The 55,703-nt window shown below is 69.6% G+C and carries 51 protein-coding genes and 1 pseudogene (1 of these 52 running past the window's edge); 25 read left to right on the forward strand and 27 right to left on the reverse strand.

Features of this window, described 5'->3' with window-relative positions:
* Nucleotides 1-531: dihydrofolate reductase family protein (locus tag AC5P1C_RS30310; RefSeq protein WP_493869134.1), on the reverse strand; the 531-nt coding region annotated here is incomplete at its 3' end.
* 88 nt (nucleotides 532-619) lie between these two features.
* On the reverse strand, nucleotides 620-3,037 hold the full coding sequence (locus AC5P1C_RS30315; protein ID WP_493869135.1) for a phosphoketolase family protein: 2,418 nt from the start codon (nucleotides 3,035-3,037) through the stop codon (nucleotides 620-622).
* A 252-nt stretch (nucleotides 3,038-3,289) separates the two neighbouring features.
* Here AC5P1C_RS30315 and AC5P1C_RS30320 point away from each other — a divergent pair, with 252 nt between their 5' ends.
* Together AC5P1C_RS30320 and AC5P1C_RS30325 are read left to right on the forward strand one after the other, a co-directional pair.
* Nucleotides 3,290-4,489: an AAA family ATPase gene (locus tag AC5P1C_RS30320; RefSeq protein ID WP_493869230.1), complete on the forward strand. Its 1,200-nt coding sequence runs from the start codon at nucleotides 3,290-3,292 to the stop codon at nucleotides 4,487-4,489.
* A gap of 20 nt (nucleotides 4,490-4,509) precedes the next feature.
* Nucleotides 4,510-6,135 carry a hypothetical protein gene (locus tag AC5P1C_RS30325; RefSeq protein ID WP_493869136.1) on the forward strand — a complete coding sequence of 542 codons (1,626 nt, stop codon included), beginning with the start codon at nucleotides 4,510-4,512 and terminating at the stop codon, nucleotides 6,133-6,135.
* A 6-nt stretch (nucleotides 6,136-6,141) separates the two neighbouring features.
* Here AC5P1C_RS30325 and AC5P1C_RS30330 read toward each other — a convergent pair whose 3' ends face one another.
* The 4 genes from AC5P1C_RS30330 to AC5P1C_RS30345 form a co-directional block, all read right to left on the reverse strand.
* Nucleotides 6,142-7,644: a sialate:H+ symport family MFS transporter gene (locus AC5P1C_RS30330; RefSeq protein ID WP_493869137.1), complete on the reverse strand. Its 1,503-nt coding sequence runs from the start codon at nucleotides 7,642-7,644 to the stop codon at nucleotides 6,142-6,144.
* A 63-nt stretch (nucleotides 7,645-7,707) separates the two neighbouring features.
* The gene (locus AC5P1C_RS30335; RefSeq protein WP_493869138.1) at nucleotides 7,708-8,406 is read right to left on the reverse strand and encodes an N-acetylmannosamine-6-phosphate 2-epimerase; all 699 of its coding nucleotides are present in this window, start codon (nucleotides 8,404-8,406) and stop codon (nucleotides 7,708-7,710) included.
* Entirely contained in the window at nucleotides 8,403-9,359 is a 957-nt protein-coding gene (locus AC5P1C_RS30340) for an ROK family protein (RefSeq protein WP_493869139.1), read from the reverse strand. Before AC5P1C_RS30340 ends, AC5P1C_RS30335 begins: the two co-directional genes overlap by 4 nt.
* A complete protein-coding gene (locus tag AC5P1C_RS30345) occupies nucleotides 9,356-10,315 on the reverse strand; it encodes a dihydrodipicolinate synthase family protein (RefSeq protein ID WP_493869140.1) in 960 nt (319 codons plus the stop codon). Before AC5P1C_RS30345 ends, AC5P1C_RS30340 begins: the two co-directional genes overlap by 4 nt.
* A 153-nt stretch (nucleotides 10,316-10,468) precedes the next feature.
* Between AC5P1C_RS30345 and AC5P1C_RS30350 the strand changes: the two genes are divergently transcribed.
* On the forward strand, nucleotides 10,469-11,200 hold the full coding sequence (locus tag AC5P1C_RS30350; RefSeq protein ID WP_493869141.1) for a FadR/GntR family transcriptional regulator: 732 nt from the start codon (nucleotides 10,469-10,471) through the stop codon (nucleotides 11,198-11,200).
* Here the strand turns inward: AC5P1C_RS30350 and AC5P1C_RS30355 are convergent.
* The 4 genes from AC5P1C_RS30355 to AC5P1C_RS30370 all read right to left on the reverse strand — a co-directional run bounded on the left by AC5P1C_RS30355 (nucleotide 11,190) and on the right by AC5P1C_RS30370 (nucleotide 15,937).
* Nucleotides 11,190-12,629, reverse strand: a complete 1,440-nt coding sequence (locus AC5P1C_RS30355; protein ID WP_493869142.1) for an exo-alpha-sialidase — start codon at nucleotides 12,627-12,629, stop codon at nucleotides 11,190-11,192. The two genes, AC5P1C_RS30350 and AC5P1C_RS30355, sit on opposite strands and share 11 nt — an antisense overlap.
* 85 nt (nucleotides 12,630-12,714) lie before the next feature.
* Nucleotides 12,715-14,007, reverse strand: coding sequence for a GDSL-type esterase/lipase family protein (locus AC5P1C_RS30360; protein WP_493869143.1), 1,293 nt, complete (start codon nucleotides 14,005-14,007; stop codon nucleotides 12,715-12,717).
* Between the two features lie 15 nt (nucleotides 14,008-14,022).
* Complete coding sequence (locus tag AC5P1C_RS30365) at nucleotides 14,023-15,033, reverse strand: acetylxylan esterase (RefSeq protein ID WP_493869144.1); 1,011 nt, start codon at nucleotides 15,031-15,033, stop codon at nucleotides 14,023-14,025.
* Between the two features lie 172 nt (nucleotides 15,034-15,205).
* Nucleotides 15,206-15,937, reverse strand: a complete 732-nt coding sequence (locus AC5P1C_RS30370) for a FadR/GntR family transcriptional regulator (protein WP_493869145.1) — start codon at nucleotides 15,935-15,937, stop codon at nucleotides 15,206-15,208.
* A gap of 158 nt (nucleotides 15,938-16,095) precedes the next feature.
* Here AC5P1C_RS30370 and AC5P1C_RS30375 point away from each other — a divergent pair, with 158 nt between their 5' ends.
* From AC5P1C_RS30375 to AC5P1C_RS30400, 6 genes are all read left to right on the forward strand, one after another.
* Nucleotides 16,096-17,691 carry an ABC transporter substrate-binding protein gene (locus AC5P1C_RS30375; RefSeq protein WP_493869146.1) on the forward strand — a complete coding sequence of 532 codons (1,596 nt, stop codon included), beginning with the start codon at nucleotides 16,096-16,098 and terminating at the stop codon, nucleotides 17,689-17,691.
* An 81-nt stretch (nucleotides 17,692-17,772) separates the two neighbouring features.
* Nucleotides 17,773-18,723 (forward strand): ABC transporter permease, encoded by a 951-nt coding sequence (locus AC5P1C_RS30380; RefSeq protein ID WP_493869147.1) that lies wholly within the window; start codon nucleotides 17,773-17,775, stop codon nucleotides 18,721-18,723.
* A gap of 1 nt (nucleotide 18,724) precedes the next feature.
* Nucleotides 18,725-20,692, forward strand: a complete 1,968-nt coding sequence (locus AC5P1C_RS30385; protein ID WP_493869148.1) for a dipeptide/oligopeptide/nickel ABC transporter permease/ATP-binding protein — start codon at nucleotides 18,725-18,727, stop codon at nucleotides 20,690-20,692.
* Entirely contained in the window at nucleotides 20,689-21,696 is a 1,008-nt protein-coding gene (locus AC5P1C_RS30390) for an ABC transporter ATP-binding protein (RefSeq protein WP_493869149.1), read from the forward strand. The genes AC5P1C_RS30385 and AC5P1C_RS30390 overlap by 4 nt, the downstream gene beginning before the upstream one ends.
* Nucleotides 21,693-22,631 carry a dihydrodipicolinate synthase family protein gene (locus AC5P1C_RS30395; RefSeq protein ID WP_493869150.1) on the forward strand — a complete coding sequence of 313 codons (939 nt, stop codon included), beginning with the start codon at nucleotides 21,693-21,695 and terminating at the stop codon, nucleotides 22,629-22,631. Before AC5P1C_RS30390 ends, AC5P1C_RS30395 begins: the two co-directional genes overlap by 4 nt.
* Nucleotides 22,632-23,085: 454 nt before the next feature.
* Nucleotides 23,086-23,583, forward strand: coding sequence for a MarR family winged helix-turn-helix transcriptional regulator (locus AC5P1C_RS30400; protein WP_493869151.1), 498 nt, complete (start codon nucleotides 23,086-23,088; stop codon nucleotides 23,581-23,583).
* Between the two features lie 88 nt (nucleotides 23,584-23,671).
* Here AC5P1C_RS30400 and AC5P1C_RS30405 read toward each other — a convergent pair whose 3' ends face one another.
* On the reverse strand, nucleotides 23,672-24,835 hold the full coding sequence (locus AC5P1C_RS30405) for a PP2C family protein-serine/threonine phosphatase (RefSeq protein ID WP_493869152.1): 1,164 nt from the start codon (nucleotides 24,833-24,835) through the stop codon (nucleotides 23,672-23,674).
* A 230-nt stretch (nucleotides 24,836-25,065) separates the two neighbouring features.
* On the opposite strand from AC5P1C_RS30405, the gene AC5P1C_RS30410 reads away from it, so the two are divergent.
* Nucleotides 25,066-25,956: an RNA polymerase sigma factor SigF gene (locus AC5P1C_RS30410; RefSeq protein WP_493869153.1), complete on the forward strand. Its 891-nt coding sequence runs from the start codon at nucleotides 25,066-25,068 to the stop codon at nucleotides 25,954-25,956.
* Here the strand turns inward: AC5P1C_RS30410 and AC5P1C_RS30415 are convergent.
* Nucleotides 25,903-26,946, reverse strand: coding sequence for an EamA family transporter (locus AC5P1C_RS30415; RefSeq protein ID WP_493869154.1), 1,044 nt, complete (start codon nucleotides 26,944-26,946; stop codon nucleotides 25,903-25,905). The genes AC5P1C_RS30410 and AC5P1C_RS30415 overlap by 54 nt on opposite strands.
* Before the next feature lie 73 nt (nucleotides 26,947-27,019).
* On the opposite strand from AC5P1C_RS30415, the gene AC5P1C_RS30420 reads away from it, so the two are divergent.
* Nucleotides 27,020-27,940 carry a LysR family transcriptional regulator gene (locus AC5P1C_RS30420; protein WP_493869155.1) on the forward strand — a complete coding sequence of 307 codons (921 nt, stop codon included), beginning with the start codon at nucleotides 27,020-27,022 and terminating at the stop codon, nucleotides 27,938-27,940.
* A 19-nt stretch (nucleotides 27,941-27,959) separates the two neighbouring features.
* On the opposite strand, the gene AC5P1C_RS30425 is transcribed toward AC5P1C_RS30420, so the two are convergent.
* Complete coding sequence (locus tag AC5P1C_RS30425; RefSeq protein WP_493869156.1) at nucleotides 27,960-28,286, reverse strand: plasmid stabilization protein; 327 nt, start codon at nucleotides 28,284-28,286, stop codon at nucleotides 27,960-27,962.
* Between the two features lie 370 nt (nucleotides 28,287-28,656).
* Between AC5P1C_RS30425 and AC5P1C_RS30430 the strand changes: the two genes are divergently transcribed.
* From AC5P1C_RS30430 to AC5P1C_RS30450, 5 genes are all read left to right on the forward strand, one after another.
* A complete protein-coding gene (locus AC5P1C_RS30430; protein ID WP_493869157.1) occupies nucleotides 28,657-29,514 on the forward strand; it encodes a SigB/SigF/SigG family RNA polymerase sigma factor in 858 nt (285 codons plus the stop codon).
* Between the two features lie 243 nt (nucleotides 29,515-29,757).
* Nucleotides 29,758-30,222 (forward strand): peroxiredoxin, encoded by a 465-nt coding sequence (locus AC5P1C_RS30435; protein WP_493869158.1) that lies wholly within the window; start codon nucleotides 29,758-29,760, stop codon nucleotides 30,220-30,222.
* A gap of 277 nt (nucleotides 30,223-30,499) precedes the next feature.
* On the forward strand, nucleotides 30,500-30,985 hold the full coding sequence (locus AC5P1C_RS30440) for an ATP-binding protein (RefSeq protein WP_493869159.1): 486 nt from the start codon (nucleotides 30,500-30,502) through the stop codon (nucleotides 30,983-30,985).
* 35 nt (nucleotides 30,986-31,020) lie between these two features.
* On the forward strand, nucleotides 31,021-31,521 hold the full coding sequence (locus AC5P1C_RS30445) for a hemerythrin domain-containing protein (RefSeq protein ID WP_493869160.1): 501 nt from the start codon (nucleotides 31,021-31,023) through the stop codon (nucleotides 31,519-31,521).
* A gap of 41 nt (nucleotides 31,522-31,562) precedes the next feature.
* Nucleotides 31,563-31,769 carry a hypothetical protein gene (locus AC5P1C_RS30450; RefSeq protein ID WP_493869239.1) on the forward strand — a complete coding sequence of 69 codons (207 nt, stop codon included), beginning with the start codon at nucleotides 31,563-31,565 and terminating at the stop codon, nucleotides 31,767-31,769.
* On the opposite strand, the gene AC5P1C_RS30455 is transcribed toward AC5P1C_RS30450, so the two are convergent.
* Together AC5P1C_RS30455 and AC5P1C_RS30460 are read right to left on the reverse strand one after the other, a co-directional pair.
* Nucleotides 31,748-32,884 carry a PQQ-dependent sugar dehydrogenase gene (locus AC5P1C_RS30455; RefSeq protein ID WP_493869161.1) on the reverse strand — a complete coding sequence of 379 codons (1,137 nt, stop codon included), beginning with the start codon at nucleotides 32,882-32,884 and terminating at the stop codon, nucleotides 31,748-31,750. The two genes, AC5P1C_RS30450 and AC5P1C_RS30455, sit on opposite strands and share 22 nt — an antisense overlap.
* A 318-nt stretch (nucleotides 32,885-33,202) precedes the next feature.
* Entirely contained in the window at nucleotides 33,203-33,769 is a 567-nt protein-coding gene (locus AC5P1C_RS30460) for a fasciclin domain-containing protein (RefSeq protein ID WP_493869231.1), read from the reverse strand.
* 95 nt (nucleotides 33,770-33,864) lie between these two features.
* Here AC5P1C_RS30460 and AC5P1C_RS30465 point away from each other — a divergent pair, with 95 nt between their 5' ends.
* Together AC5P1C_RS30465 and AC5P1C_RS30470 are read left to right on the forward strand one after the other, a co-directional pair.
* A complete protein-coding gene (locus tag AC5P1C_RS30465; protein ID WP_493869162.1) occupies nucleotides 33,865-35,538 on the forward strand; it encodes a molybdopterin-dependent oxidoreductase in 1,674 nt (557 codons plus the stop codon).
* An 83-nt stretch (nucleotides 35,539-35,621) separates the two neighbouring features.
* Nucleotides 35,622-36,278, forward strand: coding sequence for a fasciclin domain-containing protein (locus tag AC5P1C_RS30470; RefSeq protein ID WP_493869163.1), 657 nt, complete (start codon nucleotides 35,622-35,624; stop codon nucleotides 36,276-36,278).
* Nucleotides 36,279-36,387: 109 nt separating this feature from the next.
* On the opposite strand, the pseudogene AC5P1C_RS30475 reads toward AC5P1C_RS30470, so the two are convergent.
* A pseudogene (locus AC5P1C_RS30475) lies at nucleotides 36,388-36,582 on the reverse strand (hypothetical protein); the annotation flags it as partial.
* A gap of 493 nt (nucleotides 36,583-37,075) precedes the next feature.
* Here AC5P1C_RS30475 and AC5P1C_RS30480 point away from each other — a divergent pair.
* Nucleotides 37,076-37,255: a transposase family protein gene (locus AC5P1C_RS30480; protein WP_493869164.1), complete on the forward strand. Its 180-nt coding sequence runs from the start codon at nucleotides 37,076-37,078 to the stop codon at nucleotides 37,253-37,255.
* 24 nt (nucleotides 37,256-37,279) lie between these two features.
* Here AC5P1C_RS30480 and AC5P1C_RS30485 read toward each other — a convergent pair whose 3' ends face one another.
* Nucleotides 37,280-38,119: a helix-turn-helix domain-containing protein gene (locus AC5P1C_RS30485; protein WP_493869165.1), complete on the reverse strand. Its 840-nt coding sequence runs from the start codon at nucleotides 38,117-38,119 to the stop codon at nucleotides 37,280-37,282.
* Nucleotides 38,120-38,175: 56 nt separating this feature from the next.
* On the opposite strand from AC5P1C_RS30485, the gene AC5P1C_RS30490 reads away from it, so the two are divergent.
* Entirely contained in the window at nucleotides 38,176-38,988 is an 813-nt protein-coding gene (locus AC5P1C_RS30490; protein WP_493869166.1) for a phytanoyl-CoA dioxygenase family protein, read from the forward strand.
* A 164-nt stretch (nucleotides 38,989-39,152) separates the two neighbouring features.
* On the forward strand, nucleotides 39,153-40,145 hold the full coding sequence (locus tag AC5P1C_RS30495; protein WP_493869167.1) for a DMT family transporter: 993 nt from the start codon (nucleotides 39,153-39,155) through the stop codon (nucleotides 40,143-40,145).
* 17 nt (nucleotides 40,146-40,162) lie between these two features.
* Here the strand turns inward: AC5P1C_RS30495 and AC5P1C_RS30500 are convergent, their stop codons facing one another.
* Nucleotides 40,163-41,005 (reverse strand): endonuclease/exonuclease/phosphatase family protein, encoded by an 843-nt coding sequence (locus tag AC5P1C_RS30500; protein ID WP_493869168.1) that lies wholly within the window; start codon nucleotides 41,003-41,005, stop codon nucleotides 40,163-40,165.
* Nucleotides 41,006-41,160: 155 nt separating this feature from the next.
* Nucleotides 41,161-43,386 carry an alpha-galactosidase gene (locus tag AC5P1C_RS30505; RefSeq protein ID WP_493869169.1) on the reverse strand — a complete coding sequence of 742 codons (2,226 nt, stop codon included), beginning with the start codon at nucleotides 43,384-43,386 and terminating at the stop codon, nucleotides 41,161-41,163.
* Nucleotides 43,387-43,947: 561 nt separating this feature from the next.
* Between AC5P1C_RS30505 and AC5P1C_RS30510 the strand changes: the two genes are divergently transcribed.
* Nucleotides 43,948-45,363 carry a NucA/NucB deoxyribonuclease domain-containing protein gene (locus AC5P1C_RS30510; RefSeq protein WP_493869170.1) on the forward strand — a complete coding sequence of 472 codons (1,416 nt, stop codon included), beginning with the start codon at nucleotides 43,948-43,950 and terminating at the stop codon, nucleotides 45,361-45,363.
* 116 nt (nucleotides 45,364-45,479) lie between these two features.
* Here the strand turns inward: AC5P1C_RS30510 and AC5P1C_RS30515 are convergent, their stop codons facing one another.
* Complete coding sequence (locus AC5P1C_RS30515) at nucleotides 45,480-45,992, reverse strand: hypothetical protein (RefSeq protein ID WP_493869171.1); 513 nt, start codon at nucleotides 45,990-45,992, stop codon at nucleotides 45,480-45,482.
* Between the two features lie 677 nt (nucleotides 45,993-46,669).
* On the opposite strand from AC5P1C_RS30515, the gene AC5P1C_RS30520 reads away from it, so the two are divergent.
* Complete coding sequence (locus AC5P1C_RS30520) at nucleotides 46,670-47,026, forward strand: hypothetical protein (protein ID WP_493869172.1); 357 nt, start codon at nucleotides 46,670-46,672, stop codon at nucleotides 47,024-47,026.
* Nucleotides 47,027-47,767: 741 nt separating this feature from the next.
* Here the strand turns inward: AC5P1C_RS30520 and AC5P1C_RS30525 are convergent.
* Nucleotides 47,768-48,817 carry a chitinase gene (locus tag AC5P1C_RS30525; protein ID WP_493869173.1) on the reverse strand — a complete coding sequence of 350 codons (1,050 nt, stop codon included), beginning with the start codon at nucleotides 48,815-48,817 and terminating at the stop codon, nucleotides 47,768-47,770.
* A 248-nt stretch (nucleotides 48,818-49,065) separates the two neighbouring features.
* On the opposite strand from AC5P1C_RS30525, the gene AC5P1C_RS30530 reads away from it, so the two are divergent.
* Complete coding sequence (locus AC5P1C_RS30530; RefSeq protein WP_493869174.1) at nucleotides 49,066-49,812, forward strand: ankyrin repeat domain-containing protein; 747 nt, start codon at nucleotides 49,066-49,068, stop codon at nucleotides 49,810-49,812.
* A gap of 49 nt (nucleotides 49,813-49,861) precedes the next feature.
* Here the strand turns inward: AC5P1C_RS30530 and AC5P1C_RS30535 are convergent, their stop codons facing one another.
* From AC5P1C_RS30535 to AC5P1C_RS30560, 6 genes are all read right to left on the reverse strand, one after another.
* Nucleotides 49,862-51,100 (reverse strand): GDSL-type esterase/lipase family protein, encoded by a 1,239-nt coding sequence (locus AC5P1C_RS30535; protein ID WP_493869175.1) that lies wholly within the window; start codon nucleotides 51,098-51,100, stop codon nucleotides 49,862-49,864.
* A gap of 152 nt (nucleotides 51,101-51,252) precedes the next feature.
* The gene (locus AC5P1C_RS30540) at nucleotides 51,253-51,822 is read right to left on the reverse strand and encodes a TetR/AcrR family transcriptional regulator (RefSeq protein WP_493869176.1); all 570 of its coding nucleotides are present in this window, start codon (nucleotides 51,820-51,822) and stop codon (nucleotides 51,253-51,255) included.
* 148 nt (nucleotides 51,823-51,970) lie between these two features.
* Entirely contained in the window at nucleotides 51,971-52,189 is a 219-nt protein-coding gene (locus AC5P1C_RS30545; protein WP_493869177.1) for a TetR/AcrR family transcriptional regulator, read from the reverse strand.
* A gap of 38 nt (nucleotides 52,190-52,227) precedes the next feature.
* Nucleotides 52,228-53,754, reverse strand: a complete 1,527-nt coding sequence (locus tag AC5P1C_RS30550; RefSeq protein ID WP_493869178.1) for a DEAD/DEAH box helicase — start codon at nucleotides 53,752-53,754, stop codon at nucleotides 52,228-52,230.
* A gap of 162 nt (nucleotides 53,755-53,916) precedes the next feature.
* On the reverse strand, nucleotides 53,917-54,120 hold the full coding sequence (locus AC5P1C_RS30555; RefSeq protein ID WP_100598391.1) for a cold-shock protein: 204 nt from the start codon (nucleotides 54,118-54,120) through the stop codon (nucleotides 53,917-53,919).
* A 278-nt stretch (nucleotides 54,121-54,398) separates the two neighbouring features.
* Nucleotides 54,399-54,824: a MarR family winged helix-turn-helix transcriptional regulator gene (locus AC5P1C_RS30560; RefSeq protein WP_493869179.1), complete on the reverse strand. Its 426-nt coding sequence runs from the start codon at nucleotides 54,822-54,824 to the stop codon at nucleotides 54,399-54,401.
* A gap of 79 nt (nucleotides 54,825-54,903) precedes the next feature.
* Here AC5P1C_RS30560 and AC5P1C_RS30565 point away from each other — a divergent pair, with 79 nt between their 5' ends.
* On the forward strand, nucleotides 54,904-55,703 hold the 5' portion of the coding sequence (locus AC5P1C_RS30565; protein WP_493869180.1) for an MBL fold metallo-hydrolase. Its footprint extends 136 nt past the window's final position; 800 of the gene's 936 nt are visible here — the first part of the coding sequence; the start codon lies at nucleotides 54,904-54,906; the stop codon falls past the right edge of the window.

The following is a 55,703-nucleotide window of genomic DNA, read 5'->3' on the forward strand; positions in this document are numbered from 1 at the left end:
CTTCACCGGCGAGACCGCCACATGCAGGGTGTCGACGAGATCGGCGTCCAGGAACTCCCGGATGACGGTGGCCCCGCCGCCGAGCCGGACGTCCTTGCCCTGCGCGGCTTCCCGCGCCTGCTCGAGGACCGTCGCGGGGTCGCCGTCGACGAAGTGGAACGTGGTGTCGGAGAGCGTGAACGAAGGGCGCAGGTGGTGGGTCATCACGAACACCGGGGTGTGGAACGGGGGTTCGTCGCCCCACCAGCCCTGCCACTCATGATCCTGCCAGGGCCCGCGCTGGGGACCGAACTTGTTGCGGCCCATGATCTCGGCGCCGATGTTGTGCGAGAAGTCCCGCGTCAAGTAGTCGTCCAGGCCCCGACTCCCCCCGGGGTCGGTGCGATTGGGCCAGCTCGCCGTGGCACCGGCCCAGGCGAACATCTCGCCGGGATCAACATGGCCGAACGGCCTCTCCAGGCTCTGATCCTCACCGGCCCCGATCCCGTCACTGGAGACATTGAAGTTCTGGACCCTCAACAGCTGAGGCACGTGTTCCTCCTGTGGTGTCGACAACGGTGGGCAGACTCTCCGGGCCGGGAAAACTCATCGGCAGGGGCCCGGACGACCGGCCCATCGCTCAGTCCTGCCAGGTCCAGTCCCGCACTTCCGGCAGGTCCACACCGTACGTACGCACGTAAGCGTGGTGGCGCAGCCGCATGTCGTCCATCCGCTGACGCACCTCGACCGCGCGGACGCCCAGGCCGGGCACCCGGTCGATGACGTCCATCACCAGCCGGTAGCGGTCCAGGTCGTTGGCGACCACCATGTCGAAGGGCGTGGTGGTCGTGCCGCGTTCCTTGTATCCGCGCACATGGAGGTGCGGGTGGACCGCGCGCCGGTACGCCAGCCGGTGCACCAGCCACGGGTAGCCGTGGAAGCCGAAGATCACCGGCTTGTCGCGGGTGAACAGCGCGTCGAACTCCGCGTCCGGCATGCCGTGCGGATGCTCGCCCTCCGGCATCAGGCGCGCGATGTCCACCACGTTGACCACACGCACCGCCAGTTCCGGCAGGTGACTGCGGAGCAGGCTCGCCGCCGCGAGCACCTCCAGGGTGGGCACATCACCGGCGCAGGCCAGTACGACGTCCGGCTCCCGCTCACTGGACTCGCTGCCGGCCCAGGTCCACACCCCTACGCCCCGCGCGCAGTGCGCCCGTGCTTCGTCCAGGCTCAGCCAGTCGAAGCCGGGCTGTTTGCCGGCCACGATCACATTCACGTAGTCGCGTGAGGCGAGGCAGTGCTCGGCGGTGGACAGCAGCGTGTTGGTGTCCGGTGGCAGGTAGACCCGCACGGCCTCCGGGCTCTTGTTGAGTACGTGTCCGATGAATCCGGGGTCCTGGTGCGAGAAGCCGTTGTGGTCCTGGCGCCAGACGTGGGAGGTCAGCAGGTAGTTCAGCGAGGCGATCGGCGCCCGCCAGGGCAACTCGCGGGTGGTGCGCAGCCACTTGATGTGCTGGTTGACCATCGAGTCGACGATGTGCACGAATGCCTCGTAGCAGGAGAAGAGACCGTGACGCCCCGTCAGGAGGTATCCCTCCAGCCACCCTTGGCAGGTGTGTTCGGAGAGGATCTCCATCACTCTGCCGTGCCGGGAGAGGTGTTCGTCCACCTCATGGATCTCTTCCTGCCAGGCCTTGCCCGACGCCCCGTAGACCTCGTCGAGCCGGTTGGACGCGGTCTCGTCCGGGCCGACGAGCCGGAAGTCGCGCCGTTCGGCGGTGTCGGCCATCACTTGCCGCAGGTAGGCGCCGAGCACACGGGTCGGCTCGTGCAGGGTGGCGCCCGGCTTGTCCACGTCGACGGCGAAGGCGTCGAGCGGCTTCAGCGGCAGTGAGCGCAGGAGCAGCCCGCCGTTGGCGTGCGGGTTGGCGCCGAGGCGCAGCGTGCCCTGCGGGGCGAGGTCGACGAGTCCGGCGGCCGGGCGCCCCTGGGCGTCGAAGAGTTCATCGGGCCGGTAGGAGCGCAGCCATTCCTCCAGCTGGTGGCGGTGGTCGGCGCTCTCCCGGACGTTGGCGAGCGGCACTTGGTGGGACCGCCAGGTGCCCTCCACCGGTTGACCGTCCACCGTCTTGGGGCCGGTCCAGCCCTTCGGCGTACGGAGGACGATCATGGGCCAGCGGGGCGCGGGCGCGTCCTTCGCGCGCTCGGTGTCTCCCTCGGACCTGGCCGCCCGCTGAATCGAGGCGATGCTGTCGAGGCAGCGGTCCATGGCGAGCGCGAAGTCCCGGTGGACCGTCATGGGGTCGTCGCCGGTGACGTGCACGGGCTCGTATCCGTAGCCGCGCATCAGCTCGTCGAGCTGCTCCTCGGGCATCCGGGCCGGGATCGTCGGGTTGGCGATCTTGTAGCCGTTGAGGTGCAGGATGGGGAGCACCGCGCCGTCGTGCACCGGGTCCAGGAAGGTATTGGAGTGCCAGGAGGCGGCCAGTGGCCCGGTCTCGGACTCACCGTCGCCGATGACGCACACCGAGAGCAGGTCCGGGTTGTCGAACGCGGCGCCGTAGGCATGCGAGAGGGAGTAGCCGAGCTCGCCACCCTCGTGGATGGAGCCGGGCGTCTCGGGGGCGACATGGCTGGGTACGCCGCCGGGGAACGAGAACTGGCGGAACAGCCGGGTCATGCCCTCCCCGTCGCGCGTGACATCGGGGTAGGTCTCGGTGTACGTGCCGTCCAGCCAGGAGTTGGCCAGTACGGCGGGCCCGCCGTGCCCGGGGCCCCAGATGCAGACGGTGTCCAGGTTCCGCGCCTTGATGACCCGGTTGAGGTGGACGTGCACGAGGTTGAGACCGGGCGAGGTGCCGAAGTGGCCGAGGAGGCGCGGCTTGATGTCATCGGCCGTCAAGGGGCGCCGCAGCAGGGCGTTGTCCATCAGGTAGATCTGCCCCACCGAGAGGTAATTGGCCGCTCTCCAATAGCGTTCGATCGCCTGCAGTTCGGCCTCGGTGGGTGGCTCGGTGGGTGTGGCAGGGTTCGGGTTCGCCTGGGGATCACCCACGGGTGCTCCTTACGAGGGGGGACTACCGGCCAGATGTGACAGCGATGGACCGGACGGGTGACCGGTCACGCCCAACGTATCGGCGCGCCCGAGCACCCGCCTCCCGAAGTCGGCCGGACGCATGGCCCGGAGGGGCTTTCCGGCCACCGGGTTATCTTGCTCGGGGCGACGCAGGGCAACGCACGGCAACCCGGGCCAACGCACGGCGTCGCAGGCGAGGAACCGAACATCGAGGAGCTGGACGTGGGGGACGTGGGGGGACGGGACGCACAGGAGACGGCCGCGAGGCTGCGGGCCATCAGCGACGAGCTGTCGGACCGCTTCTACGAGCGGGCCGATGTGGTGCGGACCCTGGTGGTGACGCTGCTCGCCGGACAGCACTCGTTGATCCTCGGCCCGCCCGGAACGGCGAAGTCCGAGATGGCCCGTGAGCTCACGGGCAGGATCGAGGGGGCGTCCTACTGGGAGATACTCCTGTCGAAGTTCACCGCGCCGACGAGGATGTTCGGTCCCGTCGACGTCGCGGCGCTGGCCCGTGGCGAGTACCGCCAGGTCTACGAGGGCCGCGCCACGACCGCGCACGTGGCGTTCATCGACGAGATCTTCAAGTGCTCCACGGCGGCACTGAACGAGACGCTGGGCTTCCTCAACGAGCGGATCTACCACCCCGAGAGCGGCGGCGAGCCCATCCGCTGCCCCCTCATCGGCGCCATCACGGCGAGCAACGAACTGCCCGGCGGCGAGGACACGGCCGCGATCTACGACCGGCTCCTCGTACGGATCGAGGTCGAGTACCTGGCGGACCCCTCGAACTTCGCCGCGCTGGTCCGCTCCGCCGTCGGCCGCCGGGAGGCACCGGCACGGACCACCGTCGAACTGTCCGCGTTGCAGCATGCCGTGACGGACGCCGTCCCTGCCGTGGATGTCCCGGACGTGATCGTGGACGCGGTGTGCACGCTGCGGGCCGCCCTGCGCCGCAAGGAGCTCATCGCCTCCGACCGCCGCTGGCGGCAGGCGGTGGCCCTGCTCCAGGCGTCCGCGTACCTCGACGACCGCCCGGCAGTCGCCGAGACCGACCTCTCGGTGCTGACCCATGTGCTGTGGGACTCCCCTGCCGAGCGCCCGACCGTCGAGCGCGAGGTGCTGCAACTGGTCAACCCCGACGCCAAGGAGGCGCTCGACCTCGCCGACGCCATCGAGGAGCTGGAGGCCCAGCTCGACGCCATGGCCGGACAGTCCCGCGAGGCGCTCAGCGACTGGGTCATCAAGAAGGCCCACAACAAGCTCGCCATGGCGGGCAAGCGCCTGGAGAAGCTGCGCGAGGAAGCGGCGGGCGCCGGGCGCTCCACCGCGGCCATCGACCGGGTCACCGGCCGCCAGCGCGCCGTCCGCGCCCGCGTGCTCACCGAAGCCCTCGGCATGGACGCGAGCATGGTGCAGGCCCAGCTCTGAACACCGGAGGGTCGGGAAACATGGGCGAGGAACCGAGCAGACTCGACGAGCCGGCGAGCCCGGCCGGGAAGACGAGCCCGGCCGGGAAGTGGCCGGGCCTGTCCGCCGCTCCCCGGCGGCACACCGCGGCGGTCGTCGCGGACCGGTTCGAACACATCGCGTGGCGCGACACCTATGGGCAGTCGGCCGGCCTGCGCGATCTCGCCGAGGAGCTGAGCGGGCGCTACGACGGCGGCACCGACCTCCTGACCGACGCGTTCCTGGCCGCGTACAAGGCCGTCCCACGGTTGCGCGAGCGCGCGGAGATGGCCCCGTCCCGGCTGGTCAACCACCAGGTCATCGCCTCACTCGTGGAGTCACCGGAGTTCGCCGAGCTGCATCGGGAGACGGCCGGTGACCCGTACGCCGCCGCGATGGCGGTGCTCGCCCAGGCCGCCGCGCTGCGGAGGCTTCTCGACCGCTCCCGGGATGCCCGGGACCGGGGCGAGCAGGCGCAGCAGGCCCAGCAGCGCGCCGAAGCCGCGGCGACCGCCGTGAACGAGGCGCTCCAGCAGGCCGCCGACGAGGACGGCACCATGTCGCCCCCTGCCACCGACGCCGTCCAGCAGGCGATCAAGGCCGCCGAGACCGCCGACGACGCCGCGCGGCAGGCCGTCCAGCACGCGGCGCGGGCCCTCGCGGCGGTGACTCCCGGCATCCGTACCGGCGCTCGGAGCGCGGCGGCTCAGGGCGCCGACGCCGTGCGTCAGGAGGCTGAGTTGATGCGGGCGTGGGGCGTGGGTCCCGGCGAGCTCGAGCGGATGCCGTTCGACCAGCGAGCCCGGCTCGCGGAGCGGCTGCGCGCCGGCCGTCTCGCGCAGTGGGCCGAACTGATCGGCCGTTTCCGGCAGATGGCGGTCGGCGAGCGCGCCCGCAAGGTGGAGAACACCGCCGGTGAGCTGGTCGGTGTGACACTCGGCGATGACCTCTCCCGCATCGTCCCCTCCGAACTGGCGCATCTCGGCCTGCCAGAGCTCCGTGCGGTGTTCGCCGCCCGCTACGCCGCCGGGGAGCTGATGCTCTACGACACCGAGGGAGAGCAGAGCACCGGCAAGGGCGCCGTCATCGCCTGCGTGGACACCTCGCACTCCATGTACGTGGCCGGGCCAGGCGGAGTCACCCGCGAGGCCTGGGCCAAGGCGTGCGCCCTGGCGCTCCTCGATCAGGCCCGTCACGCCGAGCGCGACTTCGTGGGCATCCTGTTCTCCGCCGCCGACAAGATCCAGGTCTTCCGCTTCCCGGCCGGCCGACCGGCCGGGATCGGTCAGGTGCTCGACTTCGCGGAGTCGTTCCTCGGCGGCGGCACCAGCTATCAGAGGCCGCTGTCGGCGGCAGCCGAGCTGCTTGAGGAGGAGTTCAACGACGCCGCCCGCATGCGCGGCGACATCGTGATGCTCACCGACGACGAGTGCGATGTCACCGAGGAGTGGACGCGCGGCTGGAACGAGGCCAAGCACCGGTTGGGCTTCCGGGTGTTCGGCGTGGCCATCGGCGCCCCCAGCGCCGCGAACGCCGGCTCGGTCCTGGAGGCCCTGTGCGACAACCTCCGCTCCATCGAGGACCTCACCGACGTCCACGCCGCCGCAGACCTGTTCCGGGTGATCTGACCCCCGTCACGTACGGGCGGTGTCAGCGACCGCCGACGCCTGCTCCTCCGCCCGCGCTGTCTGTTCCTTCAGCTCCGACGGCTCGGGCGCCTGAGCCAGGTGGTCCCGCTCGCCGTCCGGATCGGTGAGGCGGTTCAGCCGGGCCGGGACGTCGAAGCCCACCAGGAGCACCACGATGACCGTGCCGCCGAAGGTCAGCACCGCGAGGGCCTGTCCCAGGTCCATGCCGGACGCGAGGTGCGCCCCGAGGACCGGAGCGACCGCGCCGCCCAGTGCGCCCACGTTGTACGTGAAGCCGAGCGCCGCGCCCCGGCTCTCCGTCGGGAAGTGGCCGCCGATATAGCGCGGGAGCAGACCGGAGATGCCGAAGCTGGTCGCCTGGAGCAGGAACAGCAGGATCCCGAGGAGCAGCAGGTTGTCCTGCACCGCGAACACGGGGTAGACGAAGGCGAGGGAGGCGAGCAGCGTCAGGGCGTACGCCTTCTTCGCGCCGATCCGGTCGCCGAGGAAGCCCGCCGTCCAGCAGCCCACCATGGTGCCGAAGCCCGCGAAGTACAGGACATCGGTGACCTGGTCCGTGCTGTAGCCCAGGTCGGTCTTGAGATACGTGGGCAGCAGCGCCTGGATGGGCCAGGAGTAGAGGAACGCGAAGAACAGCGTGACGATCATCGACAGGTACAGCGCCCAGCCGCGCTTGCCGCCGAGCTGTACCGCGAAGGCGGCCAGCGAGAGACCGGCGACCACGGAGAGCACGGGCACCAGGCCGGCACCGCCCGGGGTGAACACGAGGAAGAGGGAGAGGGTGGCGACCACCGTCAGGACCGTGTTGGCGGTCGCCCGGCGACGGGTCGCGAACAGCGGACGGAACGGGTTGGGCTTGGCGCCCTTCTCGGCGACCGACTCGGTCCACTCGGCCGCTTCCGGCAGTGCGCGCCGCATCCACAGCGCGACGACGATCGGGATCAGGCCGATGTAGAACATCCACCGCCAGCCGAGCGAGGGCACCACCCAGTTGTAGACCTGGGCGGCGAGCACCGAGCCGACCGAGAAGCCGGAGATGAGGAAGCCGCTCGCCCGGCTGCGCAGCTTCGCGGGCCAGCTCTCCATCACGTACGTGGCGCTTGCGCTGTACTCACCGGCCATGCCCATGCCGATGGCGAGCCGCGCGGCGAAGAGGCTGTGGTAGTTCCAGGCGAATCCGCACGCGAACGTGCCCAGGGAGTAGAGCAGGATGCTCAGCACCATGGAAGCCTTGCGGCCGTACCGGTCGCCGAGTGCGCCGAGGACCGCGCCGCCCAGCCATCGGGTGATGAACGCGCCGGAGATCAGGCTGGCCGCCTGCACGGTACTGAGGCCGAACTCGTCGCTGATCTCGGTGAGGACCAGCGTGATCAGGACGAAGTCGAAGCCGTCGAGGACGTATCCGATCCAGGCGGCGAAGAACGACTTCCACTGGGTACGGCTGATTTCGCGGTACCAGCGGAGCTTGGCGGGTGATGAGGTCTGCACGGTGACTCCATGATGCGGTGTGGCGCTCGTCGTTGAGCAGCCGGTCGCTTTGGTGGGGACAGGTCAGTGCTGGGCGAGGCCCGCGACGAAGCGGGCGGTCAGGGCCGTGGGGGCGGTGATGGCGGTTCCTACGACGACGCTGTGGGCGCCTCGGGCGACGGCTGCGGCGGCGTCTTCCGGTGTGTTGATGCGGCCTTCGGCCACGACCGGGACGTCGATCGCCGCGGCGAGACCGGCGACCAGGAGCAGGTCGGGGCCAGGCTGCTTCGGTGTTCCGGGGACGTAGCCGGACAGGGTGGTGGAGACGAAGTCGGCGCCCTGCTCGGCCGCGGCGATGCCCTCGGCGAGCGTGGAGACGTCGGCCATCACCAGGGCGCCTGCCGCGTGGACCGCGGTGACCAGCTCGGCGAAGGTGGACCCGTCGGCCCGCGGCCGGTCGGTGGCATCGGCGGCGACGACGGCCGCGCCGGCCTCCACGAGCGCCAGGGCGTGCCGGACGGTCGGGGTGATGTAGACGCCGGTTTCGCCGTCCTTCCACAGGCCGATGACCGGCAGGTCGACCGCGGCGACGACGGCGGCGACGACGGCCGGCTCGTTGGCGCGGATGGCGGCGCCGCCCCCGGCCGCCGCCGAGCGGGCGAGCCGTACGAGGGTGCCGGTCTCCCGCATCGGGTCACCGGGCGGTGCCTGGCAGGAGACGATCAGCCTGCCGCGGAGCTCGTCGGACAGCTCGGACGCCGTCCATGTCTGCTGCGTGGTCATCGGAGAGCTCCAGGGTGGTGAAGGGGCAGGCTTGTGGTGAGGGCGGCGGCGCCGAGCACCGCCGCGTCATGGCCGAACAGGGGGGCCTGGGGGACGAGGCCGCGCAGCGGCGGCATCAGTTCCGCGGCGAAGGCGGCGGCCAGCGCGTCCCCGTACAGGGCGCCGATCCGGGGGACGCCGCCCCCGACGACGACCCGGTCGGGGCCGAGGGTGTTGGCGAGCCCGCCGAGCGCCTGCCCGGCGGCGACCGCGCCGGTGGTGATCGCGTGGACCGCGTCCGCGTCACCCTGCGCGGCCCGCCCGGCGACGGTCTCCAGGCGGTCCACCGTGGTGCCGGTGAGCCGCTGGTAATGCGCGGTGATCGCCGGCCCCGAAGCGATGACCTCCAGGTGTCCCGTGGACCCGCAGGTGCACGGAAGCCCGGCCGCCTGCGGGCTCGGCACATGGCCGAGGTGACCGGCGATGCCCGCCGCGCCGTGCAGCATCCGTCCGTCGGCGGCGACGGCTCCCCCCACCCCGGTGCCGATCGCGGCGAACAGCAGCGAACCGTGCTCCCCGTCAAGCGCCGCGAGCTCCGGTCCTGCCGTGGCCCGTACGTCGTTGTCGCAGGCCACGGGCAGGCCGGTACGGTACGCGAGCCCGGCGCCGAGGGCCGTGCCCGCCCAGCCCCTGATCGATTCGGTGGCGCTGGTGACCTGGCCCGATCGGGGGTCGATGACCCCGGCGGCCGCGATGCCGAGCGCCGCTGCGCGGCGGTCCGGGTCGACCTCCGCGGCGGCTGTCGCCAGGGCGTCGAGCACGGCATCGGCGCCGCTGTCGGCCGGGGTGGGCCGGGTGTGCCGGGCCAGTACGGTGCCGTCCGCGCCGACGAGCGCGGCAGCGATCTTCGTGCCGCCGAGGTCGAGGCCTATGAGCGCGGCGTCGGTGTCGCGCGGCAGGGAGCCGGAGCTCATCGGACCGGCGGCAGACCGGCGGCGCGCAGCCGCTGCGCGACGAGGGCGACCGACTCGGCGGACAGCTGGATCTGCGGGAAGGCGGTGTCACCGCACTCGATGATGCCGAGCAGTTGGAGCGCTGCCTTGAACGAGCCGAGCGCGGAGGAGCTGCGGCCCATGTCCGCCTCCGGACCCACGTCGACCATGCCGAACAGCTCGACGAGCTGCTCCTGCTCCTTGGCGGCGAGGGTCCAGTCCCCGGCGCGCGCGGCCTCGTACAGGCGCACGTATCCGGCCGGGTCGACGTTGCCGATGCCCGGGACGACGCCGTCGACACCGGCCAACAGGGCAGCGTCCACGGTCAGTTCGGATCCGGTGAGCACACTGAACCGAGGGGCCGTCCCCTGGGCGCGGCCGTCGCGGCCGCCGAGCTCGATGAGCAGCCGGCGCAGTCCGCCCTCGTCGCCGCTGCTGTCCTTGAGCCCGGCGAGCGTGCCGTCCTCGGCCAGGGCGCGCACCATTCCGGGGGCGAGCTTGCTGTGGACGGCGACCGGGATGTCGTACGCGAACAGGGGGAGGTCCACGGTCGCGCGCAGGCGGCGGAAGTGCCCGGCGATCTCCTTCTCGTGGGTGCGGGTGTAGAAGGGCGCGGTCGCGACGAGGGCGTCCGCTCCCGTCGCCGCGGCGGCCTTGGCGTGCTCGATGACGCGTGCGGTCGTCGTGTCGATCACCCCGGCGAGGACGGGGACCCGGCCGTCGGCGGCGTTGACCACGGTCTCCAGGACGGTGGCGCGCTGCTCGTCGGTGAGGTAGGCGACCTCGCTGGTGGATCCGAGCGCGAAGAGGCCGTGCACTCCCCCGTCGACGAGGTGGTCGACGAGGCGGGCGAGGGACGTGGTGTCGACCTCTCCGCGGGAGTCGAGCGGGGTGCAGACCGGCGGGACGACGCCGCGCAGCGGTGCGGACAGAGGCATGGTGGGGCTCCAGCTCAAGGGGGTACTTCGGCCCGCCGCTTCAAGGCGGTTACGCGGGCCGAACATGGGACGTAAGATGTCCTATGTCTTGCCTCACCTTAAACAGATGCTCCCGCCGCCGGTCAAGGGGCAATCGCACCTCAGGAGGATGTTGTGGCTCGCCCGACCATGGCTCAGGACACCGAGCGTCAGCTGAAGGAACTGATCCTGGAGCGCAAGCTCGCCCCAGGTGACGCGCTGCCCACGGAGACCGAGTTGATGGAGCTCTTCGGGGTCGGCCGGGTGTCGGTGCGCGAGGCCCTCAAGGCGCTCCAGGCCGTCAACGTGGTCGAGATCCGCCGGGGGTTCGGCACCTTCGTCGGCTCACTCTCGCTGTCGCCGTTCGCCGAAGGTCTCGCCTTCCGGGCCGCCGTCCGACACCGCCTGGGCGAGCCGGGCCTCTTCGAGCTGATGAAGGTGCGGGAGGCGCTGGAGGCGGGCCTGGTCGGCGCGGTCACTGCGGGGATACCCGCCGAGGACCTCGATGTCCTGCGGGCCATCGTCGCCGAGATGGAGGCCGAGGCAGGCGGCGGCCGGGTGGCACGCTCCACCGACCGCGCCTTCCATCTCGCGCTCTACGCCTCGCTCGACAGCCACCTGCTCAGCGAGGTCCTCGACGCGTTCTGGGCCGCCATGGACCGCGTACGTGAAGATCTCGACGACGGCCATCAGGACCCGGCGGTCACCTGCGCGCAGCACCGCGAGATCGTCGACGCGGTCGCGGCCGGGGACGGTGCACGCGCGGTGCGCGCCATGCGGACCCACTTCGACGGGATCCGCACCCGCCTGGAACCGGCCGCGGACCCGTCGTCCGCGGCCGTCGCCCCGTCCCCGGCTACGGAGTGACCGTCACCGTCGCGCTGCCCGAGGCCCGCTTGCCGCCGGTCTCGTAGGTGGCGGTGAGCTTGACGCTGCCCGATGCGTCCGGCGCCACGGTGACCGGGACCTTGATGTTGGCCCCCTGGCCCGGGTCGAGCGCGGGGACGGTGACCTGGCGCGTCGTCCACCCGCCGGGCACGGTCAGGTCGAGGGTGCCCTGGGCCCGACGCTTGTCCATCCGGTTGACCACCCGGACCTCGACCTCCGCGCTCGCGCCCGCCTTCAGGGCCGCGGGCGGCGTGATGGTGATGTCCGCGCAGGTGCCGCCCAGCCAGTCCAGGTCGAACGACGAGTAGGTGATGTGCTCGTAGTCGCCGCGCTCGTAGAGCAGCCCCACGCGCCCGTTCGGCAGCTTGGTCAGCGTCGAGTAGGCCGCGCTGCCCGGGTCGACGACCTTCCTGATCGGCCAGGTCCTGCCGTTGTCGCAGGACATCTTCACGGTGAGGTTGCGCCGTGCCGTCGCGTCCTCGGTGTTGCTGAACAGCAGCCAGGAGGACTGCGGGTTCGACGCGGGGGCCTCGGCGTTGTAGCGCATGATCGAGGCGTTGTTCGCCGGGTCGGTGAGCTGCGTGTCCTGCTTGAACGGGGTGTAGGTGACCCCGCCGTCGGTCGAGTGGGCGATCGTGCGGTACGGCTTCGAGCGGTTGTTGAGCATGATCCTGCCGTCGGACAGCTCGACGGTCTTGTTCTCGTCACCGCCGGGACCGACCGGCTCACCCATCTTCCAGGTGGCTCCGTGGTCGTCGCTGTAGGCGCTGGCGGCGTAGTTGGCGCCGTTGATGCGTATGGCGTACTGCTGCAGGAGCCGTCCCTTGTGCGGGCCGTGCCGCAGCTGGATGCCCTCGCCCGACGCCGCGAACATGCCTGCCCAGGCAGGGTCCTTGATCTGCTTGGTGATGCGGCGGTGGGTCCAGGTCAGGCCGTCGTCGTCCGAGTAGCTGTAGTCGGCCTGGAGGATGTCGGGGTCGTTCTCGTCGTTGCCGGTGCCCGAGCCGAAGAAGCCCTGGTTCACCGAGGAGGCGTAGAACATGAAGATCCGGCCGGTCGTGCGGTCGACGAGCAGGCTCGGATCGCCGTGGCCCTTGGGCGCGGCGTCCTTGCGCACCACTTGCTGCGCCTTCCAGGTCACGCCCCCGTCGGTGCTCCGGCGCAGCACGATGCTGAGGTTGCCCGGCAGGTCGGCCAACGTGGGCCTGGCGTCGTAAGCCGCGAGCAGCGTGCCCTTGACGGAGGTGGTCAGGGCGGGGATGCGGTAGTAGGGCGAGCCCACTCCGTTGGCGGTCAGGTCCTGGGAGGTCAGCTCGCCGGAGGCCGCGGGGGCGCCGAGCGCGGTGCCGCCCGCTGTGATGACCAGGACGGCGGCGGACAGCACGGCGAGGGGAATTCTTCGCTGCATGGACGATCTCTCTTCCGGGAGGGGTGGGGTTTCCTGAGAGGGAAGGTTCTGGCGAGGCGTGCGGGGCAGGTCTGCGGGCGTCCCGCTACGGGACGTCCAGTGAGCAGACCCGACTGCCGGCGTCGAAGATCCGCAAATCCTTGATCATCTTCAGTGCGAGGTGATGATGGCCCCGCGCGTCGGGGTGGAGCCCGTCACTGAGCAGGGACAAGGGGACCTGCCCGTCGTTGCCGGTCAGCCAATGGTTGTAGTGGTCGACGAAGACGACCTGCTCGCGCGCCGCGACCTCGCCCATGACCTGTGCGTACCGGGAAAGTCCCGCCCGGCCCGGCCACTTCGCCGGATCGACCGGGTTCGGCGACTGCAGCACCGGAACAGGAGGGCCTGGCAACGCCCGCACCGCACGGATGAGTGCGAGGAGGTTGGCTCGATAGGCCTCGGGGCCAAGTCCTGCCGTCGCGATGTCGTTCGTGCCGATCATGATCGAGACGACCTGCGGGGAGAAGGCGGTGACCCGCTCCTCGAACCGGGCGAGCAGCTCGGCGCTCGTCGCGCCGCTCACTCCGGTGTCGATCACGAAGTCACGGTTCTTCGGCTTGCCCAGCTCCCAGCGGACGCGCTCCATCCAGTGCTCCGGGTAGCTGCGCCAGCCGTTGGTGTGCAGGGCGCCATGGGTGATGCTGTCGCCGGTGATGACCCAGGTGGCAGGTGTGTCGCCGTTGAGGATGGTGCTGATCCTGCCCAGATCGGCGAGGTCGGGGCGAGGGCTCTGCGCGACGAGTTCGGCCTCGCCGAGCACCCGGTCCCAGACCGCGGCCCGCTCGATCGTTCCCGTACAGAACCACTCACCGTCGGGATGGTCGCTGTCGACGTTGCGGCCGAGCGCTAGGGCCCGCAGCCCCGAGACGTTCCCGAAGAACGCGTGCCGCGGCGACTCGAAGACTTTCCGGCCGCCCGCGTGGAGCCGGGTGCCCGTGCCATCCACGGTGACGGCGACCGTGTGGCGCAGACCGTCGTCATACCGTGTCCTGGTCATGACATCTATGAGCACGGCCCCCTTCTCCCGCACGGAGAACTGGAGGACACCGCCGCTCAGGTTCAGGGTGATGTTGGAGGAGGGCTCCGTCGGATCGGAGGCGCTGAGCAGGGTCATCGCGTCGTTGTGACTGGTGGTGCGGAAGGTGATGAGGATGGTCCCGGTGGCGAGCGGGGCGAGGGTGGCCACGTCGCCCGATAGGTCGACGTGCTCGCTGCCATCCAGGTCTACGGCCGTGTCGTGGTCCAGGAGCGGGCCGGAGGCAGCGGCGAAGGCGCGGCCTCCGATTTGGGTGCCCAGGGCCGCCGCACCGGCGGCGAGAAGCACGGATCGTCTGCGCATGGTGGGTGCCTCCGGTCAGGAGTGAGCGACTCGAACGGACGACGGGCCGGCGAACAGGGAACGCACCCAGGCCAGTTGCTCCCGCTGCTGATACGCGGCGCCGCCCTCGTGCCCGTTGAAGTCGTAGACCCGTACGTCCTTGGGTCCCGCGTAGTGGTTGTAGGCGGTGAAACAGGTGGAGGGCGGGCAGATCTCGTCCATCATCGCGATCGAGAACAGCGTGGGAGCGGTGGCGCGCGCGGCGAACAGGGCGGCGTCGAAGTACGACAGGGTGGTGAACACCGCGTCGGTGCGGTCGCGGTGGAGCCGCAGATACTCGGCGACCTCGGTGTACGGCGCCCGGTCCGCGATCTCCGCGCCCCGCCGGATGTTGCAGAGGAAGGGCACGTCGGGCAGCACGCCCGCGAGTCCGGACACAAGACCCGCCACGGCGAGCGCGATGCCGCCGCCCTGACTGACCCCGGTGACCACGATCCGCTCCGGATCGACCTCCGGGTGCTCGCGCACCACCTCGACGCAACGCACCGCGTCGGTGAACACCCGCCGGTAGTAGTAGGTTTCGGGGCTTTCGACGCCGCGGGTGAGGAAGCCGGGCACGGCGCCCGCCGCGCCGGCGTCCGTGTCGGAGGTGGCGCCGGCCGCGGCCGACCAGCCTTGCCCCCGGGTGTCCACGACGAGGTGGGCGTAGCCGGCGGACGCCCAGAACAGGTGCTCGTGGGGCAGTCCGCGCCCGCGGCCGTAGCCGACGAACTCCACGACGCAGCCCAGCGGTTCACCGCCCCCGGTCGGCAGCTGCAGCCAGCCGTGGACCGGCGCACCGCCGAAGCCGGGCACGGTCGTCTCGTACGTACGGATCTGGGTGAGCCCGGTGTCGACGGGGGTGAACACCGGCTTGTCCGCCGGGCTCCCGCCGTGCGCGGGGGCCTTGCTCAGGGTGCGCGACCAGAAGACGTCGAAGTCGGGCGGCTCCGGCAGGTCGGGCCGGTAGACACGGCAGTCCTCGAGCGAGAGATCCGTCAACGGCATGGGGGTGCCCTCCTGGGGTGGGGCCGGGATGCTGAACGCCGACCGTCCAGACAGAAGACGTCTGATGTCTTGGCGGCAGACGGACCCTAGGCAGCGTCCACAAAGGCCGTCAAGGGCCCCGACCGGCGGACTCCGCGCCGCGCCAGGGCCCTTGGGAGGGAGTACGACCAGGTCAGCCCTGTGCGGCGTCCCGGGCGCGGGCCTCGGAGATCCGGCGCCGCACCGGCGCGTAGTGCTCGCCGAGGGACTTCAGAAAGGCGGTGACGTCACCGGCCCGCGCGGCGTCGACGATGCTCTGGTGCGCGGCGATCGTCTCCGTCTCGTCGGCGTGCGTGAACCCGTCGAGATGCGGCGCGACGATCGCGTACACGTCCCAGAAGGCCATCGAGAGCTGCCCGATGAGCTCATTGCCGAGCGGCTCCACGAGCAGCGCGTGGAACTCCCGGTCCGCCTCCACGAAGCCGTGCCCCTCCCCCGCGCCCTGTTCGGACATGGCGGCCACCAGGCCTTCCAGCGCGTCGAGTTGGCCGGGGCTGAGCAGCTTGACGATGCGGTCGGCCATCCCGCGCTCGACGAGCTCACGCACGTCGACGAGGTCGGCGAGTACCTGAAAGTCATCGCCCGGCGAGAGCAGCCCCCGGAAGGTCAGGCTCTCCACCAGGGCCGATAGGCTCAGTCGGCCGACGTACGTGCCGTGGCCGTGGCGGACCTCGACGATGTCCAGTGCGTTGAGGATCTTGACGGCCTCACGCACGCTGGAGCGGCTGGCGCCCAGCGCCTCGCACAGGGCCGGCTCGGTGGGCAGCGGGTCCCCGGGGCGCAGCCGCTCCTCAAGGATGTAGCGCTTGATGCCCTCGACGACCTCCTGCCGCAACAGCTGCCGACCGGGCTTCGCACCGGGCATGGGTGAACTCCCCACCTCTTGACCCCTTTCGATTGTCAAGCTACGTTCCCACGCTATCAAGGCATCAGACATCTGACGTCTGATGCCTTGAAATGCACGGTCCTCGTGATCCTGCGTTTCCTGGCTGCCTTCCCTCTTTCCACATCTCTGGAGGACCCGTGCCCGAGCTGAGATCAGCCGGTGTCGAGCGCCGCACGTTCCTGCGTTACACCACCGCCATCGGTACGGCCGCGGCCATCACGGCCAGCCTTTCCGCCTGCGGCGGTCCGTCGTCGAACTCCGACGGAGCGACGGACAAGGGCGGCGACAGCGGCCTGATCGAGGCCGGTCTCTCGTACCCCCTGTCGACCGGGTTCGACCCCATGATCACCTCGGGCGCGACGCCGTACGCGGCCAACATGCACATCTTCGAGGGCCTGGTGGACCTCGATCCGGTCACGCTGGCGGCCCGGCCCGCGCTCGCCACCGAGATGCCGAAGAAGATCAACGCCACCACCTACCGGGCCACGCTCCGCAAGGGGGCGACCTTCCACGACGGCTCCGCGGTCACCGCGCAGGACGTGGTCTTCAGCTTCGAACGCATCCTGGATCCCAAGAACGCCTCGCTGATGGCGCAGTTCGTGCCCTTCATCGACACGGTCGAGGCGGTGGACGATGGCACGGTCGAGTTCAAGCTCAAGCACCCCTTCGCGCTCTTCCCCTCCCGCATCGCCGTGGCCCGCATCGTTCCGAAGAAGATCGTCGAGCCGGACCCCAAGGCGTTCGACGCCAAGCCGGTCGGCTCCGGACCGTACAAGTTCGTCGAGGCGGTCCGCGAGGACAAGATCGTCTTCGAGGCGTACGACAAGTACAACGGCGACCACCCCGCCAAGGCCAAGAAGATGATCTGGCGTCTCATGTCGGACCCATCGGCGCGGGTCAGCGCCATGGAATCCGGCCGCGTCCAGGCCATCGAGGACGTCCCCTACATCGACGTCAAGCGTCTGGCGGGATCCACGAAGACCGAGTCCGTGCAGTCCTTCGGCCTGCTCTTCCTGATGTTCAACACCGCCGACGAGCGGTTCGCCGACAAGCGCGTGCGCCAGGCGCTGCACTACGCCCTGGACACCAAGAAGATCATCTCTACCGCGATGGTCGGCAACGCGGCTCCGGCCACCGGGTATGTCCATTCCACCCACCCGGACTACCACAAGGCCGCCACCGTCTACACGCACGACGCGGCCAAGGCGAAGAAGCTGCTCGCCGAGGCAGGCGTCAAGAACCTCTCCTTCACGGTGCTCACCACCGACACCGGCTGGGTCAAGGACATCGCCCCGCTGCTCAAGGAGAGCTGGGAGGCGGCAGGCGTCAAGGTCACCCTCAGCATCGCCCAGTCCCCGGCCCAGTACGCGAAGGTCGACAAGGGCGACTTCGACGTGCTCGTCGCCCCCGGCGACCCGTCCGTCTTCGGCAACGACGCCGACCTCCTGCTGCGCTGGTTCTACTACGGGTTCTGGCCCGAGAAGCGCTACGGCTGGAGCAAGTCCGACGCGTACAAGCAGGTCAGAAAGACGCTGGACAAGGCCGCTCGGGCTGCCGACGAGACACAGCGCAAGGAGCTGTGGGGCGAGGTCACCGACCTCGTCGCCGACGAGGCCGCGCTCTACCCGATCCTGCACCGCAAGCTGCCCACGGCCTGGACCGAGAAGGCCCTGCCGGGCTTCGAGCCGCTGCCCACCACAGGTCTGTCCTTCCTGGACGTCGGCCGCGCCTGACCGACCTGCCGTGATCACCGGGCCCGGGGCCCCATGGCAGGAGTCCCGGCCCTCGTCCGTACGACCGCAAGGAACCCGACGATGGTTGCTTTTCTCCGGCTCGCGCTGCGTCGCGTCGCGATGATGCCGGTGATGATCCTCGGCATCGCGCTGCTGGTCTTCGTGGTGCTGCAGTTCTCGCCGGCCGACCCGGCCTTCAACGCGCTCGGGGAGAGCGCGAGTCCCGAGGCCCGCGAGGCCTTCGCCGAGGCCAACGGCCTCAACGACCCACTGCCGGTACGGTACTTCGACTTCCTCGGTCAGCTGCTCCAGCTGGACCTGGGAGTGACGGTCCCACCCAGCCAGCCCGTGGCCGACCGGATCACCGCCGCCTTCCCGCTCACCCTGCAGCTGACCTTCCTCGGCCTGATCATCGCGATCGTCCTCGCCGTCGTCTCCGGCGTACTCGGCGCGATGTACCGCGACCGCTGGCCCGACCAGCTCTTCCGGGTGTTCTCCATGGCGGGCGTCGCCATCCCCTCGTTCTGGCTCGGGGTGCTGCTCATCCAGCAGTTCGCCCTGAACGTCCGCATCTTCCCGACCGGCGGATACACCAACCCCGCCGACTCGTTCAGCGGATGGCTCACCACCATGGCACTGCCCGCGTTCTCGCTCGCGGTGCCCGTCGCGGCCTCGCTCGCCCGCCTCGTGCGCACCTCGATGGTCGCCGAGCTCGACCGGGACTACGTCCGCACCGCGCGCGGCAACGGCCTTCCGGTGCTCCTGGTGGTCCGCTCGGTCCTTCGCAACGCCCTCGTCACCCCACTCACCGTGCTCGGCGTCAAGGTCGGCTACCTGCTCAGCGGCGCCGTCGTCATCGAAGCGATCTTCGACCTGCCCGGCATGGGCAAGCTCATCCTCGAAGGTGTCACCGGCGGCGATGTCGCCCTGGTCCAGGGCACCGTACTGACCATCGCCATCGCGTTCCTGGTGGTCAACGTCATCGTCGACCTGCTCTATCTGCTCGTCAACCCGCGCATCAGGACGGTGTGACATGTTCGCCACCGGCACTCTGGCCAAGAAGCTCTCCCGGCCGGGCATCGCGTTCCGCGCCCTGCCCCCCGCCTCCCGCATCGCCCTCGGCGTACTGATCGTCGTCGTCCTCGCGGCCCTGTTCGCCCCGCTGCTCACCCAGGATCCGCTGGCGACCGGCACCCCGGTCCAACCGCCCGGCGGCGACCACTGGTTCGGCACCGACCGGGCCGGCCGCGACGTCTTCGCCCGGGTCGTGCACGGCTCGCGCTACTCCCTGGTCATCGGCCTCGGCGCGACCGCACTCTCCCTGGTCGCGGGCGCGCTCCTCGGGTCGCTCGCCGCCACCTCGCGCAAGCTCGGCGACGAGACCGTCATGCGCACTCTCGACGTCGTCATGTCCTTCCCGCCGATCGCGCTTGCCGCCGTACTCGTCGCGGTCTTCGGCACCAGCGTCCCGGTGATCGTCTTCACCATCGCCTTCGTCTACACCCCGTCACTGGCCCGCGTGGTGCGCGCCAACGTGCTGTCCCAGTACGGCGAGGACTACGTGGCGGCCGAGAAGGTCATCGGAGCCCGCCGCGGCTACATCGTGCTGCGCCATGTCGCCGTCAACTGCATGGCTCCGGTCATGGTGTTCGCCACCGTCATGGTCGCCGAGGCGATCATCTTCGAGGCCAGCCTGTCCTTCATCGGAGCCGGCGTGCAGGACCCCGACCCCAGCTGGGGCAGCGTCCTGGCCTACGGACGCCAGATCCTCCTCGCGGGCGGCTGGTGGGCCACCTTCTTCCCCGGCCTCGCCCTGCTGATCACCGTACTGGCGCTCAACATCCTCTCCGAAGGCCTCACCGACGCCTCCGCCGCACCGAAGAACGCGCGGGCCGCCGTCGACCCCACCCCGGCCGAGGCACCCGCGGCCGTCGAGGCCCCATCGCCCGTGGACATCGACGCCGCCCTGGCCAAGCTCGCGCACCGCGTCAACGCCACCGAGCCGACCATCACCCCCGTACGCGACGACGCCGACGACCTCCTCGTCGTACGCGACCTCGCGATCCGCTTCCCCGACCGCTACGGCCAGATCCCCGTCGTCGACACCCTGAACTTCACCGTCCACGAGGGCGAGACCCTCGGTCTCGTCGGCGAGTCCGGCTGCGGCAAGTCCATCACCAGCCTCGCCGTCATGGGCCTGCTCGCCCGCAACGCCGAGGTCAGCGGCGAGATCCGCTATCGCGGCAGGGACCTCCTCACGCTCTCGCCCAAGGAGCGCCGCGCCCTGATGGGCCCCGAGATCGCGATGGTCTACCAGGACGCGCTCTCCTCCCTGAACCCGTCCGTCCTCGTCGGCACCCAGCTGAAGCAACTGACCTCACGCGGCGGCACGAAGACTCCGGCCGAGCTCCTGGAACTCGTCGGGCTCTCGCCCGAACGCACCCTGCGCAGCTACCCGCACGAGCTCTCCGGCGGCCAGCGCCAGCGCGTCCTCATCGCCATGGCCCTGTCCCGCGACCCCCGCCTGCTGATCGCCGACGAGCCGACCACAGCCCTCGACGTCACGGTCCAGGCCCAGGTCGTCGAACTCCTCGTCCGGCTGCGCGACGAACTCGGCTTCGCGATGGTCCTCGTCTCGCACGACCTCGCCCTCGTCGGCGACCTCTCGCACCGCGTCGCCGTGATGTACGCGGGCCGCCTCGCGGAGATCGGCGACACCCGCTCCGTCCTGACCGACCCCACCCACCACTACAGCCGCGGACTCCTCGGCTCGGTGGTCTCCCTGGAGGCCGGCGCCGACCGGCTGCACCAGATCCGCGGCATCGTCCCCGCGCCCCAGGGTTTCGGCCGGGGCTGCCGGTTCGCCTCGCGCTGCGCCGCGGCCGACACGCTGTGCCGCACCACCGCGCCCGCACTCACCGCGCGCGGCACCACGCACGACCACGGCTTCGCCTGTCACCACCCGGCGAAGGCCGCACAGTTGGAAGGGAGCGCCCTGTGATCAGGCTCGACGGCGTCCACGTACGCCACAAGGCACGCAGCGGGGGCGTCTTCCGGCGCGACGCCGTGCACGCGCTCACCGACGCCACGCTGGAGATCGAGCGCGGCGAGATCGTCGGCCTGGTCGGCGAGTCGGGCTGCGGCAAGTCCACGCTCGCCCGCGTCCTGACCGGGCTCCAGAAGCCCACCGAGGGCGAGGTCCGCTTCCACGGCCGTGACCTGTGGGAGATGTCGGCCTCCCAGCGTCGCGACGACTTCGGCTCAGCGGTCGGCGTCGTCTTCCAGGACCCGGCCACCGCGCTCAATCCACGGCTCACGGTCCGCCAGATCCTGCGCGACCCGCTGGACGTGCACCGGCGCGGCACCCGCGATGAGCGCGAGGCACGCGTCAGGGAACTCATCGACCTGGTCGGCCTGCCCGGCCACACCCTCGCCGCCCTGCCCGGTCAGCTCTCCGGCGGCCAGCGCCAGCGCGTGGCCATCGCGCGCGCCCTGGCCCTCGAACCGGAGCTGATCGTCGCCGACGAGCCGACCTCCGCGCTCGACGTGTCCGTACGCGCCCAGGTCCTCAACCTCCTCGTCGACCTGCGCGAACGCCTGGGCCTCGCCATGGTGTTCATCTCGCACGACATCCAGACCGTGCGCTATCTCGCCGACCGCATCGCCGTGCTCTACCTCGGCCGCATCGTCGAGGAGGGCCGGGCGGCCCAGGTGGCGGGCTCCCCCGCCCACCCCTACACGGAGGCGCTGCTCTCGGCGACCCCCAGCCTCCTGGAGGCCACCGAACGCATCGTGCTGACCGGCCCGGTCCCCTCGGCCACCAACCCGCCGTCCGGTTGCCCGTTCCGCACCCGGTGCTGGAAGGCCGACGACGCCTGCGCGAGCGTCTTCCCCGCACCGGATACCGGCACGGACGGACACCGCTGGCACTGCGTCCACCCCCAGACCCCCGTCTCCCCCGCCGCCGAACCGGCACCCGTACCGTCCGCAAGGAGCACCGCATGACCGCCCGCGCCCCCCGCTACTCCGGTGTGATCCCGCCCGTTGTCACCCCGCTCAGCACGGACGGGGAGATCGACCGGCCGTCCCTGGAGCGGGTCGTCGACCACCTCCTCGACGGCGGCGTCAGCGGCCTGTTCGCCCTCGGCAGCTCCGGCGAGACCGCGTATCTGACGCCCGGACAGCAGGACGAGGTCATCAAGGTGATCACGGCCGCGTCGGCGGGCCAGGTGCCCGTCCTCGTCGGAGCGATCGAGACCACCACCAACCGGGCGATCGAACGGGCCCGTGCGGCGGCGGGCCTCGGCGCCGACGCGGTCGTGGCCACCGCCCCCTTCTACACCCGCACCCACGCCACCGAGATCGACCGGCACTTCCGTGACATCGCCGCCGCGGTCGACCTGCCGCTCCTGGCGTACGACGTGCCGGTCTGCGTGCACAGCAAGCTGGACCCGGAGCTGCTCCTTCCGCTGGCTGCCGACGGCGTCCTCGCCGGGGTGAAGGACTCCAGTGGCGACGACGGCTCGTTCCGCCGACTGGCCCTGGGAGCAAGGGAGTTGACTGACTTCTCCGTGCTCACCGGCCACGAGCTCGTCGTCGACGCGATGATGCTCGCCGGCGCCGACGGCTCGGTGCCCGGCCTGGCCAATGTCGACCCGCACGGCTATGTGCGCCTGCACGCGGCGGCGGTACGCGGCGACTGGGCGACCGCGAAGTCCGAACAGGACCGCCTGGTCGGACTCTTCGACATCGTCCGCGCGGCACAGCCCGGCACGGCCTCCGCGACGGCCGCCGGACTCGGCGCGTTCAAGACGGGTCTGATGCTGCGCGGCATCATCAGCACGCAGGTGATGAGCCCTCCGATGCGGGCTCTGGACCGGGCGGAGACAGCGGTGATCGCCGACTGCCTGGAACGCGCGGGGCTGTCCCCGGCCCAGTGATCAGCACCGGCCGATCGGTTCGTCCTTCGTCGCGAGCCAGACGGTTGTGTCCGGCGGAAGATGGAGTGCGGGTCGGCCGGTCGGGCCTCCATATGCTGAGCGGGCCCGCAGTTCGGACACGATTCGCCATTCCGGCGATCATGGCAGGCATGTCCGTGTTCCTGAACATCCCCATGCTCGACGAATATCTCGCCGAGCGTTACTGATCGGCATTTCAGAAGTACGCGGTCCAAACAGCCAAGTTCGTCCCCTTCGTATGCTGAGCGAAACTCTCACGACGCCCTGGGCGCACCGACCGGCCCCAGGCCTCGGGCCCGTTTCCACTATGCTTCCTCGCACCGAGAGAAGCCCCGCGACCTGAGTGTCCTCGTCATCCGACCCGGTCACGGGGTGTGGACCGTGCCCCGGTGGCAAGATGTACAAGTGAGACAACGCCGATCGGAGTGTCATCGATATGGGTCTGAGTCCCGAACCCGATCGCGGATCCCGGGATGCGGCCCATGCGGGTTCCGAGTTCATCGAACTGCTCGAGGTCATGTGGGAGCAGGGGCGTGAGGCCGTTCCGACCGGCCCCGTGTCTCCGTCCCAGCTGCGCGTGCTGTACGCGCTGGACCACCAGGACGGCATCAATCTGCGGACGCTCTCGGAGGCCCTCGGGTCGGCTCCACCGTCCGTGAGTCGGCTGTGCGACCGGCTGCAGGCCACGGGTTTGATCGAACGTACGCCGAGCCCGGTCAGCCGACGGGAACTGGAGCTTCGGCTGACCAGCCACGGCCGGACGTACCTCGCCGACCTGCGCAAGAGCAGAGAGGGCATCCTGATGTCCACCATCGACGCCATGCCGCCCAAGGCGCGGCGTGCGCTGCTCGAAGGACTCAGGGGCTTCCGTGACGTGGCCGCCGCATCGGGGAAGGACGACGGCGGAGCCAGAACCTGGCGCTCGGCCGGTTAGGCACTGGCGCTTCGCCGGTTAGTACCTGACGCTCGGCCGGTTGGACCGGGCCGCCGAGATGGCAGCCCGGCGCGGCGTCCCCGCGCGACTACCGTCCGAACCAGTCGAGGCAGACCACGAGGGCGTCGTCGTCCAGGGGCAAGGAACCTCGGTAGGCGCTGAGATCACGCAGCACCGCCTGCGGCACCTGTGACGCCGGCAGCAGGCGGTGCGCGGACAAGGACCGCGCGAGGGCCCGCTCCCCGTACAGCTCCCCCACCGCCGAGACGCCGTTGTAGACCCCGTCGCTGCCCACCAGGATGCGGTCGCCCGGCTCCAGGCGCAGGCGCTCCGCCACGTAGGCCGTCTCCTCGAACATCCCGAGGGGAAGCTGCGCGTCGAAGTCGACGGACTCGACCGTCCGCCCCCGGAGCCTCCACATGCGGGGCGATCCGGCGTCGACGGCCTCCACCTCGCCGGTGGCGAGGTCGAAGCGCAGCAGCAGGACGGAGGCGTGCAGCGCTCCCCGGTACTGCGCGTAGACGGCTTGGTCGGCGAGGCTCGCCTGGCCGGGCAGGTCGAGTCCCGCGCGGCGGGCGTTGCGCAGGGCGTTCACCACGAGGTTGGTGAGCAGCGCCGCCTCCATGCCCTCGCCCATGCCGTTGGTCACGGTGAGCGTGAGGTGGTGCGCGGAGACCGACCAGTCGAAGTTGTCGCCGAAGATCGCGTACGCGGGCTCGAGGTGGGCGCCCAGCGCGAACTCGGGACGTGTCACCGAGCGCCCCGGCAACAGCTGCCACTGCATCTCGGCGGCGAGCGTGAGGCGGGCGGCCCGGCGCGCGAGAAGGTACAGATCCGTGTCGCGCTCGGCGACCTGAATCTCGTGGCCCAGCGCCTCACAGACGCGCTGCATCTCCGGCAGCTCGGCCGGGTCGAAGCGCGCTTCGGGAAGGGTGAGGGTGAGCACGCCCATCCGGTCGCCCCGGACGGTCACCGGCAGATGCACGGTGGCCACGCCCTCCACGACCCCGGACTCGACGCGAGCCTCCTGGGCACCGAAGGCCCTGCCCTGCGGAGTGCCCAGGATGGACACCGGCTCGGTGGTGTACGGCACGTCCTCCACCACCTGGAGGGTGGTCAGGCCGTAGTCGGCGAGCCGCAGTTCCACCCCCTCGGCTCCGTACTGCTCGCGCAGCGCCCCGGTCACGACATCGAGCAACACATGAGGGGCCGCACTGCGCAGCGCCCGCTCGACGGCAGCGAATCTGTCCACGTGATCCTGTTTCTCGTTGAGTCACGCCGAAGTGAGCGGAGTCGCTCCGATGGCTGGGGCTGTCGGGTATGGGGGCGAATGCCTGGCTGAAGCCTGGCAACCTCCCACATCGTACGATGCACGGAGACAACTATTTCCCCACAGCAAGAAAAATTGGGTCAACGCACATGCCTCACCCGAGGCGGGGCAGTGGCCGTACAAGGAAGTCGTACCACCAGGGGAGGTTGGACATGACGATGATCTCTGGACAGGCCGTCGAGGCCACAGGTGAGGACGAGACGTCAGCCTTGGTCGAGGCTTCTGTCGTGGAGGGTGCGCTGCCGTGGATCGAGGACACGGACAAGGTGGCCCCGAAGGACGCCAGGGAGTTGTCGAAGCTGTTCTTCGACAAGTTGCAGACCTTGGAAGAGGGCACGCACGAGTACCAGTACGCCCGTAACACCCTTATCGAGATGAACCTGACGCTCGTGCAGTTCGCGGCCCGCCGGTTCCGCAACCGGGGCAGCGGCGAGATGGAAGAGATCATCCAGGTCGGCACGATCGGTCTGATCAAGGCCATCGACCGGTTCGACCTCAGCCGCGAGGTCGAGTTCGCCACCTTCGCCGTCCCCTACATCCTGGGCGAGATCAAGCGGTTCTTCCGGGACACCACCTGGGCGGTGCATGTGCCGCGCCGGCTCCAGGAGTTGCGCGTGGACCTGGCCAAGGCCAAGGAAGAGCTCTCCGCCCGGCTCGACCACGACCCGACGGTCAAGGAAATCGCCGAATACCTGGACATCACCGAGGAAGAGGTGACCGACGGCATCGTCGCCTCCAACGGCTACACCGCAGGCTCCCTGGAAGCGCCCACCGACGGCGGTGACAGCGCGGCCACGCCCACGCGCACCCTGGCCGATGTGATGGGCGGCCCGGACCCGGCCATGGAGACGGTGGAGGACCTGCACACCCTGGCACCGCTCCTCGACCAACTCGACGAGCGCGAACGCCGCATCATCGAGATGCGCTTCGGCCAGGAGATGACGCAGTCGCAGATCGGCGCCGAACTCGGCTTCTCCCAGATGCACATCTCACGCCTCCTCACCGGCACCCTCACCAAGCTCCGCACCGGAATGCTCGCCTGACACCGCTCGGCCGCCCGCGGAGGAGCAGCAGACCGCGGCCCTCCGTGCCGAACCGGCCGCGCGTGCATGACCGCCGTCCGCCCCGACACGCACGTCCACTGACGGGCCAGTGACCGTCGGAGCTGTCGGCCTCGGGGCGCGCCCCGAGGCCGACACCCCGGCGCTCGCCGCGCCCACGCACGCCAGGGCGAGCCACTGCACGACGCTTAGATCCTCACCCAGGATCAGTACCCCGGCCAAGCCCGCGCTCGCCGGTTCCAGGCTGGTCAGGACGCTCACCGTACGCACCGGAAGCCGCCGCAGGGCCGCCAGTTCCAGGGAGTACGGGACGACCGCCGACAGCACGGCCAGCGCGGTGCCGAGCAGAAGAACGCGCGGGGCGAGCAGCTCGGACCCCGCGTCCGCCACGCCCAGCGGGAGCGTCAGGACCGCCGCCCAAGTCACCGCGAGCGCCAGCGGGCCGCCTCCCGCGCTCCGGGCCCCCGCCTTCTTGCTCAGCAGCAGATACGCGGCCATGGCTGCCCCTGCCGCCAGGGCGAGCAGCACACCGGGGAGCGGGGATTCGGATCCGTGGGGGACGTGGAAAAGGCATACCCCACAGCCGGCCAGGACGGCCCAGGCCAGGTCGCGCCATCGACGGGACATCAGCACGGCCAGGGTGATCGGGCCGAGGAGCTGGAGGGCGCTGGCGAGCCCCAGGGGCAGCAGGAGCAGAGCGGGATAGATCAGGTTCATCCCGGCGATGGCCGTCCCGAAGCCGAGGACCAGCGCCACGTCCCTACTCGTGCGCGGCAGCGAGGGACGGTAGAGGACCAGCAGCACCAGTGCGGCCAGGCCCAGACGCAGGGTCACGGCTCCCGGAGCACCGACCGCGTCGGCGAGCTGTTTGCCCAGGGCCTGCCCGAACTGCAGGCTCAGCACGCTGCCCAGCATCAGCGTGGGGGCGGGAAGCTTCGTCATGATCAGCGTGGGAGCGGGAAGCTGCGTCATGCGTCCAGGCTCCGCACCATGAACGTGCAGGTCCAGCAAATGAATGTGCAAGCAACCGTTTAGGCTTGCCTACATGATTGACCATCGGCTGCACGTTCTGCAGGCGCTCGCCGAGCACGGCACGGTCACCGCGACCGCCGGGGTGCTGCATCTGACGCCCTCGGCCGTCTCCCAGCAATTGCGACTGCTGGCCCGCGATCTGGGGGTGGAGCTGCTGCGGCCCGAGGGGCGGCGCGTGCGCCTGACACCGGCCGCCCACATCGTGCTGAGGCACGCCGACGCACTGCGGGTGCAGTGGGAGGCGGCCCGCGCGGAGCTGGCCCAGCAGGGCGCGGACACCCGGGGCACGCTACGGATGTGCGGGGTGTCGTCGGCGCTCGCCGCGCTCGGAGCTCCGGCCGCCGCCCGGCTGCGAGAGACGCACCCGCTGGTGGAGTCGCTGATCGTCGAGGAGGAGAGCGCCGAGTGCTACCGGATGCTGCTCGCCGAGGAGACGGACGTGGCTCTGGTGCTGCCCGGCCCCGACGCGCCGCCCGTCACGGACGCCCGCTTCGAGCAGACGCCGCTCCTGACGGACCGGCAGGACCTGCTGGTCCCCGCGGGGCACGTCCTCACCCGGCCCGCGGGAGTCGAACTCGCGGAAGCCGCTGGGGAGTCATGGATCGTGAAGAAGCCGAACAACGACACCTATCCGCTGGTGACGGCCGCGTGCACGGCGGCCGGCTTCACTCCCCGCATCACCCACCAGGTCAAGGAGTGGTACGCGGTCTCCGCGCTCGTCGCCGAGGGATTCGGCGTCTGTCTCATGCCGAGGATCGTGCCGCTGCCGCAGCACGCGGTCGCCCGGGTCCCACTGCTGGGCACCCCGGTGCCCGCGCGCCGCTTCCTGACTGCCGTGCGGCGCGGCAGCGCGGCACATCCTGTCGTGGCCGCCGGGCTGCGAGCCCTGCGCGAGGCGGCATCGGCGCACGCCGAGGCGTCGGCGGCGCCCTGAGCCGCGACCGGCGGCACCCTCAGCGGCCGAGGGCCTGCTTGAGTTCCTTCTTGTTCATGGACGAGCGGCCTTCGATGTTCTTCTTCTTGGCCTCGGCGTACAGCTGATCCTTGGTCGGGCCCTGCGCGCCGCCGTGCGACCGCTCCCCGCCCCGCTCGTACGCCGACTTCTTGTCCTGCGTCGACGTCTTGCTCGCCGACTTCGACTCCCCCGAGCGTGCCCGTTCCTTGTTGACCGTCCGGGCGGCGATCTCCTTCGCCCGCTTGGTCGAGGCCCCGCGGTCCTCGGCACTGTCCTTGATGTGCTCGTACTGGCGTTCACGCTTCTTGCTCGATCCGGCAGGCATGCGATGGCCCTTCCTCATCAGTGGGTTCGATCCCGGGGATCCGTTCTCACTCTCCAGGCTCGCCCAGGAACGCCGTGGCAGCGAGCCGGGCGGCCTGTCCGTGCGTGCGTTCAGGTACCCGGCAAGTGCCGGGTGATGCATGGGCTCATGGGCGCGGCGCCCAGCCGCCGAGGGCCGTCTCCGATGACGCCGTACGGACGCGCGTACCTGCGGGTTGTTTCCTCTCGGACTCGAAGGGCAGGCGAACTTCGTGCTTCGGACCGGAGGCGCATTCGCGGGGAGCGGTGTGTCCACTCCCGCCGGATGCCCGGCTCCGGCCATCCCGTTTCTCGCGGTCACTTGTTGGCCCACCGCTGAGGAGCGATTCCAGATGCTCACCGATCTCACCGCCCCCTCCTCCCGCCGCCGTACGACTCCCCGTACGACTCCCCGGCACCGCCACGACGACGCACCCGACACCAGGTCGGCCGCCGCCCATCTCGCCACGCTCGACGCCGGGCCCGAACACGACCTGCTCTGCGAGGAGATCGTGACCGCATGGCTCCCCATGGCCCATCGGCTGGCCGGCCGGTTCCGCAACAAGGGCGAAACCCTCGAAGACCTGCGGCAGGTCGCCGCGATGGGGCTGATCAAGGCGGTCAACGGATACCAGCCCGAGCGCGGAGCCTTCGAGAGCTATGCCGTGCCCACCATCACAGGCGAACTGCGGCGGCACTTCCGCGACCGCATGTGGGACGTACGCGTGCCCCGGCGCGTCCAGGATCTCCGCAACAAGGTCAGGGTCGCGCGCCGCGAACTCCTGGAGCGGCCCGGGAGCGCCGCCGAGCCCGGCATCGCGGCCATCGCCGAGCAGGCCGGTCTGACCGAGGCCGAGGTCCGCGACGGGATGGAGGCCATGACCAGCTACAGCGCCCTGTCCCTGGACGCCGAGATATCCTCCGCCGACCCCGACGGATTCAGCCTGGCCGACACCCTCGGGGCGCCCGACCCCGCCTACGACTCGATCACCGACCGGGAGGCCGCCAAGGCCGGTCTGCGGCGGCTGCCGGAGCGCGAGCGGACCATCCTGTATCTGCGGTTCTTCGAGGACATGACGCAGAGCAGGATCGCGGAGGAGCTCGGCATCTCGCAGATGCACGTCTCACGCCTGATCACCACCAGCTGTGCCCGTGTGCGCTCGGAGGCCGTCCGCGGAGACGCCGGCGCCCGGCACGCTCGGGCGGCATGACGTAGTGACGTGGTGACGGTGTATCGAGTGTGCGCGGTGCGCGCGGCTGAACTGCCCCTGGGGCGCCAGGGCCGCTCCAGGGGCTCGAGCCACGTCAGCCGGACGAGGAGGAGGGGAGGGGGAGGGGGAGGGGTGAACGGCGAGGGGGACGGGCACAGGCCTCTCCCTACCGCCGAGTAGTATCGCGTGCCACCTGCCTCATGTTCCGTCCGCACGCCTCCGCCCCTGCCAAGGAGCACAACGATGACCCGAATCCAAGTCGGCTCCCTCGTCGAGGACTTCACGCTGCCCGACGAGACGGGCACGCCGACGTCGCTCTCGTCGCTCCTGTCCGAAGGCCCCGTGGTGGTGTTCTTCTACCCGGCCGCGATGACACCCGGCTGCACCTCCGAGGCGTGCCACTTTCGGGACCTGGCAGCCGAGTTCGAGACGGTGGGTGCCAAGCCGGTCGGGATCAGTTCGGACCCCGTCGAGCGCCAGCGGGAGTTCGCGGGTCTGCACACGCTCGGGTTCCCGCTGTTGTCCGACCCGGAGGGCGTGGTGCGCGGGCAGTTCGGCGTGGCACGCGGCTTCGGACCGCTCCCGACCAAGCGGGCCACCTTCGTGATCGGATCCGACCGGCGCGTACTCGAGGTGGTGCGCAGCGAGTTCCGGATGAGCGCCCACGCCGACCGGGCCCTGGCGGCTCTGCGGTCCGCCGCCGGCTAGGGCGAGGGTGTCCGGGCCGCCTCAGCCCCCGGTGAGCCGGCCCCTCAGGACAGTCGAACAGGACCACGGTGAAGTCGCTCCCCAGGAGCGGCACCGATCCCACCGCCCCGCGGAGCAGAAGGGAGGGCTGTACCGGGTAGGGGTCTGTCACCATGTTCTGGACTGCACTCACTGGTGCGGCGCGGGCCGGACGGAACATCGATCCGAGCCGGAGCAGTATGCGACGCGTCCAGCAGGGTAGGTGAGCGCAGACAACGGGGACGAAGGTGGAGAGGAAATGGAGTCAGCCGACTGTGACGGCGAGGGGCCGTCGAGAGTTCGCACACTGGGCGTCGCCGTCCCTCTGAACGGCGGGGACTCCTCCATCGCCGAGGCACGGCACCTCGCAGTCGACTTCCTCACGCGCGCCCACAGGGACCAGAACGTGGGCGTCTCCGCCCGCGCGATGGACCTCACCCAGCTGGTGGTCAGCGAGCTGGTCACCAACGCCCGCAAGTACGCTCCCGGGCCCATGCTGATGGAGCTGCACATCGTGGACGGCACGGTGGCGGTGACCGTCCACGACAGCGCCCGGGCCCGTCCCGTCGCCCGCTCCGAAGACCCGCACCGGATCGGCGGGCACGGCCTGGAGATCGTCATGGCCGTCGCCCAGAACTTCGACGTCCACATCGAACCGGCCGGCAAGCGCATCACCGCCCAGATCGCCCTGGCCGGCGAACCGGCCACCGCCCCGACAGGCGGCTCTCCCCTCGGCTCCCGATGATGGTCCTCTGAACCCCCACGGAGAAGGAGCCCCCCATGGTGGACAAGGCAGCGGCAACCGACGTCGTCGAGCTGATCCTCGACGATCATCGGCGGATGGAGGACCTGTTCCGCCAGATGCGCAGCGTGGAGGCCGAACGGGCCGCCGCCCTCAAGGACTTCGCCGACCTGCTCATCGCCCACGCGGCCGCGGAGGAGGCCGAGGTCTACCCCGCGCTCAGGCGCTATCGGGACATCGACAACGACGAGGTCGAGCACGGCGTCGAGGAACACGAGGAGGGCAATGAGGCGCTGCTTGCCCTCCTGGAGGTGGACGACGTCGGCTCCGACGACTGGGACGAGAAGCTGGAGAAACTCGTCGAGGCGGTGACCCACCACACCGATGAGGAGGAGCGGACGATCCTCAACGGCGCACGCGAGAACGTGGCCATGGAGCGTCGTGAGGAACTGGGCACGGCCTTCGCAGAGGAACGCGCCAAACAGCTGGAGACGGGCTGCGGAAGCATCGACAACGTCCGCCGCCTCGTGAAGACCTGAAGCATCAGAAAAGCCCGAACGACCAACCCCCTTTCATTCGCATGGCGCGCATCGGGCGTCAGGCCGCCGCCCTCACACTCGGCGCGTCCGGTCGGCAACACGTGGTCCTGGTCGAACACGACCTCGACACCATCGCCACCGCCGACTGGGTCATCGATCTCGGCCCAGGCGGCGGCGACGCCGACGGCCGGGTGGTCGCCACGGGGCGATGGCGGGCGGGTAGTCGTTACGCCGCGTCGATGCGGTAGACGCTGCCCCCGATGTCGAGTACGTACAGCTCGCCCTTGCCGCCCTGCACGAACGAGATGACCTCGCCGCCGTTGACTCCGAGGTCGCTCGCTCCGGTCACCTTGCCGTTCTCCATCTGCAGGGCACGGATGGTGCCGTCGCAGTAGTCGCTGAAGACGTACTGGCCCTTGAGCTCCGGAATCGCCTCGCCCCGGTAGACGTATCCGCCGGTCACCGAGCAGCCGAGGCCGGTGCGGTCGTACTCGTGGACCGGTGGCACGTGGTTCGCGGGCTCCGTGCCGTCCCGGAAGGGATGGTTGCCCTCCATCTGGGACCAGCCGTAGTTCTCGCCGCCCTTGCTGTCGGCCGGGGCCCAGTCGATCTCTTCCCAGGCGCTCTGGCCGACGTCACCGATCAGCAGGTCGCCCGTGTGCGCGTCGAAGGAGAACCGCCACGGGTTGCGCAGTCCGTAGGCCCAGATCTCGTCCTTGGCCTTCGGGTCGCCCACGAAGGGGTTGTCCGACGGGATCGCGTACGGCTTGCCGCCGCGCGGGTCGATCCGCAGCACCTTGCCGAGGAGCGTGTCCAGGTTCTGACCGTTGCCGTGCGGGTCGCCGCCCGAGCCGCCGTCACCGAGCGCGATGTAGAGGTAGCCGTCGGGGCCGAACTTGATGTCGCCGCCGTTGTGGTTCGCGTAGGGCTGGGTCTGGGTGATGACGGTGCGGCGCGTTTCGGGCCGGATCTTGCCTTGCCGCACGGCGAACTCGTCCACGGTGCTCGTGCCTTCGAGGTTCGTGTACGAGATGTAGAAGTGCGCGAACTTCTTGTCGAACGCGATGCCGAGCAGCCCGCGTTCGCCGTCGGTGGTGGTCTCCTTGGATATGTCGAGGACGGGCTTGCCGAGCCCGCCGGAGCCCAAGACCCGTACGGTTCCTGCGCGTTCGGCCAACCAGACCGTGCCACCGGGTCCGGCGGCGCCCGCGGTCGGGTTCGTGGCCGTGGTCACCTTCGTGAGCGCGACCTTCGGGACCTGAGGTGGGTCGGCGGGCTCGTCGGCGGACGCCGCGGTCAAGGCGAGGGAAGCGACGAGGCAGACGGTGGCGATGATCGCCGAGCTTCTGGTGCGAACTTTCACCGTGATCCTCCTGGAGGCGGCGAATGGGGGGACCCGGCTGCTAGGGGCAGGGTGAAGGGGTGGTGTCGCCCGCGCCAGCACGCAACCTGGGTGGGGGGATGGTGTGCTACTGGCCACGGATGAGGATACTGGGACACGGGTTGCTGGTATAGACCAAGAGCCCGCCGTTCTACCGCAGTTGGGCCCTTTCCCCGGGGCTCGTCAGCCGTCGTCCGCGTCCGCGTCGGGGCAGTTCCCTTCCGGAATTGATCCGGGCCGTGGCGTCATTCTCGACGCACGGCCCGGATCAACCTCGGATCAACTCTGTTCTGCTGCCGCCTACTTGGGTGGCTTGAGGACGCTGTCGATGATGTGCACCGTCGCGTTGGACGTCTGGATGTTGCCGCAGACGATGTTCGCCGTGTCATTGACCTTGTACGACTCGCCGGATCCGTCCGTGGTGAGCTTGCTGCCCTCAAGGGTCTTGAAGTCACCCGTCTCCAGCTGGCTCGGCGCGACCTTCTCGCCGACCACGTGGTACGTGAGGATCTTGGTGAGCTGGGCCTTGTCGGCGAGCACCTTGTCCAGGTCAGCCTTCGGGATCTTCTTGAAGGCGTCGTTGGACGGGGCGAAGACGGTGACGTCCTTCGCGTTGTTGAGCGTGTCGACCAGGCCCGCCTTCTTGACCGCGGTCACGAGCGTCGACAGCTCCGGGTTGTTGGACGCGGCCGTCGCGACCGGGTCCTCGGCCATGCCGCCCAGGCTGCCGGCCCCCTCCTTGGGAACGGACGCACACCCCGACCCGAAGGTTTTGCTGTCGTCCGCGTGCGCCGCTGGGGCGAGGAGCGGATTGGTCCGCTTGCCCCCTCTTCCTCCTGCGCCCTTCGCGAAGGCGGGAGCAAATATTCGGAACCCTGGACCTCTCGGATTGGTCGAAAGGAATTTCTCCCTCAAATGAGTGGGGGACCAATCCGCCCCCGTCGGCGCTCCGGATAACCGTCGTGAGCGAAAAAGCGAAGTCAACGAGGCACCCGGGCGTGTGGCGGCTCGGCGGACCGGGCGCCTTGAGCGGTCTGCTGGCGGGCTACTCCGCGCTGGCGACGGCCGAGCTCGTGTCCGCCGCGGTACGCCCCGAGTCCAGCCCCGTGATCGCGGTGGGCGGGGCCTCGATCGACCGCACCCCGACCGCGGTGAAGGACTGGGCGATCCGCGAATTCGGGACGAACGACAAACTCGTCCTGCAGCTCGGCATCCTTGCCGTCCTCACCCTTCTCGCGCTCGTCCTGGGAGCACTGGCGACCCGATACCGGCGCGTCGGGTCGGCCGGAGTCCTCCTGTTCGGGGTGGTCGGGGCCCTGGCCGCGACGAGCCGACCCGACTCCACGAGCTTCACGGACGCGCTGCCATCGGTGGCCGGTGCCGTGGTGGGAGCGGGGCTCCTCTCCTACCTGGTCGGGCGTCTGCGGTCACGCAAGAGCCCGGGTACCGCCGCAGGGCCGGTGGCCGAAGGCGATACGACGGCTCCAGTAAGCGGAGAGCCTGATCCAGATCCTGATCCCGCTCCCGATCCCGAGGTGGAGGCGGGCTGGGACCGCCGGGGGTTCATCGTCGCCGCTACGGCAGCGGCTGCCGCCTCCACAGGGGCCGGGTTCCTGGGCCGATCGCTCAACGGCGCCCAGGGGCAGAACGCCGTCGCCTCCCGCAAGCAGATCATGCTGCCCGCCCCTGCCTCGGCGGCATCGCCCGTCCCCAAGAGCGCCGCACTGCGGATCAAGGGCATCAGCCCCTTCGTGACGTCCAGCCAGGACTTCTACCGCGTCGACACCGCGCTGGTGGTCCCCAAGGTCGACGCGAACTCATGGAGTCTGCGGATCCACGGCAAGGGCGTCGCCCGCGAGAAGACCGTCACCTTCGACGACCTGCTGCGCCGCGATCTCATCGAGCGGGACATCACCCTGACCTGTGTGTCGAACGAAGTCGGCGGCCCCTACGTCGGCAACGCACGCTGGATCGGCGTACGTCTCTCCGACCTGCTGAAGGAGTGCGGCGTGGAGCCGCCGTCACGGGGCGGCCCCGCGGACCAGTTGGTGTCACGCTCGGTCGACGGGATGACCATCGGCACCCCCGTCGAGGACGTCATGGACGGCCGTGACGCGATGCTCGCCCTCGGCATGAACGGCGAACCCCTCTCCTTCGTGCACGGCTTCCCCGTACGCATGCTGGTCCCGGGCCTCTACGGCTACGTGTCCGCCTGCAAGTGGATCCAGGACATCGAACTCACCACGTTCGACGACTACGACTCCTACTGGGTCAAACGCGACTGGGCCCGCGAGGCACCCATCAAGACCCAGACCAGGATCGACACCCCCAAGCCCTTCGCGCGGCCCAAGGCAGGCACCGTCATGGTCGCCGGAGTCGCCTGGGCCCAGCACCGCGGCATCGACAAGGTCGAGGTCCGCGTCGACGACGGGCCCTGGAAACAGGCCGACCTGGCCACCGAGCACACCCGCGACACGTGGCGCCAGTGGTCCTTCCCCTGGAAGGCGACCTCGGGCGGCCACACGCTCACCGTCCGCGCCACCGACCGCACGGGCGAGGTCCAGACCGAGAAGCGCACCCGCACGGTCCCCGACGGGGCCAGCGGCCGGCATTCGGTGGTGGTCACCGTCGACTGACTCGCCCGCCTTCCCGCTCCCTCACGTACCGACCGAGTGATTCCCACGGCAGCCCCGATGCTGCACCTTTCCCAGGAGAAGCCATGAACGCACAGTCCCTTCGTCTTCGTCGCGCCACCCTCGCCGTTGCCGCGGCGGCGCTGCTTCCGCTCGCGCTGACCGCCTGCTCCGACGACAGCAAGGACAAGGCCGCTTCCGACTCCAAGTCGTCCGCTTCGTCGGAGAAGGCCGGCGAGACCCCTGCCGACGACGCGGCCGGCACGAACGAGCCGTTCGGTCCGGCCTGTTCCTCGGTGCCCAAGGACGGCAAGGGCAGCTTCGACGGGATGGCCGAGGACCCGGTCGCCACCGCTGCCTCCAACAACCCGGAGCTCTCCACCCTGGTGACCGCGGTCAAGAAGGCCGGCCTGGTGGACACCCTCAACAACGCCAAGGACATCACCGTGTTCGCGCCCACCAACGACGCCTTCGCGAAGATCCCCAAGGCGGACCTGGACAAGGTCCTGAACGACAAGGCCATGCTCACCAAGGTCCTCACCTACCACGTGGTGGGCCAGAAGCTCGCGCCCGAGGACCTGGCTGACGGCTCGTACGAGACCCTGGAGAAGTCCAAGCTGACGACGTCCGGCTCGGGCGAGTCCTACAAGGTCAACGACTCCGCCAGCGTGGTCTGCGGCAACGTCGAGACCGCCAACGCCGACGTCCACATCATCGACACCGTCCTCATGCCCAAGATGTAACGCCGTCGGAGAGGGGCAGACCGCGTGCGGTCTGCCCCTCTCCGGTTTTCGTCCCACGAACCCACGCATGAGTTCGGCGGCTTGCGGCGTCGTGCGGTGAGTCAGGCGCCGCGGCCGAGGCCATCGCCGTGTACCACCGCCGCGTGAACAAGCCGTCGTACAGCCCCAGTCCCAGGCAGAGCAGCAAGGCCGCCGCCCTGACGAGGGCCGTACGCCGCCACGAACCGACGAGCCCGGAGAAAGCTGGCCCGAGCGACACCAACGGCAGGAAGCCGGCCCCCGGCCCGACGGTGAGGTCCACCAACGAATCAACATGCGCACCGCTCGTTGCCCAATCGAGGCCGCTGCCGGAGGCTCCAACCGCGAGGCGGACGGAGACGGACGGAGGCGGGAAGCCGATCGCACTTGACCGGTGTCAGCGCTGCGGTTCTGGGAAGCTTCCGGGTAACCGGCGGCACGTGTCACGACGCTGCTTGATCGACGATGCCACCGGCCCCGAACTCCCGGGGCGTCGGGGTCTTCCCGCGGCAACGACGCCCTCGGTTGAGGCGGAACCGGCCGTGGAGGGGAGACGTCTGCGGCCGGAACTGCCCACTTTCAGGTTCCTCCTGGACGGGCGGCTAAACGGCTGCTGCGCAGCGCATTTCCTCTACGCCACCGTCGACTGACACCGCGATCAGCCGTGCGCCCCCACCGCCGACCGACAGCAGGACATCTCCGTACCATGGTGGAAGCCGAACTCACGGCAGCATGTGACGACTTGACCGACTGGCAGGCTTAGCGACGGGGCACGGCGAATGGCAGACGCGTATTTCACGACAGAACAGTGTCCGAGCTGCGGCCGCCACACGGACGGCCTCTCCAACCGCTTCACCTGCACCGTCTGTGACACCGTCTGGACCTCCGGGGTCTCCGAATCGGTGGTCACCCTTGGCCCGTTGGACACGACGATCCTCTGCTCGCCCAAGCAGGACTGACCCGGGTCGACAAGCGGCGCGGGCTCAGGCGGCGTCGCGGTACGCCGAGGGCGCGCAGCCCAGGGCACGCCGGAATCGGGTGGAGAAGTACAGCGGATCCTTGTACCCGACCTGCCGGGCGACCTCCCCGACGGGCAGGGACGAGAGCCGCAGCAGTCGGCACGCCACCGCCATGCGACGTTCCTCGACATGAGCCATGACACTCGTACCGAACTGGGCGGTGAACAGGCGGGAGAGCCGGGACTCCGACAGTCCGGCGACGCGCGCGAGGGATCGGACGGTGTGCGGTTCGGCCAGGCACGTGCTCAGGTGCTCGAGCACGGCGAACAGTCTCGGGTCCATCCGCTCGCCGCGGGGATTCTGCGTGTCGCACCACAGCAACGCCTCCTCCACTGCGTTCACCCCGAAGAGCGCGGAGTTCGGCAGCGCGCTGTTGCTCAGCGACACGGCTCGGGTCAGCGCGGCCTCGACGCGATCGGCGAGCGGATCGGGCAGGAGCACGCGTCCCACGCCGGGCGCGACCTGCGGCCAGTCGAGCAGTGCGAGCCACTCCGGCTGCGGCTGGACATGGGCCCAGAGCAGGTGCCAGTCCCCCGCTGCCGCGTCGGTACCGTAGTCGTGCGGAGTGCCGGGCGCGATCGCGACGACGGACCTGCCGTCCGCGTGGACGTCGGCCGCTCCCTCGCGCCTGATCCGGCCGCGCCCCCGGCAGGTGAAGAGCAGGAGCCAGTCCCCCGTGCCACCGCGGCGCACGGTCCGGTAGTCGCGGCCCGCGTCGAGCCGGCCCGCGACGACCCGGTTGTCGGACGTGGCGACGACCTGCGGACGGGGACGCGCGCCCCGCCCCGCGGCAGCATCTTCCATGTGAAGTCCTCGAAGTCCGATTCCCGGTCCAGGGGCCGGTGAACACGATGGAGAGCATGACACCCCACACAGAACCGACGTCGCAACGGGCCGAGCGCTACGCCGCCGACGGAATGGTCCAGGTCGACGGCCTGCTGGCCCCTTCCGAGGTCGACACGATCCGCTCGGCGTTCATGGAACAGGTCGCACGGGACCGCCACAGTCTCGCCGCGCGGGACCACATCGCCGAAGACGACGTCCTGGCCCGGTTCCCCCGCTTCATGCAGCCCCACCGACGCCCCGGCCTCACGGTCGGTTCGATCGCCCGGCGGCTGATGACCGACCGCCGGATCCTGGACGTCGTCACCGAACTCATCGGCCCGGCCTTGGGCGCGCAGTCGATGTTCTACTTCAAGCCGCCCTCTGCCCGCGGCCAGGCACTGCACCAGGACAACTACTTCCTCCGTGCCCACCCGGAGACGTGCGTCGCCGCCTGGATCGCGATCGACGACTGCGACGCCGCCAACGGCGCGCTGTCCGTCGTCCCCGGCTCACACACCATGGAAGTGGTGTGCCCGGAGACCGCCGATGGCGAGGAGTCGTTCACGACCGGTCTGGTGCGCCCCCCGGCGGGCATGTCAGCCGTCCAGACGGTGATGGGCGCGGGTGACGCGCTGTTCTTCCACGGGAGCGTGGTGCACGGCTCGCTCCCCAATACGACGGAGGACCGCTTCCGCAGGTCGCTGATCTTCCACTACGTCCCGCAGTCCTCCGTGGAGGTCGCCCAGTGGTACCTGCCACTGGTGGCTCCGGACGGATCGGACGTGACCGTCGCCGCGGCGGCGGGCGGCGGCCCGTGCGGCGACGGCTGGGCGGGCGCGGCGCACTGAGCCCCGCCGGAAACGCCGGAGAGTGCCAGGGCGTCTCGTCATCCGGCCCGCCCTGCCCGACGGCGGGCTGATCGGTTAGAAAGGTACGGTCCCGGCCGCCCTGCCCCAGGCGCTTCCGGACCTTTCCACCCGCACCGCCGATGCCACCCAGAGGTCGTACGCACATGCCCGCCGCCGCAGCCCCCTGGCTGCTCCTCGCCGTCTTCTCCGGCACCCTGATATCCCTGCAGGCGCGCATCACCGGCGAGCTCGCCGCCGGGCTCGGCGGTGACGGCTTCGCGGCCGCGGTGATCTCGTTCGGCTCGGGATTCGTGGTGCTGGCCCTCGGGCTCCTCGCACTGCGCAAGCCGCGCCGCGGGGTCGGCCTCGTCCTGGCGGACGTACGCAACAGGCGGCTCAAGTGGTGGCAGGTCCTCGGCGGCTTCGGCGGAGCGGCCTTCCTGCTCGCGCAGGGGCTGACCGTGGGGGCGCTCGGGGTCGCACTGTTCACGGTCGCGATCGTCGCGGGCCAGGTCACCGGAGGGCTGCTCTTCGACCGGATGGGGCTCGGGCCCGCCGGACCGCAGCGGCCCACGCGGCGCAGGGTCGTCGGGGCGGTGCTCGTGCTCGCGGCCGTGGGCCTGTCGATGGCGGACAAACTGGGCGGCGGGTTCCCGTACGTGATGCTGTTGCTGCCGCTGGTGGCGGGCGTGTGCGTGAGCTGGCAGCAGGCGGTCAACGGGCATGTGAAGAACGCCGCCGGATCCGCGTACGCGGGGACGTTCTTCAACTTCGTCGCCGGTACCGCCGCGTTGAGCGTGATCTTCCTGGTGCACGCCGTGGCGGCCGGGGTGCCCTCCCGCCTGCCGAGCGAGCCGTACCTCTATCTCGGCGGTCTGGTCGGCATCTCCTTCATCACCATCGCGGTCGCCGCGGTCCAGAAGCTCGGCGTCCTGCTGCTCGGCCTCTGCACGATCACCGGCCAGTTGGTCGGTTCTCTCGCCCTCGACCTGCTGCTTCCGCACGGTGCCACGGACGTCACGGCGGCCACCGTCGCGGGCGTCGCGCTCGCGTTGGCGGCGGTCACGCTCGCGGCGCTCTCGGGGACGCGAAAGGGCCGGGTCGTGGCTTCGGGCGACGTGACGCGTCCCGCCGCCGCAGAGCGATTGAATGGCTGACAGGCGATCAGGAACCGCTACCCGAGATCCAGGTCGGTGTGGAGCACGTGGTGGTCCGAGTACGGGCTGGGTCGCACCCGATGCTCGACCGGGGCGATGCCCCGCAGGAAGACGTAGTCGAACTTGAGGTGCCAGTCGGTGGTCGTCCCGCAGGTGCCCGCGGGCGAGGGACGGCACTCGGGGTCCGTGTCCGTGGCCAGTGCCCACATCCGGGAGAGCTCGGGGGCCTCCGGCACGGCGTTGAAGTCACCGAGAACGATGGCGCGCTCGTGCCGGGCGACTTCCTTGGCGAGCACCCCGGCCTGCTCCGCCCGGACCTCTTCCTGCTGCCGCTGGGCGAGGTGGGTGTTGAACACCCGGACGCGCTGTCCGCCCACCGTGGTGGTGACCGCCATGTACCCACGGTCCTCGGAGCCGCCGTCGGGGTACTCCACATTGACGCGGTCCGTCATCGGTGCCGCCGAGAGGATCGCCTGGCCGAAGCCTCCCGGGCTCCACGGCCATCCACCGCAGCGGCCCCAGTCCTGCAGGACCGACCCGTACTCGACGTGGTAGACGAGACCGTAGAGCTCCTCCAGGTAATCCCGGATCCTCTCGACGTCCCGCACACACGCTTCTTGCATGCCGATGACCTCGGGTGCGAGCGTGGCGATCTCCGACGCACGGCCGACGTTGTTCTCCTCGCAGGGATTGCAGATGTTCCACGTCATGACCCGGTTCGGTACGACGTCCCTGGCCGCGTCGGCGGCCAGTGACCGGCCGAAGACGGCACCGTTCGGCGCGCTGGGGCCTATGAGCAGCAGCATGCAGGCCAGGATCACGGCACCCGCGAGCAATCGCGTGCCCCTTGCGAGCACCATCGCCTCCCCAAAGAAGTCCCGAGCCGTGGTCCGAAGCCGTTCGGAACCAGAGATTACAGGGCCGAGATGTCTTCCCTTGGCTTCCTCGCGAGGTACCGGCAACACGCTGAGTCCGCTCGTACGGCGTCTGGTCGGCGCCGACGCCAGCCCAGACGTCAGTCGACGGCCGCCACGTGGACCAGGACCGAGTGCTCCGGGTACATCACCGGCACTTGCAGACCGATCCGTGTCAGGGCCGAACCGGGGAACTCCGTACCGCTCTCGTCCCACCAGCCCGGCGGCGCGAATCCGGCGGGCGGGCCGCCGACGACGAGGGGGCGGACGCGGTAGCGCCGCGCCGGGTCCAGGCCCGTCAGCCGGGCCTGCGGCGGGGCGGCCGGTTCGCACCACGTGAGGGCGGCGAGTTCGTAGATGCCCTCGGAGCGGTCATCGGCGACCACTCCGTGGGTCCAGAGCGCGTCGTCCGGGTCGGGACCGCGCCACATCGTGCCGGTGTTGAGCAGCCGCCGGTGCTGCTTGTACAGAGCGATCCACTGGGCGAGTTCGGCGCGCTCCTCGGGTGTCGCGGCGCCGAGGTCCCACTCGACACCGAAGTGGCCGAACAGGGCGGTGGCGGCACGGAAGGACAGATCGTGACGGCGGCCCGTGGTGTGCGAGTGCGGCGACGCGATGTGCGAGCCGAGCAGTTCGGCCGGGAGCAGTTGGGCGGTCCAGCGCATCAGACGCTGGCGTTCGAGGGGATCGCTGACGTCCGAGACCCAGACGCGGTCGGTGAGTTCGAGGATCCCGAGGTCGATCCGACCGCCGCCGGCGGCGCAGGACTCGATCTCCAGACCCGGGTGCGCGGCCTTGAGCTCGGCGAGCATGCGGTAGATCGCCAGCGTCTGCGCATGCTCGGCCGGAACACCCCCACGCGGCTGGATACCGGCCTCGACGTGATCGCGGTTGTGGTCCCACTTCAGGTACGCGATCGGATACTCGGCCAGCAGCGCGAGCAGTTGGCCCAGCACCGCGTCGTAGCACTCGGGGATGGACAGATTCAGTACGTGCTGGGAGCGCTGCTCGACGGGCAGTTCGCGGCGCGCCGCCATGATCCACTCGGGGTGGGCGCGGGCCAGGTCGGAGTCGAGGTTAGTCATCTCCGGCTCCACCCAGAGCCCGAACTTCATCCCGTGTCCGTGTACGGCATCGATCAGCGGATGGAGTCCGTCGGGCCAGACGTCCGCGGACACCGTCCAGTCACCGAGGCCCGCGTGGGCGTCCCGACGGCCCCCGAACCAGCCGTCGTCCAGGACCAACCGCTCGACGCCGACTTCGCCGGCGAGCCGGGCCAGTTCGATGAGCCGGTCCGGGTCGTGGTCGAAGTAGACGGCTTCCCAGAGGTTGAGGGTCACCGGTCGCTCCGGAGAGACGTGGTGCGGGCGACCACGCAGATAGGCGTGGAAGCGATGGGCCACGCGGTCGAGACCGTCGCCGTACGCGGCGTAGATCCACGGGCTTCGGTACTCCTCATCGCGGCCGAGCACGATCTCGCCGGGCAGGAGCAGTTCGCCGCCGCCGAGCAGCCGGACGCCGGTGCTGTCGTTCTCGGCGAGGTGGCGGTGGTTGCCGCTCCAGGCGACATGGACGGCCCAGGTCTCCCCGCCCGCGAAGTCGCTGCCGTGTTCGGTGGCATGGAGCACGTACGCGGAGTCGAGGCCCGTACGGCCTCGCCGGTTCTCCCGCAGGTGCGTTCCGGTGCTGAACTCGTGGCGCTGCGCCAGGCGTTCCATGCCCCAGCGTCCGGTGAAGTCCAGGATCTGGGTCGCATGCGGGGGGACGGGCAGGAAGAGGGACAGCTCGGCGAGGTCGTACTCCTCTCCTTCATTGACCAGGCGCCCGCGCATGCGGACGAGCCCTGAGTGCAGCATCTCGATCTCGACGACCAGACGGAGGCCGCCCTCCTGGTCCACCGCGGTCACCTCGACCAGCGCGGGCCCTGTCTCGGCGAACAGCGCGGGTCTCCCCGCGTCAGCGACCGGCATGGGCCCTGTCGCGGCATGACCCGACACGTCGGTGCCGTCCACGGTGAGGGCAGTGACGGTGAAGGCAGGCGACCAATTGCGCCCCCGGCGGGAGCCGATCAGTCCCGGGCGGCCCATCCATCCCGTCCGCGGCTCCGGCACGAGGGAGGTCCGCTCCGCGTCCAGCTCACCGGAACGGCGCCCCACACGCAGCGCCGCGAGGCCCGCCCCCTCGGCGCCTGCCGCGTCCAAGGGGCCGAGATCGGCTCCCCAGTGCTCGACCACGGGGAGCCTGCCGGATACGCAGGCGAGCAGGAGAGAGCATCCGGCGGCACGCAGATGCACTCGCGAGTCCTTCATGGCTTTCGGGTGGCTCATGTGTGTCCCTCGTGGTTGTGGTGAACTGGTGTGTTTCCGAAGTAACTTGACTCCGACGGCACTCCGACGCCCTTGCCCCTGTCGCCGCGAACACTCGGACCACGACCACCACACCTCACCGTTCGTCGCCAGGGTATGGATCACGCCAATGGAGCCCCGGCCTCCCCTGCACCTCACTCATTTCAACAGAGCGTTGCAGCAGGATCCTGGGCATCCACAGTGCCCACGCGACCTGAGATCCTCCCCCGAAGGAACCCCGGTCATTCAGCCAAGGGCACCCAACTCGCTTGATGCCACAGGGAATTGGCGCGAGCATGGCAACCGTTGCCCGGACGCGCCCAGGGGGCGCGAGCGTCGGGCGGTGCGGGGCGGTTGTCCATGTGTCGACCGATCGGCCCTCTTTTCGTGCTGCGCACGAGGGCGTCCGCACGAGGGCGTCCGCACGCCCTGAACCCGCCGTCGACACGTGCCCCCTCCGGGGCGTCCGGGGTCCACCCGAGACCGCGGAGGAACATGTTTTTCCGGAGAAGAGTCGCACTCGTCGCAACGGTGTCGGCCGTCATGTTGGGCCTCGTCACGGTGCCTGCGTCCTCGGCGGACCGCACGGCGCCCACAGGGGCCAAGACGTCGCTGAAGCCGGGTGACGCCTATGTCATCTCGGACCCGAAGCTCGTCGCCGATCCGCAGAAGGCCGCCGACGTCCTGAAGAAGGACGGCGACCTGGACCGGCTCGGCATCAAGCCGACCAGCGGTCCGACCGCCGAGCCCGGCGGCGCCGAGACACGTGCTCCTTGGGGCCGCAGCTACACCGTACCCAGCAAGCGATTCCCCAAGGGCGAGAAGCCCGCGGACATCTACCAGTACATCAAGAGCGTCGGCGAATGCGCGGACAATGACGACTCGGGCAACGACGGCGGCTGGATCAAGAACAGGTACGCGTACTGCCAGCGGCACTTGATCATCATCCCGGCGATCGACTGCGGCCTGTGGCCTCCGGGCTGCTACCTCAAGGGCGAGTTCGTCTCCCGTAACACCATCATCGGCAAGGGCCAGGTCGGCGGGTGGATCGGGAGCGACCGGCATCGCTGGGCCGACTTCGATCTCGACGTCGACGTATGGCTGGCCGCCGGGGACTTCAACAAGCCCGGCGCCACCATGCGGGCCGAACTCGAGCACGAGGGCAGTTGGGAGGGCGGCGGAGGCAACGCCGAGGACGCCTGCGACGGCGGCATCCAGCGCGGTCGCACCGACTCGCCCGGCAACTGGAAGAGGGACGGCAAGGTCGGCTTCGACCTCGTGTCCACCGCCCCCAGGCCCCCCGGCCAGAGCGCCGGACAGCAGATCGCGGACTGCGACTTCCGGCCGGTCTACAAGTTCCACATCCCCGGATACGGCCAGTTCCAGCCCACCGAGGGCGAGGAAGGCAAGCTGCGCTTCGACAGTGCCTGGTTCAACAAGTACGGCGAGTTGGGCTCGGTCTTCAGTGACACGACCCCGGCTCTGCGGTACGACCGCGGCGACAAGACCAGCGGCGGATACGTCGGCGTCGCCGCTGTCGCCGATCACATCGGCGACGCGCGCGCCAACCCGGACGACACGCTGCCGCCCAAGGACGGAAAGAACCTGCCGGGCGCCGAACCGGTCGACCCCCTGCACCGCGTCGTTCCTGCCGCCGGTGCGACGCAGCGGGACCGTTACGACTCCAATCGCAGCGTGGTCAGGGCGTACTGCCGCAGCGGCAACGTGCCCGGGGGCCCCGGGCAGGGCAAGGACTGTGACGAGTACCCCTTCGCCTCCTCCTACGAAGGCGCCGCCCGCTACAAATACGAGGGCGTGGGCGACGAGTACAAGGGGGACTACTCGGTCCGCTACATCGACCGGCCCGAGAACCAGGAGGCCGGCAGCCGACTCCGCGCCTGGTACGAGAACGACCGCATCCTGGACTGGGACGCCTACGCCCTCTACATCGGCGACTGACCTGCCGACTCGGCGCTTGCGCTGATCGCAAGTGGGGCCGACCGCTCGACGGCCGGCCCCATGCACCGCACGGCATGCATCACACCGCATGCATCGCATGCGTCTCATCGCCACGGTCAGCCCGGGGCGTCCGTCGGGCGCAGGCGCCAGAGTTGCATGAGGCAGTACAGATCCGTGTCCTGCAAGGACTGTTCATGCCCCGAAGGCGTCTCCAGGAGGACGCCTGACTCGAAGGGGGAGTAGAAGGGACCCGTCTCCGGATTCAGTGCCCAATGGGCCCGCAGCCGATAGAGCCCCGGTGACGGAAGGGCCATCGGGATCGTGCACGAGTCGTCCATCGAGTAGAGACACAGCCCTCCACCGCCGGGCAGCTCCACTTCGGCCTCTCCACTGCCGGTCCAGGCCGACTCGTCGGCGGACGGTGCCGAGCTCCAACTCTCCACCCGGGCCCGCACGGTGATGACGTCCCAGGGGCACTCCACTTGGACCATGCCCTTGGCTGCCCGGACCCAGCCGCCCTGCGGCTCATGCAGATGATGGATGTCAGACAGGCAGGTCTCGTCCACGATGCCCAGCGTCCCGTCGGAGATGCTGATCTGCGCGACGGCTGCATCGATTAGCCTCGCCATTCCTTGCCTTCCCGGCGCCAGACGAACACGCCGCCTTCATCGGAGACACGGTCGCCACCACGCTACACAGCGGGCTGCCTGCGGCTCGGAGATGTACCGGGGGGGGGCGGCCGACGCCACGGGGCGATGTCCGGCCGAGTGGCCGGATCCCACTCTTCGATCGCCAATCACGGAGGTGACGGTGGAACGGCCCACGCCGAACCAGCGGTCGGCACGCCGTGCGTCACGCCGTGGCGCAGATCGATCAACGTGAACAGCAGTCGATCGGTGACCACCAGCTCGTACCGGGCGCGTTGGTCATCAGCCTGATTACTCGTGACAGCGCGCCACGCAGTAGGACGTCACGGGTGGACGGAAAAGTCCACAAGACCGACACCCTTATGAGCACTCACACTTGTTGCCATCATTGAGCGGTCACGAATCGCGCACATGGTTGAACAGGGGCCCGTGAGGGCGCCCCGAAAGTCCTTTCAATCCCATCCGGAAAAGTACCCCTACACCTGACATTTGGGTGGGTGCCTGAGTAGTCAGCCATATGTGGGCCGCCGCGGGCGCGGTGTAACACGACAGCGCATGCGGAACGCAGAAGCAGGCAGAAGCGGGGCTAGACCCGGGCTCAATTTCGATGCCTGGAGCGAGCGCACCGACGGCACGGCACTACTCAGATCGGATCTCCTGTGAGCAACATCAACCCGGTTCCTGGAAACCAGACGTACAACCAGCCTCCCCCGGGCCCGGACCGCTCCGAGCGCAACCAGGCAGCCACACGGCGCACAGCCCTCACCATCTGTACGGTCGCCGACATCGCGGCTGGTCTGCTCGGCTTGTGGATCCTGTTGTTCCTGCTCGACGCGAACCAGGCGAATGTGTTCGTCGAGTTCGTGCAGGGAACTGCAGGCTGGCTGGCCTGGTGGTCGCAGGATATTTTCACGATGGACACAGAAGGTCTACGCGTTGTCCTCAATTATGGTCTGCCAGCAGTCATGTATTTGCTGATCGGCCATGGAATCGCTGCCCGGCTCAACCGAGCCTGACGGCAAATAGGCCTCAACAATCACCACAGACCGCTGCCGCCGTTGCGCCTTTCCGCACCGCAGACCACGCAGGGAACAGGCGCGGCAGCCGAAGGACCGAATGTGACGCTCAGCTCCACTGAGTACAATCATCTGCCGATCTATGAGGACCTGGTACGCGAACTCGGCGACGCCGTCGCCGAAGCCCAGTTGGCGGCCGATCACACACAGAATCAGGCAGCGAAACTACTGACCGGACGGGATGCGGCCCACCAAGCCCATCACCGGGAGGGCTACAGACCAGCCACTGCGGGCAGTCAACCGGAGTGGCGCGGATCTCTGTCGTAGGTGACCTGGATTCGGCCATGTCCGCCCGCACCGCCACTACCCGAAGAAGCCGCGCAGCAGCAGCACGCAGGATGTGCACAGTATTTGAAGGCCTCGTCGGTGTGACCGGTCGTGCGAGCCCCGCGCGAATGCGATCAGGCCGCGGTTCGAAGTAGTTGCCAGGGCCCGCCCTGCGCGGTGCCGGAGGCGACCGCGTCAAGGTCGACGCGGTGTGAGGCGGTGTGAGGTGGTGTGAGGTGGTGCGTACAGGCGGGGCTTGGCGAAGAGGCATCGGTGCCGCCAAGGAGCTGACGGCTTCAACGTCGGCAGCACACCCCTGCTCTCGTCGAGGGTCTTGATGCTCTTGCCGTGATCGTCGGAGCGTTGGTTCTTCTCGAACCAGGTCTTGCCATGCTGCCATGCTCAGCAGATCCGCTAGGGCAACCCCTTCACGTTGTCGCCGAACGTCCAGCCCTTCGAGCCGTCCCAATTGATGGACCAGGTCATGAGGCCCTTCAGCGCGCCGTTGTAGTGGTTCCACGCCTGTGTCACCAGGTTCGGTGCCATGTAGCCGCCGCCCGCGCCCGGTTGTGCCGGGAGGCCCGGGACCTGTTTGTCGTAGGGGACCTTGATCGTGGTGCCCTGGATGACGAGGCCCTTGTTCAGGCAGTCCGTCTGCGCGACGAATCCCTCGACCGTTCCGGCGGAGTAGGAGTCGCCGGAGCAGCCGTACATGCTGCCGTTGTAGTACTGCATGTTCAGCCACCAGAGGCGGCCGTTGTCCGCGTACTTCTTCACGATGGGGAGGTACGCGCCCCAGATCGAGCCGTACACCACGCTGCCGCCGGTGACATACGCCGTCTCGGGCGCCATCGTCAGGCCGAAGTTCGCGGGCATCCGGGCGAGGACGCCGTCGATGATGCGGACCAGGTTCGCCTGGGACGGGGAGAGCTGGTTGATGTTTCCGCTGCCCACGAGGCCTGTCTCGATGTCGATGTCTATGCCGTCGAAGTTGTACTTCTTCAGGATCGGCACCACGGTCTCGACGAAGCGGTCGGCGACCGTGCTCGAGCTGAGGTCGATGCCCGCCGTCGCGCCGCCGATCGACATCAGGATCGTGGCACCGTTCGCCTTGGCCTGGCACATCTCGGCCGGTGTGGCGACCTTCACCGTCGAGTCCATCCCGTCCTCCCACAGGACGGTGCCGTCGGAACGGATCACCGGGAACGCCGCGTTGATCACGTTGTAGCCGTGGTCACGTATGCGCGTGTCCGTGATCGGGGTCCAACCGAACGGTGGGTGAACGCCGTTGGCGGCCCCGTCCCAGTTCTCCCAGTAGCCCTGGAGCACCTTCCCGGCAGGCTTCGACTTGACCGCGCACGTCTCGTCCTGGACGGTCTGGTCGGTCTGGTCGGTCTGGAGGCTCCGGGTGCTCTGGGTGCTCTGCGGCTGCTGAGCGTCGGCTACGTCAGTCGGGGTGGTCATGCCGTCCTGTGGTGGCGCGGCGCCTACCAGCAGCGGTGCGGCGACAGCCAGTGCCAGACCCACCGTCAACAGACGGGACCTTACGCGGCGCGGGGCGTGGGCGCGGGGAGAGGTTCGGGATGACACGCTTACCTCCTGGACTGTGGTGCCTGGAGACGTAAGTGGTGCGATGCGCCACACCGTAAAGTGGTCCAGACCTGCCGTCAATAGGTCTGGACCAGAGCAATCGAGCAGGAGGCCTCCCGCACGTGGACATCCTCAACTCCCAAGACCCGCTGGCTATTTCGGCGACCGAGGCGATCCAGAAGGGTGACGTCCCCGCTCTGCGTCAGCTCCTGGCCGACCACCCCGCCCTGGCCACCAGCCGGATCGTCCAACACGGCCCCGCCGGGGGCGGGCGGAGCCTCCTGCACATCGCCACCGACTGGCCCGGCCACTACCCCCACTCCGAAGTGGTCATCGCCACCCTGACCGCGGCAGGCGCCGATCCCAACGCTCGCTTTGTCGGAGCCCACACCGAGACGCCTCTGCACTGGGCCGCCAGCAATGACGACGTCATCGCGCTCGACGCCCTCATCGACGCGGGCGCCGACATCGAAGCCTCCGGTGCCGTCATCGGCGGCGGCACCCCGCTCTCCGATGCGCGCGGCTTCGGCCAGTGGCGGGCAGCCCGCCGGCTCCTGGAGCACGGAGCCCACGCGGACCTTCAGGACGCGGCCACCCTTGGCCTCCTGGAGCAGGTCGAATCGTTCCTCGCCACGCCGTACGGCGCACCGGACTCCCCCACCCCATCCGCCATCACCAGCGCCTTCTGGGGCGCCTGCCAAGGTGGTCAACTACTCACGGCTGAGCGCCTGTTGCAGCAGGGGGCAGACGTCAACTGGATCGGCTACGACGACATGACTCCCCTGGACATCGCCCGCGCGCAGGAAGCCGAAGACGTCGTCCAGTGGCTGCTCGCCCATGACGCAAAGGCGCGCGCGGACTTCGACTGACTCGGTCACTCCCGTACGGGCGCGGAGGCCGCCGCGGGAGCGGCGGAGGCTAGGCGTTGCGGGCCGCGAAGGCGCCGGTGGACGTGAACGCCAGCTTGGCGAAGCGCTCGCCCATGCGGCGGTGGGTGGCGGCGTCCGGGTGGAGCTGGTCGGGCAGCGGCAGCTCGGCGGAGTCGTCGTCCCCGTACAGGTCTCGGCCGTCGAGGTAGTAGAGGTTGGGGTCCTCGGCCGCACGCTGCTCCACGATGCGGGCCAGCTCGTCGCGGATGACACCCAGCGTCAGCTTCCCGCTCGCACGCTCCGCCGGGTCACCCATGGCCACGAACCGCAGTCGTCCGGAGCTGACGGACGTGAAGTCCGGCGCGCTGGGGCCAGGTGTGTCCTCATGGATGGGACACAGGATGGGCGAGACGACCAGGAGCGGCGCCGTGGGGTGGCCTTCGCGGATGGTGTCGAGGAAGCCGTGGACGGCGGGGGTGAAGGCACGCAGGCGCATCAGGTCGGCGTTGACCAGGTTGATGCCCATCTTGATGCTGATCAGGTCGGCGGGAGTGTCACGCAGGGTGCGGGCGACGAACGGGTCGAGTAGGGCGCTGCCGCCGAAGCCGAGGTTGATCAGTTCCACGCCGCTGAGGGATGCGGCGAGTACGGGCCAAGTGGTGGTGGGGCTCGCCGCGTCGGAGCCGTGGCTGATCGAGCTGCCGTGGTGCAGCCACACCTTGCGGCCCTGGTCCGGCACAGGCTCGATGGGTGCGTCGGTGCGCAGCGCAACGAGTTCGGTGGCCTCGTTGTGCGGCAGCCAGATCTCGATGTCCTTGTCGCCGTCGGGCAGTTCGGCGAAACGGAGAGTGCCGACCGGGCCGGGGCTGCGCTCGGCGGATCCTTTGGTCATGTCGATGGTCAGGGTGTTGCCACCGCTGACGCTGCCCTGACCGGCGAAGCGGCCGTCGACGAGCAAGTCGTACAGGCCATCCGGGCGGGGCGGGGCGCCCACATAGACGCGCTTGGTGGGCAGCGCGTCCAGTTCGAGGGCGGTGGCCCGGGTACGGAAGACAAGGCGTACGCCGGAGGGTTGAGCCTCCGCCATGGCCAACTGCCCGTCGGCGAACTGGGCGCGGGCCCATGCGGGCAGCCTGTGCGGCAGGATGCCATGCTCGGTCTGCTCCAGGTCGAGGGCGCCGCGCACGATGCCCGCGGTGATGGGTGTCGTGATCCAGTCGTGCTCGGTCTTCGCCGTGTTCGCTGTGTTCGCTGTGTTCGCCGTGTTCGCCGTGTTCGCCGTGTTCATCGTCAACTCCGCCTGCTGATCAAGGTATCTGGGTGGTGGTCGGGAGCGCTGCAACGCCGGTAGGCCGATACATCGGTACGTCGCTACTCCCACGGGAGCCGGCTCGCGCCGCAGTTCAGTCGACCGCCGCGGCCAGTCAGGACGCAGGGCGTTCAGGACGCAGGCCAGTTCCGCAGCAAGGCATCAAGAGCATCCAGGATCCGCGACCACGTCTCCTGCGAGTCGGGCTCGCTGTGGCTGAAGCCTCCCGACATCTCCAGGCTGACGTAGCCGTGGAAGACGCTGCCCAGCATCCGCACCGCGTGGGTCTGGTCGGGCTCCGTCAGGTCGTAGCCCCGCAGGATCGCACGCGTCATCTGTGCGTGCCTGACCCCCGCGCTGGCGGCCGCTGTCTCCGGGTCGAGTCTCAGCTGAGCCGCGGCGTATCGCCCGGGGTGCTCGCGGGCGTAGTCGCGGTAGACGTTCGCGAACGCGGTCAGAGCATCCTTCCCGGCCCTCCCGGCCAGTGCGATGGCGCCCCGGTCGGCGAGTTCCTCCAGGGAGAGGAGGGCGATCCTCGTCTTGAGGTCCTGGGAGTTCTTCAGATGCGAGTACAGACTCGCGACCTTGACGTCGAACCGCCTGGCCAGCGCCGAGACGGTCACCTGCTCGAACCCGACCTCGTCGGCCAGCTCCGCGCCGGCCTGGGCCAGGCGCTCGGTGGTCAGTCCTGCACGAACCATTGCCCGCCCTCTCCTGTGCCCCGCAGCTCCTTCGGCATAATCGACTATGCACCTGCCTAATACCTTTAGGCAAATCGGCGAGCTAGAGAGGAGGAAGCCATACAGGAGGAGGGCCGCAGCACCATCAGCCCTTCAGCCGTTCAGCCGTTCACAAGTCCGGACACCGCTCCGGGTCGGTGAGATCCATGTCCACGAGCAGGCACAGCGCCGACCGCAATCGCTCTTTTACGGGCCCCGGCTCTTCGAGCATCTCGATGAGAGCCGAGGCCCGGCTGTCGCGGTAGCGGCGCAGCGCCCGCTCAAACAGTGCGTGCTTGTTGCCGAAGGTGTTGTAGAGACCGCCCTTGCCGTTGCCGAGCGCGTCCACGAGGTCCTGGGGCGTGGTGGCGGCATACCCCTTGCGCCTCAGGCAGCGCGACGCACCCGCGCGGCCTTACGCGCCTCCGCCATCTCGCGGGATTCAGCGGTCCTGCGGGAACCTCCGCCGGAGCGGCCGGGCTGCCCGGGACGCGTACCCATCCCCCGGAAGGGAGCACCGCCGCGCTTGGGGCGCTCCGTGCTGGGCGCGCTGCCGGCGATCGGCACTCCGGAGGGGGCCTTCGCGCCGGTGATCCGGCTCAACTCGGCCTCGCCGGAGCGGACTTGGGTGATCTGCGGCCTGATTCCGGCAGCGGACATCAGACGGCTCATGTCGCGCCGCTGGTTGGGCGTCACCAGGGTGACGACGCTGCCGGACTCACCGGCACGTGCTGTGCGGCCGCCGCGGTGCAGGTAGTCCTTGTGGTCGCTGGGCGGATCGACGTTCACGACCAGGTCGAGGTTGTCGACGTGGATGCCGCGGGCCGCGACGTTCGTGGCCACCAGGACCGACACGGCGCCGGTCTTGAACTGGGCGAGGGTGCGGGTGCGCTGCGGCTGGGACTTGCCGCCGTGCAGCGCCGCAGCGCGTACGCCGCTGCCCATCAGGTGCTTGGTGAACTGGTCGACGGCGTGCTTGGTGTCGAGGAACATGATCACCCGGCCGTCGCGCGCAGCGATCTCCGTGGCGGTCGCCATCTTGTCGGCGCCGTGCACGTGCAGTTCGTGGTGCTCCATCGTGGTGACCGCGCCCTTGGAAGGGTCGACGGAGTGCACGACGGGGTCGTGGAGGTAGGTGCGCACCAGCAGGTCGACGTTGCGGTCGAGCGTGGCGGAGAACAGCATGCGCTGGCCGTCGGGGCGCACCTGGTCGAGCAGTTCGGTGACCTGGGGCATGAAGCCCATGTCGGCCATCTGGTCGGCCTCGTCCAGGACGGTGATGCTCACCCGGTCCAGACGGCAGTCCCTGCGCTCGATGAGGTCCTTGAGGCGTCCGGGCGTGGCGACGAGCACCTCGGCCCCTGACCGCAGCGCGCCGGCCTGCCGGCCGATGGACATGCCGCCGACCACCGTGGCGAGCTTCAGTTTCAGGGCACGGGCGTACGGCGTGAGTGCCTCGGTGACTTGCTGGGCGAGCTCCCGGGTGGGGACGAGGACCAGCGCGAGGGGCCGCTTCGACTCGGCGCGCTGACCGGCGGTGCGCACGAGGAGCGGGAGCCCGAAGGCGAGGGTCTTGCCGGATCCGGTGCGGCCCCGGCCCAGTACGTCCCGGCCCGCGAGGGCGTTGGGCAGCGTGGCCGCCTGGATGGGGAACGGCTCGGTGACGCCGAGGTCGGTGAGGGTCTTCAACAGCGGGGCGGGCATGTCGAGTTCGGCGAAGGTCTCCACGGCGGGGAGACCCGGGGTCATGGTGACCGGCAGGGCGAACTCACCCTGGGGGGCGGCGGGACGGCGTCCCTGGCCGCCGGAGCGGTTGCCCGATCGGGGGCCGCCTTGACGGGCGCTGGCGCCGCGGGAGCCGCCGCTGTTGCGGGGGTTGGAATAGCGGTCGTTCGTGCGAGCTGAACGGTTCATTGAGAACCTTCCTCGATATGGCACGCATCGAGGAATTCTCGGTGGATTTCAACCGAACGAATTGCAAGCACGAGCCGAATAAAAGAAAAACTTCTGTAAACAGCAACGAGCTGGTGCCCGCACCGTGAGGTGCGGGCACCAGCGTCGTCTTACGCTTCAGCGTCAGGCAGGAACGATGTTCTCGGCCTGCGGGCCCTTCTGGCCCTGAGTGACATCGAAGTTCACCTTCTGGCCTTCCTGAAGCTCACGGAAGCCCTGGGTGGCGATGTTCGAGTAGTGGGCGAAGACGTCCGGGCCGCCACCCTCCTGCTCGATGAAGCCGAAGCCCTTTTCCGAGTTGAACCACTTCACGGTGCCAGTAGCCATACTAAATATCTCCTTCGGGGCAAGCCCGGGACCCGCACTGTGCGAACCCCGGCGTCGCCACGTTGATTGCCCCGTCCGGAAAACTTCTCCGGAAATACAAAAGTGCCCGGCGGAATTTGTTCCACCAAAGGCACTTGAAGTCTTATGGGAACCACAACTGCAACTACGATCAACAGTAGCACGAGATGGCCTTCACGGCACGGGCAACCTCTGCATATTTCGCCCGACCGGCCGTGGACCCACACCACATTGCGGAGATCTTCGGACCTCCGGTCTCATCAGGGGCGAGAAATGGCCCGCTGGAGCAGGCCCCGCAGGGCGTCCTGCTCCTTTTGCGTGAGCCCTGCGAGGGGCGAGCCCTCGGCGAGGAGCCCCAGAAGCCGCTCCCGCAGTGACACACCCTCGGGCGTGAGCACCAGCTGCTTGGCGCGTCGGTCGGAGGGGTGCGGGCGGCGCACGATCAAGTTCTGCTTCTCCAGCTTGTCCACGACGAAGGTGGCGTTGGAGGGTTCGCAGCTCATGCGCTCGGCCAGCTCCCGCATGGTCATGGGCCCCGCGAGCTCCCGCAGCGCGGTCGCCTGCGGCGCGGTGAGCCCCAGCCTGACCGCCCGCTCGCGCAGGTGCTCCGCGATCTGATCGGCCATCCCGTTCACCAGGCCGCACAGCTGCCGCTCGGCGATGACCTGCGCTTCGGGGTTCGTCATGCCGCCAAGACTAGCAAGTGCATCCAGTCTGGATATTACGAGCTTGAATGATTCAAGCTAGATGCATATGGTTGCCCCCATGACCACTCACTCCCAGCACCAGCCCGCGACCGCACGGCTGCGCCGGCCGTCCGGCATCCGCTCTCTGCGACTCGGCGAGACGAAGGTGACGTATGTACCCGATGGATCCGTCCAGCTCACGCCGCGCGGCTGGCTGCCGGACACCACCGACGAGGACTGGGCGGCCCACCCCGAGTACCTGGACGAAGCCGGCCACCTCGCGGCGGGCATCGGCGGCCTCCTGGTCGAGCAGGGGGAGCGCGCGCTTCTGATCGACACCGGGTTCGGACCGCAGTCGTTCCCGGCCGAGCCGGGCAACGCGATCGGCGCCATCCGAGGCGGAGCCCTCCTGGACAACCTGGCCGCGCTCGGCCGCGACCCCGCGGAGATCGAAGCGGTCGCCTTCACTCACCTGCACGTCGACCACATCGGCTGGGCCCAGCACCACGCCCCTGGCAGCGAGCACCCCGCCTTCACCCGGGCCGACTACCTGGTGGCCGAGCCCGAGTGGTCGCAACGCCACCTCCTGGAGACCCACGGCACGAGCGCGGAGGCGCTCGCCTCGCTGGCACCGAAGGTGCGGACCGTGGCGGATGGCCAGGAGATCTTCCCCGGCGTCCGGGTCCGGTTCATCCCCGGCCACACGCCCGGCCACGCCGCCTACGTCATCACGCCGGGCGGACAGGAGGCGAGAGAAGTAGGGACGAGCGGGCAGCGCCTCATCGCGTTCGGGGACGCTCTCCACTCCCCTATACAGGTGGGCCGCCCCGAGTGGTCCGCGGCGCCCGACCACGACTCCGCCCGGTCCGCGGACTTCCG

Source organism: Streptomyces sp. A18 (genome assembly GCF_059026065.1).

What these genes read in the sequence shown, in the direction of transcription:
- AC5P1C_RS30325 (WP_493869136.1), top strand. Translation starts at nt 4,510, where the DNA reads ATGGGCGAGGAACCGAGCAGACTCGACGAGCCGGCGAGCCCGGCCGGG.
- AC5P1C_RS30335 (WP_493869138.1), bottom strand. Translation starts at nt 8,406, where the DNA reads ATGACCACGCAGCAGACATGGACGGCGTCCGAGCTGTCCGACGAGCTC.
- AC5P1C_RS30340 (WP_493869139.1), bottom strand. Translation starts at nt 9,359, where the DNA reads ATGAGCTCCGGCTCCCTGCCGCGCGACACCGACGCCGCGCTCATAGGC.
- AC5P1C_RS30345 (WP_493869140.1), bottom strand. Translation starts at nt 10,315, where the DNA reads ATGCCTCTGTCCGCACCGCTGCGCGGCGTCGTCCCGCCGGTCTGCACC.
- AC5P1C_RS30355 (WP_493869142.1), bottom strand. Translation starts at nt 12,629, where the DNA reads ATGCAGCGAAGAATTCCCCTCGCCGTGCTGTCCGCCGCCGTCCTGGTC.
- AC5P1C_RS30360 (WP_493869143.1), bottom strand. Translation starts at nt 14,007, where the DNA reads ATGCGCAGACGATCCGTGCTTCTCGCCGCCGGTGCGGCGGCCCTGGGC.
- AC5P1C_RS30365 (WP_493869144.1), bottom strand. Translation starts at nt 15,033, where the DNA reads ATGCCGTTGACGGATCTCTCGCTCGAGGACTGCCGTGTCTACCGGCCC.
- AC5P1C_RS30370 (WP_493869145.1), bottom strand. Translation starts at nt 15,937, where the DNA reads ATGCCCGGTGCGAAGCCCGGTCGGCAGCTGTTGCGGCAGGAGGTCGTC.
- AC5P1C_RS30380 (WP_493869147.1), top strand. Translation starts at nt 17,773, where the DNA reads ATGGTTGCTTTTCTCCGGCTCGCGCTGCGTCGCGTCGCGATGATGCCG.
- AC5P1C_RS30385 (WP_493869148.1), top strand. Translation starts at nt 18,725, where the DNA reads ATGTTCGCCACCGGCACTCTGGCCAAGAAGCTCTCCCGGCCGGGCATC.
- AC5P1C_RS30395 (WP_493869150.1), top strand. Translation starts at nt 21,693, where the DNA reads ATGACCGCCCGCGCCCCCCGCTACTCCGGTGTGATCCCGCCCGTTGTC.
- AC5P1C_RS30400 (WP_493869151.1), top strand. Translation starts at nt 23,086, where the DNA reads ATGGGTCTGAGTCCCGAACCCGATCGCGGATCCCGGGATGCGGCCCAT.
- AC5P1C_RS30410 (WP_493869153.1), top strand. Translation starts at nt 25,066, where the DNA reads ATGACGATGATCTCTGGACAGGCCGTCGAGGCCACAGGTGAGGACGAG.
- AC5P1C_RS30415 (WP_493869154.1), bottom strand. Translation starts at nt 26,946, where the DNA reads ATGACGCAGCTTCCCGCTCCCACGCTGATCATGACGAAGCTTCCCGCC.
- AC5P1C_RS30420 (WP_493869155.1), top strand. Translation starts at nt 27,020, where the DNA reads ATGATTGACCATCGGCTGCACGTTCTGCAGGCGCTCGCCGAGCACGGC.
- AC5P1C_RS30425 (WP_493869156.1), bottom strand. Translation starts at nt 28,286, where the DNA reads ATGCCTGCCGGATCGAGCAAGAAGCGTGAACGCCAGTACGAGCACATC.
- AC5P1C_RS30430 (WP_493869157.1), top strand. Translation starts at nt 28,657, where the DNA reads ATGCTCACCGATCTCACCGCCCCCTCCTCCCGCCGCCGTACGACTCCC.
- AC5P1C_RS30435 (WP_493869158.1), top strand. Translation starts at nt 29,758, where the DNA reads ATGACCCGAATCCAAGTCGGCTCCCTCGTCGAGGACTTCACGCTGCCC.
- AC5P1C_RS30440 (WP_493869159.1), top strand. Translation starts at nt 30,500, where the DNA reads ATGGAGTCAGCCGACTGTGACGGCGAGGGGCCGTCGAGAGTTCGCACA.
- AC5P1C_RS30445 (WP_493869160.1), top strand. Translation starts at nt 31,021, where the DNA reads ATGGTGGACAAGGCAGCGGCAACCGACGTCGTCGAGCTGATCCTCGAC.
- AC5P1C_RS30450 (WP_493869239.1), top strand. Translation starts at nt 31,563, where the DNA reads ATGGCGCGCATCGGGCGTCAGGCCGCCGCCCTCACACTCGGCGCGTCC.
- AC5P1C_RS30470 (WP_493869163.1), top strand. Translation starts at nt 35,622, where the DNA reads ATGAACGCACAGTCCCTTCGTCTTCGTCGCGCCACCCTCGCCGTTGCC.
- AC5P1C_RS30480 (WP_493869164.1), top strand. Translation starts at nt 37,076, where the DNA reads ATGGCAGACGCGTATTTCACGACAGAACAGTGTCCGAGCTGCGGCCGC.
- AC5P1C_RS30485 (WP_493869165.1), bottom strand. Translation starts at nt 38,119, where the DNA reads ATGGAAGATGCTGCCGCGGGGCGGGGCGCGCGTCCCCGTCCGCAGGTC.
- AC5P1C_RS30490 (WP_493869166.1), top strand. Translation starts at nt 38,176, where the DNA reads ATGACACCCCACACAGAACCGACGTCGCAACGGGCCGAGCGCTACGCC.
- AC5P1C_RS30495 (WP_493869167.1), top strand. Translation starts at nt 39,153, where the DNA reads ATGCCCGCCGCCGCAGCCCCCTGGCTGCTCCTCGCCGTCTTCTCCGGC.
- AC5P1C_RS30500 (WP_493869168.1), bottom strand. Translation starts at nt 41,005, where the DNA reads ATGGTGCTCGCAAGGGGCACGCGATTGCTCGCGGGTGCCGTGATCCTG.
- AC5P1C_RS30505 (WP_493869169.1), bottom strand. Translation starts at nt 43,386, where the DNA reads ATGAGCCACCCGAAAGCCATGAAGGACTCGCGAGTGCATCTGCGTGCC.
- AC5P1C_RS30510 (WP_493869170.1), top strand. Translation starts at nt 43,948, where the DNA reads ATGTTGGGCCTCGTCACGGTGCCTGCGTCCTCGGCGGACCGCACGGCG.
- AC5P1C_RS30515 (WP_493869171.1), bottom strand. Translation starts at nt 45,992, where the DNA reads ATGGCGAGGCTAATCGATGCAGCCGTCGCGCAGATCAGCATCTCCGAC.
- AC5P1C_RS30525 (WP_493869173.1), bottom strand. Translation starts at nt 48,817, where the DNA reads ATGACCACCCCGACTGACGTAGCCGACGCTCAGCAGCCGCAGAGCACC.
- AC5P1C_RS30535 (WP_493869175.1), bottom strand. Translation starts at nt 51,100, where the DNA reads ATGAACACGGCGAACACGGCGAACACGGCGAACACAGCGAACACAGCG.
- AC5P1C_RS30540 (WP_493869176.1), bottom strand. Translation starts at nt 51,822, where the DNA reads ATGGTTCGTGCAGGACTGACCACCGAGCGCCTGGCCCAGGCCGGCGCG.
- AC5P1C_RS30550 (WP_493869178.1), bottom strand. Translation starts at nt 53,754, where the DNA reads ATGAACCGTTCAGCTCGCACGAACGACCGCTATTCCAACCCCCGCAAC.
- AC5P1C_RS30555 (WP_100598391.1), bottom strand. Translation starts at nt 54,120, where the DNA reads ATGGCTACTGGCACCGTGAAGTGGTTCAACTCGGAAAAGGGCTTCGGC.
- AC5P1C_RS30560 (WP_493869179.1), bottom strand. Translation starts at nt 54,824, where the DNA reads ATGACGAACCCCGAAGCGCAGGTCATCGCCGAGCGGCAGCTGTGCGGC.